General features: G+C 35.2%; 44 protein-coding genes, 2 tRNA genes, 1 pseudogene and 2 other annotated features. Of the genes and pseudogenes, 40 read left to right on the forward strand and 7 right to left on the reverse strand.

Annotated features, from left to right (window positions below; all coding sequences use genetic code 11):
- Positions 1-129: 129 nt before the first annotated feature.
- Positions 130-201 (reverse strand) — tRNA-Gly (locus RTP52_RS08785).
- Positions 202-705: 504 nt separating this feature from the next.
- Between RTP52_RS08785 and RTP52_RS08790 the strand changes: the two genes are divergently transcribed.
- The 8 genes from RTP52_RS08790 to RTP52_RS08825 all read left to right on the forward strand — a co-directional run bounded on the left by RTP52_RS08790 (position 706) and on the right by RTP52_RS08825 (position 11,547).
- Positions 706-2,052: an MATE family efflux transporter gene (locus RTP52_RS08790; protein WP_312370630.1), complete on the forward strand. Its 1,347-nt coding sequence runs from the start codon at positions 706-708 to the stop codon at positions 2,050-2,052.
- 54 nt (positions 2,053-2,106) lie between these two features.
- Positions 2,107-2,345 (forward strand) — a binding site (T-box leader).
- Positions 2,346-2,436: 91 nt separating this feature from the next.
- Positions 2,437-3,813: a TrpB-like pyridoxal phosphate-dependent enzyme gene (locus RTP52_RS08795; RefSeq protein ID WP_312106877.1), complete on the forward strand. Its 1,377-nt coding sequence runs from the start codon at positions 2,437-2,439 to the stop codon at positions 3,811-3,813.
- Between the two features lie 180 nt (positions 3,814-3,993).
- Positions 3,994-4,400: a binding site (T-box leader), on the forward strand.
- A 100-nt stretch (positions 4,401-4,500) separates the two neighbouring features.
- Positions 4,501-6,018, forward strand: a complete 1,518-nt coding sequence (locus tag RTP52_RS08800; RefSeq protein WP_312106875.1) for a 2-isopropylmalate synthase — start codon at positions 4,501-4,503, stop codon at positions 6,016-6,018.
- A 38-nt stretch (positions 6,019-6,056) separates the two neighbouring features.
- Positions 6,057-7,643 carry an AAA family ATPase gene (locus RTP52_RS08805; protein WP_312370633.1) on the forward strand — a complete coding sequence of 529 codons (1,587 nt, stop codon included), beginning with the start codon at positions 6,057-6,059 and terminating at the stop codon, positions 7,641-7,643.
- A complete protein-coding gene (locus RTP52_RS08810; protein ID WP_312370634.1) occupies positions 7,633-8,334 on the forward strand; it encodes a hypothetical protein in 702 nt (233 codons plus the stop codon). The genes RTP52_RS08805 and RTP52_RS08810 overlap by 11 nt, the downstream gene beginning before the upstream one ends.
- A 65-nt stretch (positions 8,335-8,399) precedes the next feature.
- Positions 8,400-9,011, forward strand: coding sequence for a sugar O-acetyltransferase (locus tag RTP52_RS08815; protein WP_312105482.1), 612 nt, complete (start codon positions 8,400-8,402; stop codon positions 9,009-9,011).
- A 361-nt stretch (positions 9,012-9,372) separates the two neighbouring features.
- Complete coding sequence (locus RTP52_RS08820; RefSeq protein ID WP_312370635.1) at positions 9,373-10,365, forward strand: aminopeptidase; 993 nt, start codon at positions 9,373-9,375, stop codon at positions 10,363-10,365.
- A gap of 330 nt (positions 10,366-10,695) precedes the next feature.
- Positions 10,696-11,547 (forward strand): DegV family protein, encoded by an 852-nt coding sequence (locus RTP52_RS08825; RefSeq protein ID WP_312370636.1) that lies wholly within the window; start codon positions 10,696-10,698, stop codon positions 11,545-11,547.
- Positions 11,548-12,014: 467 nt separating this feature from the next.
- Here the strand turns inward: RTP52_RS08825 and RTP52_RS08830 are convergent, their stop codons facing one another.
- A complete protein-coding gene (locus tag RTP52_RS08830) occupies positions 12,015-15,557 on the reverse strand; it encodes a glycoside hydrolase family 2 TIM barrel-domain containing protein (protein ID WP_312370637.1) in 3,543 nt (1,180 codons plus the stop codon).
- A gap of 302 nt (positions 15,558-15,859) precedes the next feature.
- Positions 15,860-16,750, reverse strand: coding sequence for an AraC family transcriptional regulator (locus RTP52_RS08835; protein WP_312105472.1), 891 nt, complete (start codon positions 16,748-16,750; stop codon positions 15,860-15,862).
- 533 nt (positions 16,751-17,283) lie between these two features.
- Here RTP52_RS08835 and RTP52_RS08840 point away from each other — a divergent pair.
- Complete coding sequence (locus RTP52_RS08840; protein ID WP_312370639.1) at positions 17,284-19,287, forward strand: alpha-glucuronidase family glycosyl hydrolase; 2,004 nt, start codon at positions 17,284-17,286, stop codon at positions 19,285-19,287.
- Positions 19,288-19,455: 168 nt separating this feature from the next.
- Here RTP52_RS08840 and RTP52_RS08845 read toward each other — a convergent pair whose 3' ends face one another.
- Entirely contained in the window at positions 19,456-20,307 is an 852-nt protein-coding gene (locus tag RTP52_RS08845) for a helix-turn-helix transcriptional regulator (protein ID WP_312370642.1), read from the reverse strand.
- 245 nt (positions 20,308-20,552) lie between these two features.
- Here RTP52_RS08845 and RTP52_RS08850 point away from each other — a divergent pair, with 245 nt between their 5' ends.
- The 4 genes from RTP52_RS08850 (at position 20,553) to RTP52_RS08865 (ending at position 25,700) form a co-directional block, all read left to right on the forward strand.
- Positions 20,553-22,346, forward strand: a complete 1,794-nt coding sequence (locus tag RTP52_RS08850; RefSeq protein WP_312104797.1) for an L-fucose isomerase — start codon at positions 20,553-20,555, stop codon at positions 22,344-22,346.
- A 3-nt stretch (positions 22,347-22,349) separates the two neighbouring features.
- The gene (locus tag RTP52_RS08855; RefSeq protein ID WP_312370645.1) at positions 22,350-23,825 is read left to right on the forward strand and encodes a rhamnulokinase; all 1,476 of its coding nucleotides are present in this window, start codon (positions 22,350-22,352) and stop codon (positions 23,823-23,825) included.
- Positions 23,826-24,079: 254 nt separating this feature from the next.
- Positions 24,080-24,526, forward strand: coding sequence for an RbsD/FucU family protein (locus tag RTP52_RS08860; RefSeq protein WP_312104801.1), 447 nt, complete (start codon positions 24,080-24,082; stop codon positions 24,524-24,526).
- Positions 24,527-24,941: 415 nt separating this feature from the next.
- Positions 24,942-25,700 (forward strand): SAM-dependent methyltransferase, encoded by a 759-nt coding sequence (locus tag RTP52_RS08865; RefSeq protein WP_312104803.1) that lies wholly within the window; start codon positions 24,942-24,944, stop codon positions 25,698-25,700.
- Between the two features lie 217 nt (positions 25,701-25,917).
- On the opposite strand, the pseudogene RTP52_RS08870 reads toward RTP52_RS08865, so the two are convergent.
- Both RTP52_RS08870 and proC read right to left on the reverse strand, forming a co-directional pair.
- A pseudogene (locus RTP52_RS08870) lies at positions 25,918-26,289 on the reverse strand (MerR family transcriptional regulator); the annotation flags it as partial.
- Positions 26,290-26,386: 97 nt separating this feature from the next.
- Positions 26,387-27,184, reverse strand: a complete 798-nt coding sequence (gene proC / locus RTP52_RS08875; protein ID WP_312104806.1) for a pyrroline-5-carboxylate reductase — start codon at positions 27,182-27,184, stop codon at positions 26,387-26,389.
- A gap of 703 nt (positions 27,185-27,887) precedes the next feature.
- Between proC and RTP52_RS08880 the strand changes: the two genes are divergently transcribed.
- Positions 27,888-28,052 (forward strand): hypothetical protein, encoded by a 165-nt coding sequence (locus RTP52_RS08880; protein WP_312104809.1) that lies wholly within the window; start codon positions 27,888-27,890, stop codon positions 28,050-28,052.
- A 152-nt stretch (positions 28,053-28,204) separates the two neighbouring features.
- Here RTP52_RS08880 and RTP52_RS08885 read toward each other — a convergent pair whose 3' ends face one another.
- A complete protein-coding gene (locus RTP52_RS08885) occupies positions 28,205-28,930 on the reverse strand; it encodes an ATP-binding protein (protein WP_312370648.1) in 726 nt (241 codons plus the stop codon).
- Between the two features lie 219 nt (positions 28,931-29,149).
- On the opposite strand from RTP52_RS08885, the gene RTP52_RS08890 reads away from it, so the two are divergent.
- The 26 genes from RTP52_RS08890 to RTP52_RS09015 form a co-directional block, all read left to right on the forward strand.
- The gene (locus RTP52_RS08890; RefSeq protein ID WP_312370731.1) at positions 29,150-29,866 is read left to right on the forward strand and encodes a Crp/Fnr family transcriptional regulator; all 717 of its coding nucleotides are present in this window, start codon (positions 29,150-29,152) and stop codon (positions 29,864-29,866) included.
- Between the two features lie 116 nt (positions 29,867-29,982).
- Positions 29,983-30,054: transfer RNA gene (locus tag RTP52_RS08895), tRNA-Gly, on the forward strand.
- A gap of 703 nt (positions 30,055-30,757) precedes the next feature.
- Positions 30,758-31,540 carry a PHP domain-containing protein gene (locus RTP52_RS08900; RefSeq protein ID WP_312370650.1) on the forward strand — a complete coding sequence of 261 codons (783 nt, stop codon included), beginning with the start codon at positions 30,758-30,760 and terminating at the stop codon, positions 31,538-31,540.
- A 283-nt stretch (positions 31,541-31,823) separates the two neighbouring features.
- A complete protein-coding gene (locus tag RTP52_RS08905) occupies positions 31,824-32,213 on the forward strand; it encodes a hypothetical protein (protein ID WP_312104816.1) in 390 nt (129 codons plus the stop codon).
- Positions 32,214-32,267: 54 nt separating this feature from the next.
- The gene (locus RTP52_RS08910; RefSeq protein WP_312370652.1) at positions 32,268-32,441 is read left to right on the forward strand and encodes a hypothetical protein; all 174 of its coding nucleotides are present in this window, start codon (positions 32,268-32,270) and stop codon (positions 32,439-32,441) included.
- A gap of 469 nt (positions 32,442-32,910) precedes the next feature.
- A complete protein-coding gene (locus tag RTP52_RS08915; RefSeq protein ID WP_312370654.1) occupies positions 32,911-33,624 on the forward strand; it encodes a lysoplasmalogenase family protein in 714 nt (237 codons plus the stop codon).
- A gap of 12 nt (positions 33,625-33,636) precedes the next feature.
- Positions 33,637-35,001 (forward strand): aldehyde dehydrogenase, encoded by a 1,365-nt coding sequence (locus RTP52_RS08920; protein ID WP_312370655.1) that lies wholly within the window; start codon positions 33,637-33,639, stop codon positions 34,999-35,001.
- Between the two features lie 93 nt (positions 35,002-35,094).
- The gene (locus RTP52_RS08925; protein WP_312370656.1) at positions 35,095-35,469 is read left to right on the forward strand and encodes a hypothetical protein; all 375 of its coding nucleotides are present in this window, start codon (positions 35,095-35,097) and stop codon (positions 35,467-35,469) included.
- Positions 35,470-35,794: 325 nt separating this feature from the next.
- The gene (locus RTP52_RS08930; RefSeq protein ID WP_312370657.1) at positions 35,795-36,238 is read left to right on the forward strand and encodes a hypothetical protein; all 444 of its coding nucleotides are present in this window, start codon (positions 35,795-35,797) and stop codon (positions 36,236-36,238) included.
- 331 nt (positions 36,239-36,569) lie between these two features.
- Positions 36,570-37,484: an ROK family protein gene (locus RTP52_RS08935; RefSeq protein ID WP_312107341.1), complete on the forward strand. Its 915-nt coding sequence runs from the start codon at positions 36,570-36,572 to the stop codon at positions 37,482-37,484.
- A 185-nt stretch (positions 37,485-37,669) separates the two neighbouring features.
- Entirely contained in the window at positions 37,670-38,356 is a 687-nt protein-coding gene (locus RTP52_RS08940; protein ID WP_312370659.1) for a hypothetical protein, read from the forward strand.
- Between the two features lie 58 nt (positions 38,357-38,414).
- Positions 38,415-39,899 carry a DUF4127 family protein gene (locus RTP52_RS08945; RefSeq protein WP_312370660.1) on the forward strand — a complete coding sequence of 495 codons (1,485 nt, stop codon included), beginning with the start codon at positions 38,415-38,417 and terminating at the stop codon, positions 39,897-39,899.
- 3 nt (positions 39,900-39,902) lie between these two features.
- Positions 39,903-41,249 carry an FAD-dependent oxidoreductase gene (locus RTP52_RS08950; RefSeq protein WP_312107681.1) on the forward strand — a complete coding sequence of 449 codons (1,347 nt, stop codon included), beginning with the start codon at positions 39,903-39,905 and terminating at the stop codon, positions 41,247-41,249.
- A 2-nt stretch (positions 41,250-41,251) separates the two neighbouring features.
- On the forward strand, positions 41,252-42,184 hold the full coding sequence (locus tag RTP52_RS08955; protein WP_312370662.1) for an ABC transporter permease: 933 nt from the start codon (positions 41,252-41,254) through the stop codon (positions 42,182-42,184).
- Positions 42,184-43,086: a carbohydrate ABC transporter permease gene (locus RTP52_RS08960; RefSeq protein WP_312107454.1), complete on the forward strand. Its 903-nt coding sequence runs from the start codon at positions 42,184-42,186 to the stop codon at positions 43,084-43,086. Before RTP52_RS08955 ends, RTP52_RS08960 begins: the two co-directional genes overlap by 1 nt.
- 56 nt (positions 43,087-43,142) lie before the next feature.
- Positions 43,143-44,720, forward strand: coding sequence for an extracellular solute-binding protein (locus tag RTP52_RS08965; protein ID WP_312370664.1), 1,578 nt, complete (start codon positions 43,143-43,145; stop codon positions 44,718-44,720).
- A gap of 311 nt (positions 44,721-45,031) precedes the next feature.
- Positions 45,032-46,927 (forward strand): beta-N-acetylhexosaminidase, encoded by a 1,896-nt coding sequence (locus RTP52_RS08970; RefSeq protein ID WP_312370666.1) that lies wholly within the window; start codon positions 45,032-45,034, stop codon positions 46,925-46,927.
- A gap of 340 nt (positions 46,928-47,267) precedes the next feature.
- Positions 47,268-47,915 (forward strand): DUF3298 and DUF4163 domain-containing protein, encoded by a 648-nt coding sequence (locus RTP52_RS08975; RefSeq protein WP_312370668.1) that lies wholly within the window; start codon positions 47,268-47,270, stop codon positions 47,913-47,915.
- A 424-nt stretch (positions 47,916-48,339) separates the two neighbouring features.
- Entirely contained in the window at positions 48,340-49,215 is an 876-nt protein-coding gene (locus RTP52_RS08980) for a serine hydrolase domain-containing protein (RefSeq protein ID WP_312370670.1), read from the forward strand.
- A gap of 146 nt (positions 49,216-49,361) precedes the next feature.
- On the forward strand, positions 49,362-50,144 hold the full coding sequence (locus tag RTP52_RS08985; RefSeq protein ID WP_312370672.1) for a class I SAM-dependent methyltransferase: 783 nt from the start codon (positions 49,362-49,364) through the stop codon (positions 50,142-50,144).
- Positions 50,145-50,163: 19 nt separating this feature from the next.
- Complete coding sequence (locus RTP52_RS08990; protein WP_312370673.1) at positions 50,164-50,628, forward strand: GyrI-like domain-containing protein; 465 nt, start codon at positions 50,164-50,166, stop codon at positions 50,626-50,628.
- Between the two features lie 101 nt (positions 50,629-50,729).
- Complete coding sequence (locus RTP52_RS08995) at positions 50,730-50,933, forward strand: hypothetical protein (protein ID WP_312370675.1); 204 nt, start codon at positions 50,730-50,732, stop codon at positions 50,931-50,933.
- Between the two features lie 53 nt (positions 50,934-50,986).
- Positions 50,987-51,607 (forward strand): YdcF family protein, encoded by a 621-nt coding sequence (locus tag RTP52_RS09000; protein ID WP_312370677.1) that lies wholly within the window; start codon positions 50,987-50,989, stop codon positions 51,605-51,607.
- Between the two features lie 119 nt (positions 51,608-51,726).
- Positions 51,727-52,059, forward strand: a complete 333-nt coding sequence (locus RTP52_RS09005) for a GNAT family N-acetyltransferase (RefSeq protein ID WP_312370678.1) — start codon at positions 51,727-51,729, stop codon at positions 52,057-52,059.
- 124 nt (positions 52,060-52,183) lie between these two features.
- A complete protein-coding gene (locus RTP52_RS09010) occupies positions 52,184-52,795 on the forward strand; it encodes a C39 family peptidase (RefSeq protein WP_312370679.1) in 612 nt (203 codons plus the stop codon).
- Positions 52,796-53,308: 513 nt separating this feature from the next.
- Positions 53,309-54,783, forward strand: a 1,475-nt coding sequence (locus RTP52_RS09015; RefSeq protein WP_312370681.1) for a 2-oxoacid:acceptor oxidoreductase subunit alpha, incomplete at its 3' end; no start/stop codon positions are given.

A 54,783-nucleotide genomic window follows, 5' to 3' on the forward strand; every position in this document is an offset into this window, starting at 1 on the left:
TCCAAACACGGAACAGGAGAACTTAAACATTATGAATGAAGTTCTGAAAAAGAGTGATAGAATGAACAAGAAAAAGTAGTGCACATATCTGTGCAACAAAAAATCCCTTGAAAATCAAGGGATTTCGTAAGCACGAGACGGGATTCGAACCCGCGACCCTCGCCTTGGCAAGGCGATACTCCACCACTGAGCCACTCGTGCATTTATTATTTAATTGTGTCTCACTGAAGACAAGAGATATCATATCAGATATTGTTTTATTTGTCAATACAATTCGAATAATTTTTTTGACTTCCTCATATTTTGCACTACATACAAGTAAATGAGAAGATTTCAGTAGTGGTTGGAACCGCTTGTTTCAATAACGTAATAGCGATAGATATTGAAAATGGGATTGTGTTGAATCAAATCCGGATTCATATAAGTTGGCTAGAAAATTAGGATTTGAGAAAATGAATGAAAATACAGTTTATTGGTTTAATATTTAATATGGGAGGTTGCTTTCTAATTTTAGTAGGCCTATAATAAAAAGTAGCAGAAGAGTAGCGTGTAGCATATTAGTAAAAGATTATGAAATTACATAAATCAAAATTAATAATAAAAGAATATAGAAACATAAGGGCACGTAGATGACTAGGTGACCTTATGTTTCTCTTTGTTACTATAAATACATGCTGCACGAAAGAAAAGCAAGGAGAGAGAAAAATGTCAAGCGACAGTAAGAATCAAGTATCACTAACTGAGGGGCCCATATGGAAACAAATTATTTTATTTACGATACCATTGTTGTTAGGTAATATATTTCAACAGATGTATAACGCTGCAGACTCAATTATTGTAGGTAATTATCTTGGTAGCAGCGCTCTAGCAGCAGTTGGTTCCTCCAGTTCGGTTATTAATCTACTAGTAAGTGCCTTTATGGGGATATCAGTTGGTGCAGGCGTGGTGATATCTAAGTTTTATGGTGCAAAGGATGAGGAAGGTGTAGAGCGCGCAGTTCATACTATGGTAACCTTCGGAATCATTGGTAGTATTGTATTAACAGTTCTTGGAATCGTATTGTCACCTTATATTTTAGTTTGGATGGGTACACCAGATAGTGTTATGCAAAATTCTGTCTTGTATTTTCGAATATTCTTTGCTGGAATTGCTTCTACAGTTATGTATAATATCGGGAGTGGAATATTTCGAGCGGTTGGAGATTCCAAACGCTCTCTTTATTATCTAATTATTTCTACAATTATAAATGTTATATTAGATTTGATATTTATCGCTATATTTCATTGGGGAATTGCTGGTGCTGCTATTGCAACAGTAATTGCACAGACCGTGAGCTGTATTCTTACTTATTACAACTTAATATCAGAGACATCTGCATATCAATTAAAGTTACAGAAATTAAGAATTCATAGGTTTGAATTAAAACAGATTATAAGGATTGGTTTACCGGGTGGTCTACAAAATTCTATCGTTTCTCTATCGAATGTTATTGTTCAATCGAATATAAATTCTTTTGGTGAATTGGCGATTGCAGGTTGTGGAGCTTATTGGAAAATAGATGGTTTTGCTTTATTGCCAGCAAGTAGTTTTGCTCTAGCAGTGACAACATTTGTTAGTCAAAATATTGGTGCAAGAAAGCTCGATCGTGTAAAAAAAGGAACAACCTTTTCGTTATTTGCAGGAATGATTACAGCTGAAGTAATAGGTGTAGTTATCTTTATTTTTGCTCCGTATCTAATTGCTCTTTTTAATCGAGATCCAGAGGTAATTGCATATGGAAGTGAGATGGCACGAAATGTCGTACCCGCTTATTTTCTAGTAGCACTCTCACACGGAATTGCTGGTGTTTTGCGTGGTGCGGGTAAATCTGTTGTACCTATGATTACGATGATTTGTTTTTGGTGTATCTTACGAGTTATTTATATGACAGTAGCCTTAAGACTTGTAAACGACATACATATCGTATATTGGGCATATCCAATCACATGGACATGCAGTGCGATTGTATTATTAATTTATTTAAAGAAGGTTAAGTGGATGCCAGTATTATGAGGAACAAATCAGAAAAAACCATTGACAGCTATGGGAGTTAAGTGGTAAATTGAATACAAACCGTTGACAAAGAGTAAGTACTTTTAGGAACTTTCTTTAAAGAGAGCCACAGGTGGTGAGATTGTGGCAGGTAAAGGCTAAAAGGAATGGGCTTTGGAGGGCAAACTAAAATTTAGTAGGTGAGCCGGAGAAATCCTCCGTTATCAAAGATAAGCATATGTTTGTATGCATAGAGTGGACGTTTAACGTCAAGCTGGGTGGCACCGCAGAAGTTCGATACTTTTGTCCCTGCAGATTTATTTGTATGGGATAAGGGTATTTTTTTTGTACCTTTTCCCAAGAGATGTGTTCCAAGGAACTACATGATTGAAAGGAGAAAGGATTATGATGAAGCAAGAAATACCTTACAAAATCTATCTTGAAGAAAGCGAGATGCCAACAAAGTGGTATAACGTGCGTGCTGATATGAAGAATAAACCAGCACCATTGTTAAATCCACAAACATTAAAACCCATGACATTTGATGAATTAAAGCAAGTGTTTTGTGATGAACTAGTAATACAGGAGCTTGATGACACCAATGCTTATATTGATATTCCAGAAGAGATACTAAACTTTTATAAGATGTATCGCCCAGCGCCACTAGTGCGAGCATATTGTTTAGAAGAAAAGTTACAAACTCCTGCTAAGATTTATTATAAATTTGAAGGAAATAATACCAGTGGTAGTCACAAATTAAATTCTGCGATTGCACAAGCATATTATGCAAAAAAGCAAGGATTACATGGTGTCACTACAGAGACCGGTGCTGGTCAGTGGGGGACTGCCCTTTCAATGGCGTGTTCCTATTTTGACCTAGACTGCAAAGTATTTATGGTTAAGGTATCTTATGAACAGAAACCTTTCCGTAGAGAAGTTATGAGAACTTATGGAGCTCAGGTTACGCCGTCTCCATCGTTAGCTACTGAAGTAGGAAAAAGAATATTAGAAGCACACCCTGGAACCACAGGAAGTTTAGGTTGTGCGATCTCGGAAGCGGTTGAAACCGCAGTATCAACACCAGGTTATCGTTATGTGCTTGGTAGTGTATTATCACAAGTATTATTGCATCAGTCAATCATCGGCTTAGAAACGAAGGCAGCTCTTGATAAATATGGCATCACTCCAGATATTATCATTGGTTGTGCTGGTGGTGGTTCAAATTTAGGCGGTCTTATTTCACCTTTTATGGGTGAAGTATTGCGTGGTGAGAAGAAGTATCACTTTATTGCGGTTGAACCAGCATCTTGCCCAAGTTTAACGAGAGGTAAATTTGCTTATGATTTCTGTGATACTGGTATGGTGTGTCCACTTGCTAAGATGTATACGTTAGGAAGCAACTTTATTCCATCTGCTAATCACGCAGGCGGGCTTCGTTATCATGGTATGAGTTCTGTATTATCCCAGCTTTATGAAGAGGGGTTAATGGAAGCACGTGCAGTGGAACAGACCGCAGTATTTGAGGCAGCAGAACAATTTGCTAGGATTGAAGGTATCTTACCTGCGCCAGAGAGCAGCCATGCAATTCGTGTAGCAATCGATGAGGCATTAAAGTGTAAGGAAACAGGGGAAGAAAAGACGATTGTATTTGGTTTAACCGGTACTGGATATTTTGATATGGTTGCTTATGAACGTTTTCATAATGGAGAGATGACGGATTATATTCCAACCGATGCAGATTTACAGCAAGGATTTGATGGAATTCCAAAACAGCCAAAATAAGAATAAGCTGATTACAGTAGTGGCAATGAGGTTATGAGCAAGTAGTGTAAGCGGATTGCGAATATCCGCTTTGACTGCAAAATCTTATTAAAACAATTTAGTGATTTATTATTAAAAACAATTTAGTGATTTATCTTGACAGAGTGAAAAAACTTTGATAGAATGATGAAAATTTATATGAAAAATACTTTGAAAAGGAATAGTAACCGTAGTAGGATTTTCAGAGACTTGCTGGTTGGTGCGAAGCAAGAGTCTAAATAGGGTGAACTCGCCTTGGAGTAGCTGACTGAAAAGTTACAGTAGGTTAAGCCGGAAGCCCACCGTTACAAGGGATAGATATTGACCATAAAAGATGTATCGAACGAACACGTAAGAGTGGTATAGCAGAGTAACTTCTGTCTCTTTGGAGGCAGAAGTTTTTTTATTTTATAGGTAATTGCATCACAAAATCCTATAAATGCTCCGCTTAGAATATAGTACGAGTGCCTCGTTACGAAATACTTTGTTCTTTTATGGAATGTATCGATAAGTGCATGCTTTTGGCATGAAAAAGAGTGGTACCGCGGAACCCCCAATTCGTCTCTTAATTTTAAGACGATTGGGGGATTTTTTATACCTAAGACAAGTAGGCATGCTATAGTATAGCAAGAATGTTTCGATGCGTAAGAGCGCAGAAAGGGGTAAAATATGCGAAAAATCTATGTATTTGACACAACCTTACGAGATGGAGAACAGGTACCAGGAGCGAAACTTAATTTTGAAGAAAAGATGTATATTGCAAAACAATTAGAGAAGCTAAGAGTAGACTATATGGAAGCAGGATTTCCTTCCTCCTCACAAGGCGATTTTGAGGCAGTACGAGCAATTAGTAGACAAATAAAGGATTCTTCCGTGGTAGCCTTGGGAAGAGCTGTTAAATCTGATATTGATCGCATGTATGAAAGTTTAAAAGAAGCAGTAAATCCTATGATTCATATTGTATTAGGCTCCTCTAATGTTCATATTACAAAAAAATTTAATAAGAACCCAGAAGATATCTTGCAAATGGGGGTAGATGCAGTTACATATGCAAAACGCTATACTTCACAAGTGGAATACTCTCTTGAGGATGCGAGTCGTTCCGATTTAGAGTACATGTGGAAAACAATTGAGGCAGTAGTAAAGGCTGGAGCTACTTGTGTAAATATACCGGATACGGTAGGGTTTGCAGTACCTGAGTTATTCGGTGGTCTAATTCATCAAATCTATGAACGTCTTCAGAATTTGGCACCACATGTATTATTAAGTGTTCATTGCCATAATGACTCAGGACTTGCAACTGCAAATACATTGGCAGCTGTGAGAAATGGCGCGAATAAAGTGGAATGTACGATCAATGGAATAGGGGAAAGAGCAGGTAATACCTCCTTAGAAGAAGTAATAATGGGGATAAAACTTCATCCTGAATATTATGACGGGTATACCGATATCAATCATTCCGCCATTTATGAAACCTCCCGAATTGTAAGCCGTACCATGGGTCTTGATGTTCAAGTGAATAAGGCGTTGGTAGGGGAAAATGCCTTTGCACATTCTTCTGGAATCCATCAGGATGGTCTTTTAAAGTCAAAGGAGGTATATGAGATATTCGAACCTTCGGATATCGGTGCTCCTCCAATGGATATTGTACTTACCGCTCGTTCTGGAAAACATGCATTTGAATATATCTCTAAAAAACTTGGTTATGAAATTGCACCGGAAAGTTTAAATGAAATCCATACTAATTTCTTAAAAATAGCAGATGAGAAAAAGGAAGTCTATGATAATGACGTCATCGATTTACTGGACGGGGATGATAGAATACAAAAGAATGGAGAAAAGAAGTTATGGATGTTAGAAGATTTTCAGATGAATGTCAATATGAATCTGCCATCTGCAACAGTAAAATTGGTTAGAGATAAGCAAGAGGTTGTAATTAGCGAAGCTGGAAATGGTGCAATCTCAGCATTATATGCAGCAATTTTAAAAGCAGTTGATATGCCAATTCATCTAATAGATTATCGTATTCAAAATATTGGCGCAGAAAAAGAATCCTTAGGTAAGGTCGTTGTACAAATACAATATAACGGAAAATTTTATTTCGGAAAAGCAATTGAAAGAGATGTTATGAAAGCAAGTGCATTAGCTCTCGTAAATAGTGTGAATAAAATCGTATTAAATAGTTAATATACCATTAGCGAAGAAAATAACGAGAGGGATGCAGTATGGCAAAATCAATCATTCGACTACAAAAGATAAATATACAAAACTTAAAGAATGTTGCATTAGGAGACATTCGTTTTACTTGTAATCTATGGGAGGACATCTATGAGAGAAAGGCGGATGTTCTCGGTGTTTATGGTCAAAATGGATCGGGAAAAACAACACTTATTTGTGCTTTATCTTTGTTAAAGGGATTGATGAGTGGTACTGCATTACCAATGAATTTCAGTAATATGATAAAATGCGGCGAGCAGGCAGCAGTCTGCTCGTTTGAATTTAGTGTGGTGACAGAGGAACAGGAAAAGTATAAGGTTGTATATGAAGTAACTTTATCGAGAGAAGCAAGTTTAACGAGAGAAGCAAGTTTAACGAAAGAAACAAATCTAACAAAAAAAGCAAGTTTATCGAAAGAAGTAAGCTTACCGAAAGAAGCAACTAAAAATCAAGGAGCAGTTTTTAGTAAAAATCAAAAGGATGATTTGATTGGGTATCAAAAAGAGAACTTAAGCACTAAAATGGAAGCATCCAAGAATACCCCAGTGGAGCGAAGTGTAGTTATAACCAATGAAAGATTAACGATTTCAAGACTACAATCTAACCGTTATGAAAAATCTAAGTCAGTAAAGGTTTTAGTAAAATCTGATAATGAGGATGAAGCTAATATAAAAGTCATCCCTAGCAATTATTTTACAAACTTTTTAAAAGAAACGAAGAAAGAAACTATAGAGGAATTATTAAGTAAATCATATCAGAATGGGATTTCTTATCTTTTCTCAAAAGAAATATTATCGGAAACTAAATCAAATAACACAGAGTTTCATACCATAATTCATCTACTCAATTACTATGCAACTTATCAGCTTCACATCATCAGCAATGTCCAGAGTGGTGTAATCAATGCTAATATTGCACTACCATTTTCTTTTGTCTTAGAAGATAAAAAATCAGTATCGATGCTCTATGGAAGTTTAAAACTAAATGGGACGTCCTTACTGCCGAAAGATTTAACACCAGCCATTCAACAAAAGATTGAGCTAGTTAATGTAGTTCTTGGAGAGTTGGTACCAGGCCTAAGCATTCGTTTGGTAGAGCTAGAGGAACAGATAGGGGAGAATGGAGAAAAGCTGATAGAGACTCAATTGCTTGCAAGAAGAGGAGAGAATGAGATCTTACTTCAGTACGAATCCGATGGTATCAAGAAGCTAATTTCTATTCTTTATACAGTGATACTTGGCTTTAGGGATGCATCGGTAACGGTTGCAATTGACGAGCTCGACAGTGGAATTTTTGAGTTCTTACTAGGAGAGATTCTGCAAATGTTTGAGGAGTCAGGGCAAGGGCAACTCATTTTTACTTCTCATAATTTACGACCTCTTGAAGTACTGAATAAGAAAAACATTTTATTTACTACAACAAATGAAAAACATCGTTATATTAGGCTTCAAAATGTAAGAGCGAATCAGAATTTACGTGATTTTTATTTTCATGACATCGTTCTTGGAGGACAGAAGGAATGTATCTATGAGAGAACCAATCCTTATGTTATAAGAAGAGCATTCAAGATGGCAGGTGATAGCAATGCAAAGTAAGAAAATTATTTTATTTATTGTAGAAGGAATCCATGATAAAACCAGTCTCTCCATTTGTCTAAGTGATCTGCTTGAGGGGGCATCGGTACACTTTGCATTAACTCATGGAGACATCACATCACGATATGGGACCAGCGTGAAAAATATAAATGAACGTATTGGTGCTATTGTGAAAGATTTTAGCGGGAGCATTTTTAAACCGAAAGATTTCTACGAGGTAGTTCATATCATTGATACGGATGGTGCGTTTATACCAGAGGAGCATATCAAAAAGGCTACGAAGGTGGAGGAAGGCTCTTCTCATATAAAATACGAGCAAGAAGAAATCTTAACACCTGATCCAAAGAATATCAAAGAGCGTAACGAGCAAAAGTCAGATGTAATAGAGAGAATGTTATCGATAGAAAAAGTTTGGAGAACGATTCCTTATCATGTGTATTACTTTTCTTCAAATATGGATCATGTTCTTCATAATAATCCAAATCTAACGCGTGAAGAAAAAGAACGGTTGGCGGAGGAATTTGAGAATCACTTTTATAAGAAACCAGAGGAGTTTGCGAGATTTTTTCAAGAGGACGATTTAGCAGTAAAGGGTGAATATGAGGAGACATGGGAGTTTATAAAACTTGACTGTAATTCGTTAAAGAGGTATTCTAATTTTGGGGTTTTCTTGAAGGGGAGGGAAAAGTAAAATTACGTTATGCGCGTACATTTTATAGTTTGTATGCGTGATAAAGCACGCAGATAGGAGTCATTATGAATCAAAAAGAGCGTATGTTAGCAGGGCTTCCTTATAAAGCTTGGATGGATGGATTAAGCGAGGAGCGATTGAATTGTAGAATGAAAATCCATGAGTTTAATCATAGTTTACCGTCTGAAGTGGATAAGCAGCAAAAATTATTGCGAGAAATTTTAGGAAAGACGGGAAAGAATATTCATATAGAAGCACCGTTTCATTGTGACTATGGATACAATATTGAGGTTGGAGAGGACTTTTATGCTAACTTTAATTGTGTCATTCTTGATGTTGGTAAAGTTACGATAGGAAATAATGTAATGTTTGCTCCGAATGTAGCAATCTATACTGCGGGTCATCCTATCCATCCTGATTCAAGAAATTCTGGGTATGAATATGGAATCGCAGTGTCCATTGGGGATAATGTTTGGGTAGGAGGGAATGTTGTTATTAATCCAGATGTTCATATCGGGAATAATGTTGTGATTGGTTCTGGTAGTGTAGTTACAAAGGATATTCCGGATAATTCGATTGCTGTGGGAAATCCATGTCGTGTGATTCGTCAAATTACAGAGGAAGACCGAAAGTATTATTTTAGGAACCGAGAATTTGATGTAGAGGATTATAAGTAGGATGACATTATGAAAAAAGCATTCAAGGAATCATTTCTTTCATACGATACCATTAACAGATTGTTATTTTAGCGATGGCGTATGGGGTCTTGATGAAGTCAAAGGGTTATAGACCATAATGGTCTGTTTTAATGAGTGCTACAAATTTATTATAAAAGGCGATAGAAAGGATGTTATGCTTTCTATCGCCTTTTAGCTTAAATACAATTAGATAAGTATAAAATTAATATTGACATATAATGAATTGATTAATATAATAACATATATATATCAATATAATTTGATGAACATACATAACGTAACTAATTCATGTTTCATTTTAGTAACATAATGTTTCTATGAAGTGAAAGGGAGAAAGAGAATGGAGAAAAAATTAATAAAGAAACTCTTAAAGGCGACTGGAGTAAAAGAAGGGGAGTTAATTCTCTTACACTTTTGGGGAGAAGATAAGGACAGAACGATTTTACATGATTTTGCAACTCAAGTAGCTGCCTTAGGAGCTACACCTTTTGAAGTAACTCAGTCAAGAACTGTGAACCGCGAGTTATTTTCTGAGGCAAAGGATAGTTGCTTTAACGAACGCTATTTTCAAATATTTAAAGAATTTGACGCTGTGATCGATTTATTTTCCTATCAGCCGGTAGTAATAGGAGGTAGTTTAAGTGAAGAAGCAATGCAAAATTATCGCAGATATATGTCTGGATTATTTGGTACTTTAATGAAAGCGAAACGCTTTACCCAATTAAGGATTCCAACTGAAGAAAATGCGAAAGATTTCAGTATGGAGCCACAAGAGTTTATAGAACGAATGACTTGTGCTTATGATGTGGATTACGATAATATCCGCCTCCGTGGAGAAGAGAAGATAGAGGAGCTGAAGCAAACGAAAAAGGCTATCTTACATACTGGAGAGAAAGAGACTTTAACAATTGAATATGAGAATCGAGAGTGGTTTAACGATGCAGGGGAAGGGGATTTGCCATGCGGTGAGATCTATATCGCTCCACTGGAGAATAAAACAGAAGGAACCATGTATTTTGAGACTCTTTACTTGGATGATTTACCAGCATGTAATCAAGTAACACTTACCATAATGGGGGGCAAGGTCGTGGATAGTAGTCATGATTTAGTTAAGAACTATCTGATGGATTTACCTGAAAGTGGTCGTGTTGTTTGTGAGTTTGGTATTGGATTGAATCCAAAGATTAAAGGTCTTACTGGATGTACAGTCTTAGATGAAAAGATGGATGGAACTGTTCATATAGCAATTGGTGCGAATCACATGTTTGGTGGTGTTAATGAAGCTCCGATGCATATTGATTTGGTGGGAGTTGCAACTATAGATTACGAGTAAAGTTTATCCTAGGTAAAGGCATTATAAATTTATAATTGAATAAAGAAAAATACTCTAGTGGATACAACCGTGATTTAAAGCTGAAAGATACAGCTTTATGAATGAAAGGTTTGTGTCCACTTTTATTTGTGAGAAGGAAAATTTCGCGAAAAGTGTGCTTTCTCTCGATATCTTCTTGGCATTTCTATTAGTTGTTTGTATTCTTGTTAGAAGAGATTGATTTTTCTGACTTAAAGTGGTATGTTACCATATACTTGAAATATTTTATTCTTAATGGTTGTTTCGTTATAACAATGGTCATAATTTACATAGAAGATAAGGAGTAAAGTGATGGGTGAAATAAAAATTTTTGCAGATAGTACTTGTGATTTATCGGAAGAGTTGTTAAAGAAATATGATATTACTATAATTCCACTTAATATCGTATTGGGGATGAAAAGTTTCCAAGATGGTAAGGAGATAACTCCACAAGAAATCTATGAATGGTCAGATCGGGAAGGGGAAACTCCAAAGACAGCAGCACCTGAAATTGGAGTTGCTTTTGATATACTGAAACCATATATGGAGAAGAAGCTTGATATAATATTTTTCGGTATTTCAGAAGAAATGTCGGTAACCTGTCAGGTTATAAGAATGGTGGCGCAGGAGCAAGAATATAATAGGATTTTTGTAATCAATTCTAAGAATCTGTCAACTGGAATAGGTCTTTTGGTATTACGAGCAGCTGATTTAGTGAGAGAAGGGTTTTCAGTAGAGGAGATTGTTAAGATAATAGAGGAAGATACAGATAAGGTTAGGGCATCCTTTGTTGTCGATACATTAACCTATCTTCATCGTGGAGGAAGATGTAGTACTGTAGCTACACTCTTAGGCAATACATTACGCTTAAAGCCAATGATTGCTGTAAATAATGGAAAGATGGGTGTAGATAAGAAATATCGCGGCAGACCAAAGTCTGTAATATCGAATTATGCTAATGATTTAAGGGACGAATTACTTAATGCAGATTCGACTCGTGTGTTTATAACTCATTCTGGTATTGATCAATTAATTGAACAAGAAGCTTACCAATTTCTTAAGGAACTGAACTACTTTAAGGAGATATTAATAACCAGAGCAGGTGGTGTAATATCGTCCCATTGTGGTCCAAATACGTTAGGTATACTGTTTTTTGAGAAATAAAATGATGAACGGTAAAAATATTAAATTTGATATACAAAAATCCATGAAACGCAGTTAGGCAATGGTTAGCTTAATGAGTTTCATGGATTTTGTTAAATAAATAGAATATAAATTTTTAATACATAGAAAGTAGAGTTTATATTTTCTAATATAATAATATCTGCTTATCCTATTGTTTCATTCTTACGTGAGATGATATGTCCACAGGAAGGACAGTGTGTATCTTTGTTTAACTTCAAACGAAGATCGAGTGATTCTTTACAATGAGGGCATCTGTAATATTTCCATTGATTAAAACAACTGAAGGTTCCCCACTTACTGTTGTTTATACAATAGTATTCTCATTACTTGGAGCATTATCCCCATTTGATATCGTTTATACAATATTACCCTTCACTCACATAGAACGTTAACTTCACTTACTATCATTTCATGTCAAATATAATCATCAATTGCTGCCAAGAATTCTACTCAAACTGGAACCACTCAAAGTCAAAGTTACTGCCCGGTAGGAACAGGAAGGTAACGGTATACTTACCAGTTTTCTTAGAGAATTCAAACTCTTTCACTTCATAATCATTCGTAAAGTTAAATTCTGCAAGTTCTTCAATATTACTTTCCTCTGAAATGAACTTTACATGAATGGTGTTATTTTCGATTGGAGAATGCCCACAGATTGAAAGTTTCGTAATACCCTGTTCTCCGAAATCCATCTCTGAGAATTCCAAGGATACATTATTCCCGATTCCTTCAATGCAAGGAGCTTTCTTTGTAAAGGTATCCCCATAGATAAGGTCACAATCGGTTGCAAATAATTTTGCAATTCCTTTTTCCGGGTTGCTAAACTGAAATCCTTGTACGCTTAATCGTTTGAATACGACAAAGGAAATCGTTACGATGCCTTTAACTCTACGCTTTAATCGGTAAGTTTCTGGTTGATGATGATTCCATATTGGTTTTTTACTAAAGATACAATCTGCTAGTAATTCACTTCCTTCTTCATGTGGGATACCTTCCCAGATCTCAAAGGTTGGAGGCTCAGTATCAAGACAGTAGATTGGAACAGTAATCTCATCGGAACCATAGGAACCAAAGTCTACATTTTTAAAACAGATGTAAGAATCTATTGGTAGTAGTGAGGAGATACCGCGCTCAATTCCATTGGTAAGGTTCGTATTGGACCAAGAGTATAAACCACCATATATAAATTCATACGGATTCATGGTAGCTTCTCCAAGGTCATTAAAGTTAAGCTCTACTTCAGAAATCATACGTACTTTATCTGCACCATTTTGACAGGTACAACGAAGATAAGCCTTACCGCTGCCAAGAGCGATTACCTTTACCTTAGCCCCATCCTTTTCTAGTTTGGCAAGATTGGAATCAATACCAGAACCATTGGTAATTCTCCAATCGATATCTTGATAGGTAGCATTTGCTGGATGAATGATTACATAGCTTTCTATTGTACTTAGATCCTTCGTTAGAGTGGTTCCAAGAGGTGTAACAATTTCTAGTTTACGAATCGGAATCTCAGTTTCATTCGTAGTAGGAATTGTAACTTTCGGATTTAGTACTGGATAAATGATGTGATTCGTATTTCTCATATTATCGCTAAGACCTTCTGGATACTCACATGGGATGGATGTAAAGGTGAGAGTCCCTGCTGGTAAAGTTTCTGAGGAAACCTTTATTGTAATTTCACCCGGTGTTAAGGTTGATGCAATAACTGCAAGTAATTTTCCGCTGAATAATCTCCGGCTGATTCCTTTATATTGATCATAATCGGTACTATCACCATTATCTAGTCCAATTAGACGGCCAGCGCCACTAACGTCTACGGTAACACGATTATTTGCATTTTCTACTGGATTACCATTACAATCTTCCATGCTAATTTCCACAAAGAGTAGATCCTGGCTATTCGCAAGCAAGGTGGTTTTATCTGGTGTTAATTTTATAGTAGCAGCATCACCAAAGGAGGTACGGGTATCAGTTGCAATAATATTTCCGAATTCATCATAAGCAACCGCTTTTAAGGTACCTTCTTCATAAGGTAACTGCCAATGTCCACATAGCTGTGTACCGTGTTTGTGGTCAATATCATAGGTTCCTAGGGAGTTCTCATTAAAAAACAATTCCACTTTTGGAGCATTCGAGCATACTCTGATATCAATCATCTGGTCTTTAGAAAAATCCCAGTATGGGAATAAATGTACCATTGGTGATTTTTTATAATCCGTCCACTCTGACTGATAGATATAGAACATATCCTTCTTAAAACCAGCGGTGTCTACCTGACCGAAATATGAGTTTTTCGTAAAATATGGAGTTGGCTCTCCTATGTAGTCCCATCCAGTCCAGATGAATTGTCCGGCACTAAATGTGGCATCACGGTCTTTCGTAATACAGTATTCTGTACTTCGTGCTCCCCAACTTGAAGTCGTATTACCAAGGGAAGAGCATTGTTCATCATCGTCTGCAAGGATTGCCTTTGAATATGGAAAATGATAGATTCCACGGCTTTGTAAGGTAGATGCAGTTTCACTTCCGTATATCATCCAATCTGGATGCAGTTCATGATGCTCTTGATAAAGTCGTTCTGCATAGTTATATCCAGCCAGTTTCACGATATCAGCGCACTTCTGAGCATTTTCCCATGCCATGTAATTGGAACCGATGGTTACAGGGGCATTTAAGCGACAATCATGTTTACGAACAAAGCTTAATAACATTCTAGTAACTTCCTGACCACGCTCGTCTGCATGTGTATCATAGATTTCATTTCCAATACTCCACATGATAAGTGAAGGGTGGTTGCGGTCCCTGCGAATCCAACTAGCTACATCTTTTTCTGCCCATTCAGGGAAGAAGCGAGCATAATCATAGGTTGTTTTTGAACGCTCCCAGATATCAAAGGCTTCCGAATTGATTAAAAATCCCATCTCATCTGCAAGCTCCATTAACTCTATCGCTGGCATATTGTGAGAAGTACGGATAGCATTGACACCCATTTCCTTTAACATTGATAGTTGTCTCTTAAGGGCAGTACGATTGATAGCAGCACCAAGGCTACCAAGGTCGTGGTGTTGGCATACTCCATATAGCTTTACATGTTTACCATTAAGGAAAAAGCCTTCTTCACAAGTGTATTCTATGGTACGAAAACCAATTTTCTGTGTTATGGTCTGTATCACAGTATTATTTTTTATAATATCAGTTTGCACCTGATATAAGTTCGGTGTTTCAAGCTCCCAAAGAAGAGGGGCTATAATATGTAGTTTACTGTCTTGTACATAGAAGGCATTCTTTGTTACCTCATCTGTAACATCAACAGTGTGGGTGCAAACTAATTCATGGTTAGGTGACCATACAGTGTGGCGAAGTTCGATTGTAGATGCGAAATCCTTGTCTAGTCCATGAAAATTCTCTGGCACTGAAATCTTAGATTCCATACTGATCGGCAAGGAGGATAGCTCGGTTGATAGGAAAGTATAAAAATCTTCACCCGCTTTTTCTGTTGAACTATAAATTCCATCTGGGTTAATATGTACTTCAGGATAGGTATGAAACCATACATTACGATAAATACCTGCACCAGAATACCATCTCGAGTTTGGTGACTCGTAGATGACTTGCATCACAATTTCATTGTCACCTTCCGTTAAAAACTCGGTAATATCGAATTCAAACGTTGAGTAACCATATTTCCACTCTCCAGCAACTTTTCCATTGACATAGAGGGTAGAGTTCATATACACACCCTCGAAACGTAATGTGTATCTCTCCTTAGTCTTAAGTTCTTTCATTGATAATGTACGGCGGTACCAACCTTCTCCGGTTTCATACAAATCGTAGGTATTATAAATTAACCAGTCATGGGGCAAATCAACGGGATGCCATACAGTATTTGCATCTAGCACTAATTGCAGGGTCGCACCTATCTGATGTTTGGAAAAACTCCAGCCATCATTCATTAATCTTCGATTATTAAGTATTTGATTGCTCATCTTCTTCCACCTTTCTATGTAATTATATTACTACTTTTTCTGAAAATTTTAGTTCTTTTAATCTTTCTTAAAAACATGCTAATAGCATACATTTCCAGAGCCTGCAAACTATGGCCGCAGAAACAAAGTTACGTTACTTGCTACTTTAGTTCATTCTATTTCATCTTAATAGCAACAACAATGTAACATCTTATACGAAACATGTAGTTCTATAATATTACACTTATATTTGGAATTATCTTAATTATAAAAACGAATATGTAAAATTATCCGAATCATATAAACGAATATTCGAAATTACTCTATGCTTGGGAAGCATTAAAACGTATGATGTTAGGCCCATGAAGACGCTTGTATTCACTTGGAGTACATTGCTTCTGCTCTTTAAATATTCGGTTGAAAGTCGCTAGGCTGTTAAAGCCAGAATGCATTGCAATCTCAGTGATGGTTAGGTTAGGGTCAATGAGCAATTTTTCTGCATGCATGATTCGTTGTTTATTTAAATAATCGTAGTAGGAAATACCTGAAAATTCTTTAAACAAACGCATAAAATGATACTTACTAAAGCCAGCTAACTGTGCTAGATCATCCACGTTAATCGGTTCGGTGCAATGTTCGTTAATATGGGTACATACCATGAGAAATTTATCGATATATTCATGCCGCTTCGGACTCTTTGTATTTGGAAATTTCTTTTCTGAGGTAATATAATTTCGACCTAAGATCACAAAGAAATTTACAAGCATAGAGTAAATTGCTGCCTCTTTTAATGGGGAATCTCCGAAATATTCCTTCATAATTCTAAGCATAAGGCTATGAAGATCTTCATGAATATCAGGCATTGTCTCAGTTGTAATGATGGTACATGGGTGGAACATATGAAATACGGAGTCAAATCCATTTAAGTTATAAAGTAAGGAATAATCAAATTGGAAGATAATCCGTTTTCCCTTAGTTGGAGCATAGAGTTGGTGAAGCTCGCCAGAAGGTAGTAGGATAATATCGCCGATATCTAATTGGTAGCGGATATTATTTACAACAACCTCATATGTATTTTCAATTGGCATAATAATTTCTGCAGCAGTATGCCAATGAATCGGATAATCTTCGTATTCTTCATTTAAATAAAGTCGAATGCCGATATTCTCATCATAGGAAACTGTTTCTCTAGTTCCGTTTAGTATTGCTATCATAGAGGCTTCTCCTTAATCAAATTAATAATCTTCAATTAATCATATGTTGCGATGAGCAAATTAGAAAAAAATCTATTAGTTATGTACAAATATTAGTTCTATTATGAGAAAAAATCGTGCAATTTATAATATTAAGTATAGTGCATTCTAAAAATATTGTAAAGAGAAATTGGATAGAAATAGCATTATTTGATTAGCTAAATTTTATTGTACTAAATAATAGCATTATTTGAGGAAAATAGAGCAAAAATTAAGAAGTGCGCTTACGGTTCATGAAGTATAGTTTGTTTATAAGTAATCTGAAGATATAATGAGTAAAGAATTAATGAGTTTAGGTTAAGTGTGAAGAGAATATCTAAAGGCGCCAAAAGACACCACCTAAGAAATTCTAAAACTTCACATTAGTTTCATAACGATGTTTGCACCAGGGTATCCTCAGCGCAAATATTCAGCCTACAATGAAGGCATGTTTTCAGGAATGAAGGAAGATATTGCTTTAACTTTTTATTATAATAGAAGAAGGAGATGGAACAATGGGGTTTGAAAAAGCTTGGTTAAATTACTGTAAAAGTGATAATCTTTCGATGCAAGATTATTTTATGTTCGTTACATACAATAAAGAGGACTCTATTGTAAAGAGTACGGTTTTAGAATTAACAGCAGCAGCAAAAGGGCTATTTTCAATCGATATGAAAAGCAGCCTTTGTGATATGAAATATGAAGTAGATAGTACGAAAAAAGGAATTCATCTTCAGATAGGTGATGATAAAGAGCTAGAAAATGAGGGATATCGCATTTCGTTAGTAGACGAGGTGATATTGATAGAAGCTTTTACATCTCGAGGTATTCTCTATGGAACCTTTGATTTGATTCGCAGTACCATACTAAGAACAGATGATCATTCTCTGAACAAAACTATCTTTCCAAAGAATCCTCTTCGAATGTTAAATCATTGGGATAACATGGATGGAAGTATTGAGAGAGGATATTCCGGTAATTCTTTCTTTTTTGAACATGGAGAAGTTATTGTAAATGAACGTACTAAGGCTTATGCAAGGCTTGTTTCCTCCGTTGGTATTAATGCAGTAGTAATTAATAATGTGAATGTACGTGGTATAGCAACTAATCTAATAACAAACCGTTACATAGATAAATTAAAGCAGATCGGTGAAATTTTTGCTTCTTATGGAATTAAACTATTTCTTTCTCTTAATTTTGCGGCTCCAATGGAACTTGGTGGTCTAACAACTGCTGACCCCCTTGATGAGGCAGTCCGCCTGTGGTGGAAGGAAGCAGTGAAGTTATTATTTATAGAAATACCATCCTTTGGCGGATTTTTAGTTAAGGCAGATTCGGAGGGAAGACCGGGGCCATTTACTTATCAAAGAACTCATGCAGAAGGTGCCAATATGTTAGCTGAGGTAGTAAAACCTTATGGCGGTCTGATTATCTGGAGATGTTTTGTGTATAACTGCAAACAGGATTGGAGAGATACGAAAACAGATAGAGCAAGAGCAAGTTTCGATAACTTCCAATCATTAGATGGTAGTTTTGCGGAGAATGTAATTTTACAAGTGAAAAACGGTCCAATGGATTTTCAGGTTAGAGAACCAATATCACCTTTATTCGGTGGAATGAAGAAAACAAATCTGATCTTAGAAGTCCAGATTGCACAGGAATACACAGGTCAACAAAGACATGTTTGTTACTTGATCCCGATGTTTAAAGAAATCTTAAAGTTTAAAACTTATTGTAAAGAAGAAAATGATACGGTACTTGATATCGTAAGTGGAAACACTTATGGTAATAAAAATGCTGGAATGGCAGCAGTTACAAATACAGGGAATGATGATAACTGGACTGGTCATGACTTGGCAGCAGCGAATCTCTATGGATATGGAAGACTTAGTTTTAATCCTGATTTAACATCAGAAGAGATAGCAAACGAATGGATCACCTTAACCTTTGGTACAAAGGAACATGTCATAGAGTATATAACCAAAATCCTAATGATGTCCTGGCCGGCATATGAGAAATATACTTCTCCGCTTGGAATTGGTTGGATGGTGAATCCATCTCATCATTACGGACCTAATGTTGATGGATATGAATATGATCGTTGGGGTACTTACCACAAAGCAGACCATACAGCAATTGGTGTTGACCGAACTAAGAACGGAACAGGTTACACAACACAGTATCATAGGCCGAACCAAGAGCTCTATGAAACACCTGAAACATGTCCAGAAGAGTTGCTATTATTCTTCCATCGCATTCCATATACTTATCAGCTAAAGACAGGTAAGACCTTAATTCAACATATCTATGATTCTCATTTTGAAGGTGTAGAGGATGTGGAAGAGATGGTTTCGTTATGGGAAGAACTAAAAGGAAAACTAGAGGAAGTACCATATCATAGGGTTTTGCATAGATTACAGGAACAGCTGGAACATTCGAAGGAATGGAGAGATGTGATTTGCTCTTATTTTAATAGGAAGACAGCGATTGAGGATAAGAAGGGGAGAAAGATTTATTGATATATTTTACTAACAGGGTTTAACAAAAAAATATTAGTGGGATAAATACCACTAATATTTTTTTGCAGTTTAGTAAGCAATATCATTATATATTATATAGGAAAGTTAGGAGGCCTTTGTATTTGTTTTATTTTTACATCAATTTTTGATTGGTAATTAAAAATATCCTTACTCCTTCCACATCATCTGATATTTTTTCGGAGTAATCCCTTTGTATTTTTTAAATGTTTTAATAAAGTAACTAAAATCATTAAATCCGCAACGAAATGCAATATCGGTTAGCGTATCTTCCGATTGGCTAATCTGATAGCAAGCCTGTTCAATCCGATAATAATTTAGATAATCGATTGGGGTTCGATTCGTATACTCCTGAAAAAAACGACAGAAGTATTTTGGGGAGAGTCCGCAGACTCTCGATAGCTCCTGTAAGGTTAGAGGCTTTGCATAATCGGTTACAATAAGTTCCAAAGAAGCTTTTAATTGTTCGATGGATTTTTGAGATTTTAGTTCAGATTCCTCTGCCTCGCTGTAACATTCATTCAGTTGTAAAGCTGCAAAAAATAATAACAGAGAACCTAATACAGATAGTTCATATCCTTCCGCTTCTGATCGGATTGCATCAAACATCGTAATCAATGGAGATGTAATGCATGATCTATTATGTACCGGGTTTATACTAATCTTTTGATGCGCTATTTTTTTTAGGAATGAATCGGTTAGAAAACTCCTCTGACGTAAGATATTAAAATCAAATACAATACATTCATAAGTACAATCTTTTGGTGAACCTCCGTGTAGTTTACCATCTTTAATAAAAGCGATATCGTCCTTCTGAAGAAGATATTCTGTTCCATCGAGAAACAGCCCAAATTCCCCATCCAAAATCCGAATAATTTCATATTCAATATGCCAATGGAAAGGCATCTCATACTGCGGATGTGTATGGTCTACGTAGTGATATTCTATTGGAAAATCTACGGTGCCCCTTTGTCTGCACTCATGATATCTAATGTCCTGCATAAGAACCCTTTCTGTGAATATTGTTATATTTTTATGCTATTATAACACAAGATTACTTCTTCGTAAAATATTATAATAAGGGTGAAATGTAAAGTGAGTAAGACAAATTTCTTTCTCACGGAATTTCTAAGGCGCCAAAAGACGCCGCCTAAGAAATTCTAAAACTTCACACTAGTTACATGTTTTGTTTGTACCTACTTAAAAAAACATAAAAAATTTCATAATATAAAAGGAGGAAGTTACATATGGCAAAAAACAGATTAATTGGTGAGTATCCGATTATCGGAATCAGACCAACCATTGATGGAAGAAGAGGATATCTTAAGGTGAGAGAATCCTTAGAGGAACAGACAATGGGAATGGCAAAAGCAGCAGCGAAATTATTTGAGGAGAATCTTCGCTATTCGAATGGAGAACCGGTAAAAGTAATTATCTCGGATACCACCATCGGACGAGCAGGAGAGACAGCAGCTTGTGCGGAACAATTTAAAAAAGCAGGTGTAGATATTACCTTAACGGTTACACCTTGTTGGTGTTATGGCGCAGAAACTATGGATATGGACCCAATGACAATCAAAGGTGTTTGGGGATTTAACGGAACGGAGCGTCCAGGTGCTGTTTATCTTGCATCGGTATTAGCAACCCATGCTCAAAAAGGTCTTCCTGCCTTTGGTATCTATGGACATGATGTTCAGGATGCGGATAATAAAGAAATCCCAGAGGATGTAAAAGAGAAATTACTTCGTTTTGGACGTGCTTCAGTAGCCGCAGCAACCATGAGAGGTAAATCCTATCTCCAGATTGGTTCTATCTGTATGGGTATTGGTGGTTCTATTATTGATCCAGCATTTATTGAAGAGTATCTTGGAATGCGTGTTGAATCTGTCGATGAGGTAGAGATTATCCGTCGTATGACAGAAGAGATTTACGATAAAGAAGAATATGAGAAGGCACTTGCATGGACGAAGGAGAAATGTAAGGAAGGATTTGATAAGAATCCAAGCGAAGTTCAAAAAACTCCAGAACAGAAAGAAAAAGACTGGGAGTTTGTTGTGAAGATGATGTGTATCATTAAAGATTTAATGAATGGTAATGCTAATCTTCCTAAAGGCTGTGAAGAGGAGATGTCCGGTCATAATGCGATAGCAGCAGGTTTCCAGGGACAGCGTCAATGGACTGATTTCTATCCAAACTGTGATTTCCCAGAAGCATTACTTAACACCTCCTTTGACTGGAATGGTGCAAGAGAGCCTTATATTTTAGCAACCGAAAATGACGTATTAAACGGTCTTGGCATGCTATTTAGTAAACTATTAACAAATACAGCTCAAATTTTTGCTGATGTTCGTACTTACTGGAGCCCAGAGGCGGTAAAGAAAGCAACTGGTTATGACCTTGAGGGAGTAGCGAAAGAATCCGGTGGAATCATTCACTTAATTAACTCTGGTGCTGCTTGTCTTGATGCCTGCGGTGAAGCAAAAGATGCTTCCGGTAATGGCGTGATGAAACCTTGGTATGAAGTTAATGAAGAAGATCAAGAAGCAATCTTAAATGCAACTACATGGAATGCTGCTGATAATGGATATTTCCGTGGTGGCGGATACTCTTCAAGATTTTTAACTACAGCGCAGATGCCTTGTACTATGATAAGATTAAATCTTGTAAAAGGACTTGGTCCAATGTTACAGATTGCAGAAGGTTACACAGTGAAACTTCCAGACGAAGTATCCGATACTCTATGGAAGAGAACAGATTATACATGGCCTTGTACTTGGTTTGCTCCAAGAACAACAGGCGAAGGTGCATTTACGACAGCTTATGATGTTATGAATAATTGGGGTGCTAATCATGGCGCGATTAGTTACGGACACATTGGGGCAGATTTAATTACTCTTTGCTCCATGTTAAGAATTCCAGTAGCAATGCATAATGTCCCAGAGGAGAAGATTTTCCGCCCAGCTGCATGGAATGCTTATGGAATGGATAAGGAAGGACAGGATTACAGAGCTTGCGCAGCTTATGGTCCTATGTATCGCTAATTCATGGAAAATGGGAAAAATGTCTTAGCCATTGACCTTGGAGCTTCTAGCGGAAGAGCGATCCTTGGAAGTTTTGATGGGAAACGAATTAAGTTAGAGGAACTGCACCGGTTTTTAAATGAACCGGTGCAGCTAAATCAGACGTTATATTGGGACGTATTGCGTCTGATGCATGACATAAAAATTGGTCTTCAAAAAGCAGCTCAGGTTGATTTCCACAGCGTAGGAATTGATACTTGGGGTGTTGATTTTGGACTTTTAGATGAAGATGGAAACTTATTAGAAAATCCGGTTCATTATCGCGATAAAAGAACGGAAGGAATGTTTGAACTTGCGTTTTCTCAGTACGATAAGGAAAGGTTTTATGAACTGAGCGGGAATCAGTTTATGGAGATTAATACCGTATTTCAATTACTTTCTCTTAAATATTCAAGACAAAGACTATTGTCGCAAGCGAAAACTCTTCTATTAATGCCTGATTTACTAAATTATTTCTTAACTGGTGTAAAAGCAAGCGAATATACGATTGCATCTACCACTCAGATGCTTGATGCAAGAGAAAAGATTTGGTCGAAGGAAATAATTCAGTCGCTTGGATTGCCAGAAAACATTCTAACAAAGGTCATAGAACCTGGAACAGTTCTTTCTCCGATTCGAACAGAAATTCTAGATGAGTTAATGATAAAGCCTGCCAGTGTGGTAGCTGTTGCTGGTCATGATACACAGTGTGCAATGGTGGCTGTTCCTGCTACCGAGGAAGATTTCTTATTCATCAGCTGTGGTACTTGGTCATTATTCGGAACAGAACTTGCGGAACCCTTGATTTCTGAAAAATCAAAAAAATATAACATGACCAATGAAGGCGGTTATGGTGGGAAGATTTCTTTCTTGAAAAATATTATTGGACTTTGGTTGATTCAAGAAAGTAGAAGACAGTGGGAAAGGGAAGGTCTAACTTATAGTTTTTCGGAACTTGAAAAAGAAGCACAGAAGGCAACTCCATTTCTAGCTTTCATTGATCCAGATGCGCCGGAGTTTGTTGCTCCTGGTAATATACCTGAGAGAATCCGTGAGTACTGTAAGAGAACAAATCAAAGTATCCCAAAAGAAATCGGTGAATTTGTCCGTTGTATCAACGAAAGTTTGGCTATGAAATACCGTTATGTGATGGAGCAAATTGAGGATTGTACACAGAAAAACTATGATACAATCTATATGGTTGGGGGCGGTACGAATAGCCGTATGCTTTGTCAGTTGACTGCAAATGCGTGTAACAAGAAGGTAGTTGCAGGACCAACAGAAGCAACCGTTTATGGAAACGTTGCACTTCAATTGATTGCTTTAGGTGAAATCAGTGACTTAACAAAGGCCAGAGAATGTATTCGAAACTCAGAAGATATGATATGTTATGAGCCACAAGAGGAACAAAAGTGGTCGGAGGCATATCAGAGATTTTTATCTCATTGTAAGTTTGAGTAGAAAACGAGTGGTGGTACATTCTCATGGAAGGAAGATGTGTATCTACCATTAAAGGAAGATGTACATTCTCATTGAGGAAGATGTACGTTCTCATGGAAGGAAGATGTACATTCTCACTGAAGGAAGAGGTACATCTCTTCACTGAAGGAAATGTGTATCTCCCATTACAGAGAAATGTTGTTAGAAGAACACTAAATAAGTAAGTAATAAACTTTCATGGTAGTGTTTACTACGAAAATAACTGGAGGGCTGTTATGTTAAAAGGAATACCTAAAATTTTGTCACCAGAATTATTAAAGGTTTTATGTGAAATGGGACACAGTGACCGAATTGTTATAGCAGATGGTAATTTTCCAGCACAATCCGTTGGAAAAGATGCGATTGTAATACGATGCGATGGGCACGATGTACCAAGTCTCTTAAGCGCGATTTTAACTGTATTTCCTCTAGATACCTACGTTGATAGACCGGTTTTACTAATGGAGAAAGTTCCGGGGGATACGGTAGAGACCCCAATTTGGGAGGAATACAAGCAAATTGTTCGTCAGTATGACAACCGTGGGGAAAATGTGATTGGTTCGATCGAAAGATTTGCATTCTATGAAGAAGCGAAAAAAGCATATGCCATTATAGCAACTGGGGAAAAAGCCCTATACGCTAACATAATTCTACAAAAAGGTGTTGTAGTCGACGGAGAGTAAAATCTTTTCTTTCAGAATAACACCAAAAAAAGGTAAAAATAAGTGGACATATTAAGAGAATGTATTATAATATTCTTAAACAAATGTCCGGAACATTTAAAAATAAGTGATACGAGTTGTACTAGTATTTAACCCCATCAAGGAAGGAACTTGCCTGTTTCAGCAGGAGTTCAAGCTCTATTTAAATGCCACGTAGTGACAATGAGGTTATGAGCAAGTAGCTGTAAGCAGATTGCGAATATCCGCTTTGACTATAAATAGAGAATACTGGTAACGAATTTGTAACACAGCATGTAGTAGGAAAAAGCACACCGGCACAAAGCCTTGGTGTGCTTTTTTTAGTCCATGTAAGAAGCATAACGTCTCCTTTGAATAAACCGAAAGATGATTATTTCATCCTAGAATGGAGGTATCTATGAATGAAACGATAGCGAGAGTGCAGCAAATGCTAAGTTTAGAACAGTTTCCACGATCGTCTGCCTACGATATTGAATGGGTCAGCGAAAATGAAATGGGTCCTAACGCTATGTGGCTAGCTGAGTTTTTATCTGAGAAGATGCAGTTTAGTAAAGGAATGAAAGTACTTGATTTAGGCTGTGGAAAAGGGTTAAGTTCGGTATTCTTAGCAAAAGAATTCGGAGTGAATGTGTATTCTATAGATTTATGGATTCATGCCACCGATAACTTCCTACGTATAAAAGAAATGGAGGTAGAAGATCTTGTAACTCCAATCCAGGCAGATGCAATGAAACTTCCCTTTGCTAGAGGATTCTTTGACGCTATTGTGAGTTTAGATGCTTACCATTATTTTGGAACGAATGAAATGTATTTGGAAGAAATCTTATCTTATCTAAAACCAAATGGACAAATAGGTATCGTTGTTCCGTCCGTACTGAAGGAATTCCAAGATGAGATCCCAGATTCAATAAAACCCTATTGGGAACCTTATTTGTATACGCATCATACACCAGAATGGTGGCGTAAATTATGGGAACATTCTGACCAAGTAAAGGTTGAGGTAGCAGATACAATGCCGAATGGATATGAAAATTGGCTATTATGGGATAAGACATTAAAAGATGCTGGATTGTTAAGGAGAAGTGGGGATGTAGAGATGCTCCTTGCTGATGAAGGGAATTTTACTTTTTGTAGAGTGATTGGAACTAAGATTTAATAATTATAAGGAACTAAGATTGAATTTGGTATGAGGGCAAGAATAACAAACAAACGTTGTTTTTCATTCCCAAGATACATTCAATCGTTGTGCTTTTTCCTGCTCCATTGGCTCCAAGTTGCATACCATAAAAAAGAAAATTTATCATTTATGGTAATTGCACATGGATCATAAAAAGAATAACACCAACCAAAAGGTTGGTGTTAAAGTGTAGAGTTTATGAAAATTTATATTTCATTGATTCAATCTGACGTTTCATTTGTTTCGCATTCGACTCAGCAGACTTTAATGAAGTTATCAACTTATTGCAAACGGATACGATATCTTCCTCTAGTGGGGGAGTATCAAGGACTTCCCTGATATTAGTTGCTGGATTTTTGGATAATGCATTCAGCATCCTTAGTATGGATTCCAAGGAATAGTTCGCGCACCGAAGTGAACGGATAATTTTTAATCGATTGATATCCTCTTGTGTATAGATGCGGTATCCGTTTTCTTTCCGTTTCACAGTAAGTAGACCGTTCATTTCCCAATTTCTTAACGTATCCATCGTTAGCTGCAAATACTCTGAAACTTCTTTTCTCTTCATTGCAACTGGAAAAAAACACCTCCGTTACCACTAGGATGACATAAGATAAAAGTCTGGTGGTATAATGGAGGGTTTTGAAATCATATCTTGTACGATACTAGGATAATTTCCTAGACTTCTCAGCGCAGACCTTCATAGCCTCCATGATACTGCTACGAAATCCAGTCTTTTCTAAGCTTTGGACAGCATCAATTGTGGTTCCTCCAGGAGAACATACCATATCTTTTAGAGCACCAGGATGTTTGCCTGTCTCAAGTACCATTTTTGCGCTTCCAAGTACAGCTTGAGCAGCAAAACGATAGGCTTTATCTCTTGGCATTCCTTCAGCTACAGCAGCATCTGCCATTGCTTCTATTAAGATAAAGACATAAGCTGGTGAACTACCACTTACTGCAACTACAGCGTCCATTAGGTGTTCTGACACCTCTTCAGCGATACCAAAACCACGTAGAAGGTTCATAACAAGTGCAAATTCTTCTTCTGTCACTTGATCATTTCTACATACTGCTGTAATACCTTCGGATACTAATGCAGGGGTGTTTGGCATAGTACGGATTAGTTTTAAGGTACGTTCAAATAAAGACTCTACCCGTTTTAAACTTTGTCCAGCTGCGATGGTAACTATAATGGTACTTTTCCTTATGTCTTGTGAAATTTCTTTGATAACAGTTTCGTAATATTGAGGTTTTACAGAAAGGAAAAGTACATCCACACCTGTTGCCACAGCAAGGTTATCTGAGGTAGTCAGAATACCTAATTTTTCTTCCGCATTCTTTAGTGCTTGTGAAGAGGCATCTGATGCGATAATATCTGTAGCCTCTACGATATGATTATTTATCATGCCACTAATCATAGCTGTCGCCATATTGCCACAGCCAATAAATCCGAGTTTCATGTTTGTTCCTCCTAAGATTTCATAATATCTTGTAGATCGGTAAATAGCGCAAAATACTTCGTTATTTCATCGGAATGAAATCTACTATTTTATTATTTTTATTTACTATTATACCATTTTTGCAAGCTCATATGGTAAGCAGCACTTTGATGTTTATGTGTACTCACTTTGCTTGACTAGTATAAATGTCTATCGACATTATACCATAGTTTCTTGTATTTCAAAGGGAATTCTTTTGACAAGGAAGAAACACTTGACATCAAAAAATGAAGGTAGTATAGTAGTAAAAAATGACATTATTAAGGACAAGTTCGTGAAGCATACTTTTTCTCGATTGTCGAAAGGGGTGAACAACATGGTAAAAAATCGTACATATATTAACTCAGAATGTTTGTTGTTCACATGTAGATATCATTTTGCTAAAACCATTCTTAACAAAGAATGTTAGATTAGAAAATGTAAGAGGAACGACAGCATTTCTGTAATTTTCAGAAGTGCTTTTTTAATATATACGAAATTGCTCTGCAATTTGCTATAAATTAAAACTATCAGGGATATGCACTCACCCTGTAGGTTCGGCAAGGCGAAGTATATCGCCTAGACAAAGTGTCTTTGCCTTCAAGATAGAGATCTAGGAACCTAGATTGGCAAAACTATTTGTTCTATAATTATATGAATATGAGCTTTATGAGGAGGTATGGGTATGGGAAGTAAGAATAAAAATCAAGTGGATTTAAGTCAGATATTTAAGTCAAAAAATGCGAATTCCTTTACAGGAGCCAATAATGCAAAGAATAGTAATGGTAAAGGACGAAATAATCAAGTAATTAATAAAAGCTCCGTTGGAGTAAGAGGACAATCAAAATAGTACCAAAGTGTATAAAAGTATAAACAACAAGCTGTTATCAAAGGAAATGAGATTGATAACAGCTTGTTGTTTTCTCGGAGCAAGAAAGTTTTATAGAGTGATATGAATTGCTCAGAAAATGGTCAGATTTTATTTTTATATTACTTGTAAACTTAATCTTCTAAGATAGATCCGTCTGTTCCAATTACAGTTATTTGCCATGGAATAAACTTTCCGCTTGCTTGTAGAGCTTGCTTTACAGCTATTTCAATACCTCTGCAGCATGGAACTTCCATACGAACTACATGAACACTTTTAATATTATTATTTGCAAGAATTGCAGTAAGTTTTTCCGTATAATCAACATCATCAAGCTTTGGACATCCAATCAAAGTAATGCGATTATTCATAAACTTGTTATGGAAATTTCCATATGCATAAGCGGTACAATCTGCTGCAATTAATAGATTCGCTTGTTCAAAATAAGGTGCATTTACGGGAACTAATTTAATTTGAACTGGCCATTGACGTAAATTACTTTCTATTTCGATGTCACGATTCATTGCAGTATGATGAGATAGAACTTTTGCTGCACTGGAAGGGCATCCACATGGCTTTACTTCTTTTGAAGTCTCATTTTCTAATTGTTTCCCAATCGATAAGGATTCCATATGTTTCACCACTGCTTCTTCATCAAAGGCTAAAGTATCTCTTTCCTCAAATGCTATAGCTCCGGTAGGGCAAACTGGCAGACAGTTTCCAAGACCATCACAATAATCATCACGTATTAACTTTGCCTTTCCATTTATTATAGCGATAGCACCCTCTTTACAGGCACTAGCACATAAACCACAGCCATTGCAAGCTTCTTCATCAATTTTAATGATTGTTCTAATCATAATATCCTCCCAAAATATATGCTATAATCGTTACACTTTAACTTGAAATATGTTATGTATATAATATAAGTTAAGAATATAAAAATGTCTGTTGTAAAAACAACAATAATAAGCTATTCTTAATGTATTATTGTAGTAAGGAAATCTTGATGTGTCAACTTGACATGAAAGTGAAAATATAAAGCTATATACGAAAGCTAGAAAGGGGCTGTTTTTTTGATGGATTATAAGGACAGAATGAAAGAGGTTATTCCAATGGATATAAGTTCCTATATCGAATTATTAACTAATATTTCTTTATTTGAAGGTATTGAACAGAAAGATATTGGAGGTATGCTAGGATGCCTTCAAGCGAATAAAAAGAATTTTTTAAAAAATGAGACTATTTTAAGAGCGGGAGAGGTAATTTCTCATCTAGGAATTATATTGTCTGGTAGAGGGCAGATCATTCGTGAAGATATTATGGGAAATCGTAATATTTTATCAAATCTTGAGGTTGGTGATATGTTTGCCGAGGCATTTGCCTGTGCAGGGTCACAGAGGTTACCATTTCAGGTAGTAGCCATAACAGACTGTACAGTAATGTTTCTTGATTATCGTCGTATCGTAACTACATGCTCCAGTTCCTGTTATTTTCATACCAGCCTCATTCATAATATGATGAAAATTCTTGCCGTTAAAAATGTGTTATTAACACAGAAGATGGAACATATGACAAAACGTTCTACAAGAGAGAAGCTATTATCTTACTTATCCGAACAGGCAGCTAAGAGTAATAGTAAGATATTTTCAATACCATTTAACCGCCAGGAATTAGCAGACTACTTATGTGTTGACCGTAGTGCCATGTCAAATGAATTAAGTAAGCTAAAAGACGAAGGCTTAATTGATTATGATAGAAGTGATTTTAGATTGTTAAAAGAGCAATTGAGCTAGTCATAAAGTGCCACAAAGAGGAAAATAAAAAGTTTGAAAAGAGCATTGACAAAACCGCAATCCTATAGTATCATATATCTTGCATTCGGCAAACGACGAATACATAGAATATGAATGCACGAGTGGCTCAGTGGTGGAGTATCGCCTTGCCAAGGCGAGGGTCGCGGGTTCGAATCCCGTCTCGTGCTTACAAAATCCCTTGAATTTCAAGGGATTTTTTGTTACGCTGATATGTGCATCGTATGTGCACTACTTTTTCATGTTCTTTCTGACGCAGACATTCATCTCTTTGATTTTATGTAGCCTTGATGTCTTACAATGCAAACATTTGCCATAAAAATTTCCTCCTTTATAAATTTGTTAATCTGTTTCATTAATTAGAATGACAGCCGAATTTAAAAGGGAGTATTTTTTTCATTTTTTCAGAAAATGATTTTCATTTACCTAAATTCAGATTATCTGTATTAACTCACTAGGGCAGTCTAACGACTGACCTGCTCGCTCTCCGAGGGGTCTGCGACGCTTTTGCATCATCCACACATTAAAACAACGAAGGATCCATGCGCAGCATGGAGCTTCATTGTTTCGATTCCGCATTCTTCGAGGTAGTACTTGTTCTGGATTATCAGTTGTTGCTATGATTTTATATTGTAATCAGCATCTCATTCAGCCCACTTGATTGTTTTTACATACAAGAATGAAATTATATTTATTCAAAGTGGTATACACCATTTAAGAAAGTGTAGATGATACGCATTAATAATTGGTGTACACAGACTACTGAAAAATTTAGTTTAATTATTTTACCCAATATGATATTATTAAGTTGGAAAAAAATTGGAAACCATTAAGGTATTTCCTTCAATAAATTATAAATAGGGGAGTGGTAGTATGGTAGATGGTCATATTCATATTGAACGAGGAGAATATACGCATGAATGGGTAAATCAATTCGTTATCAAAGCAGTTGAAAAGCAATTAGATGAGATTTGGCTTCTTGAGCATTGTTATCGGTTTGAAGAATTTGTTCCCATGTATGATTCTGTTTGTGCATATAGCGATTATATAGATACATGGTTCCATAGAAATGCAGGTGTTTTGAAACTAGAGAATTATTTGTCACTTATCAAACAAATCAGAAATAATCAGTTTCCTGTTAAGATTAAGTTTGGTCTTGAGATATGCTATTTTAAAGAGTTTGAAGATTTAGTTGTAGAATTAACTAAAGGTAAAGATTTTGATTTCTTGTTGGGTAGCGTTCATTTTGTTGATGATTTTGCCTTTGACCATAAGGAAGAGCATTGGAATGGAATTAATGTCGATGAAATATATCATAGATATTTTGAAACATCTATTTCACTTGCTCAAAGTTGCATATATGACGGTATAGCTCATCCCGATTCGATTAAACTTTTTGGACAAAAACCATCATATTCTCTAACGGATTATTATGATAGTTTAGCAAAGGAGCTTTCAAAAAATAATATGTACGCAGAACAAAATAGTGGAGTATTTCGACGTTGTCCTAATACAGCTACGCTAGGTATGGATGAAGAAATGCTAAAAATAATGAAAAATAATAATGTGAAAATCATTACAGCATCGGATGCTCATTGCCCTGAAGATGTTGGTGATAGAATATTGGAACTTAACAATTGTTTAATAAATAGTTAGGTGCAACCAGTATCAGAGATTGAAAACCCTCATTTCTATGCGGGTTCTGGTAATGTTCAAACAGTTCATCAAGGTCTCTGAGGTTTTTCCGTTTTAAAGGTTTTGATTACCAATCCAATTTGTCAATCAATAATTAATAAATTCATCGATGAGTAATTACTTAGCTTAGAATCATATGATATTACATATCCAATTGACAATTTATATATACAGCATTATATTATAGAATAAAAGTATAGTTTAACAATATTTACAAAAACCACTTAATCGATGGAGACAAAAAATGGACAAAAGAGACATATTACTAACATTACAGAACATGTTTGAAGACAAAGAGAAAGATGAGCCTGATTTCACAATTGAAAGCAAACAAATTGATAAGAACAATTATTTAACACTAATTACGCGAGATAATGAAGACTTTATCGGTATAGATCCTGATTATGAAGCTTTTATAGCTTTATTAAAGTATCATAATACAAAAGAGTTAAACTATATAGTCAAAAAGTTTAATGATAATAAAGTAAAGATTTTTACGGAGTACTCTGATGAACAAAGAAAAAAGTTATTAGAAGAAATGAAAGATCTTCAATCTAGATTATCAAACTCTAATCAAAGGAATATAGTATTTGTTGAAATGATGATAGTTGATTGGGCGAATAAAATACTATAATTAAGAATTTAATATCTTCTACCATTAATCAATCAGAATTCGTGGAGGTATATTATGCCGTTTGCAGTCGTGGCGTATTTTGACAAAAAATCAGATGAGAGAATTAGATTATTATGGAGAGGTATGGCAGATATTGGCGTAGATGATTATTTAATTCAGATAATTGAGCGAATTGGAATAATTGAATTTCATCCTGCAAAACAGTTGTTTTCATATGAGTTAATATAAATTTCAATTTATCTACGTGGTAACAACTAATCAGACATGTCAAATATCTTCAGATTCTAATACATAAATCAGAAGTGGATGGAACCCCTTTCTTTTCAGTATTCTTAGGATGGAATTTTGGTTCGAATCCCGTCTCGTATCTTAATTAAAAAAAGTATCGCAAATTCATTAAATCAGGGGTTTGCGATTTTTTTTGTTTGAAAATCATGTGTGCAGGATGAATGCAACATCCTTTTACGTACTCATCCGGTCATAAAGCCCGTTCATATAAGGACGGTTCTACTCGATTTTGTGGTAATTTAGAAGAATACGATATCTTTTAGTCGCCTTATGAAAATAAGAGTATCGATGGAAGATATTTGTAATAAATATAGGATTGTGATATAGTATAATAGTCTAGATGGTAGATACCTAAGTGAATTAGCATAGCTTTTTGTTATGACTTTATTATACCTGGAGGAGTGTTTTTATGGATTTAATTCAACCTTTGTTTTTGTTTGTACTGTATTCAATTCTTTTTACCTTTCTCATGCTGGCAACAATCAGTTTAAAATACAAAAAATATTATGTTATAGTAAAAACTATCAATAGTATTGGATTTCTTGCGGTGTCCATATTTTGTGCCTATTATGGGGCAAACATAAGAACTTTAATATATTTACTACCAGCGTTGTTGTTGTGTTTTATTGGTGATGTTGTTCTTGGTTTCTATAATGCCACCATTGAAAGAGATGTAAAAGAAACCAATACGAAAGTTACGGGAAAACCGTCCCTTTTTATTATGGGGTTACTAACGTTTGCATTTGGGCATGTATGCTTTATTTATGCGTTCTCCATAATGCAGAAAGTAACTTGGGTAGATATGATATTTCCGATATTAGCAATATTTATTACAATAGGATTAACGAGATTAGATAAAATGAATACAGGTAAGCTTACAAAATTAATAGTAGCATATTCATTTATGGTAGCAATGTTATTCTCAAAAGGTATGCATCTTGTGTTATCACAATTTAGTATTCAAAATTTGTTACTTAGTATAGGGGCAACTTTATTCCTTATTTCGGACACGTTCATTTTATTTCTTTATTTTTATGAGAAGAAGTATAAGGCTGTTCACGTCATTAATCTTGCTACCTACTATTATGGAATGTTTTTTATAGGACTAAGTTTGCTATATTAAGGAGAGAGATATATGGAGATGAAGCAACTTGTTTCTTTACAAAGAGAGTTTTTTCTTAGTAATGTTACGAAGGATATTCAATTTCGAAAGGAACAGCTTAAGAAATTGGAACTTGCAATTATACAAAACCAAGACAAAATATATGCGGCACTTAAAGAGGATTTGAACAAATCAGAATATGAGGCATACCTTACTGAGGTTAGCATTGTGCTAAATGAAATTCGTTATGCAAGAAAGCATTTGATAAGGTGGGGGAAACCACAGAAGGTTAAGACCCCATTATCACATTTCCCGGCTAAGAGTTTTACCTTATTAGAGCCATATGGAGTCGTATTGGTGCTCTCGCCTTGGAATTATCCATTTCAATTAGCATTAGCACCTGTGGTGGGTGCAATGGCAGCAGGAAATTGTGTTGTGATTAAATCATCTAAAAATAGTGCTAATACAACTGCTATCATTACAGACATTATCAATCAAACTTTTGATCCGAAGTACGCATACTGTGTCAGTGACGAGCATAGTTATGATGAAATTTTAAATGAAAAGTATGATTATATATTCTTTACTGGAAGTGAACGTGTAGGTAAGATTGTAATGCACGCAGCAAGTGAACATGTAACCCCATTATCCTTGGAATTAGGTGGAAAAAGCCCATGTTTTGTAGATAGGAGTGCTAATATTGAACTAGCAGCAAAGCGTATTATATGGGGGAAACTTTTAAATGCAGGGCAAACTTGTGTGGCACCTGATTATGTCATAGTTGACAGTACTGTGAAGCAGCAATTAATAGAACAGATGACTAAGCAAATAAGTAGTATGTATGGTAATCCATTAGAAAATGATAATTATCCCAAAATTATAAGCAAAGATCATTTCGAAAGATTACAAGGACTTATTCAAAGAGAAGCTAACAAAATAGGTGGCAGCAGTGATGAGAAAACAAATAAAATTGAACCTGCTATCTTTACAGAGGCTACCTTTGAGAGTGAGATTATGAAAGATGAAATTTTTGGACCGATAATTCCGATTTTATCTTATGACAATATCGATAAAGCGATTCGTACCGTTAAAGAACGTGCCAAGCCACTGGCTTGCTATATATTTAGTCAGGATGAAACATATATCCAAAAGTTGTTAAAAGAGGTTTCCTTTGGTGGGGGATGTGTAAATGATACGGTTATGCATCTTGCAAATCACAACTTGCCATTTGGCGGTGTTGGTAGCAGTGGTATGGGAAATTATCATGGAGAATATAGCATCCATACATTTTCACATGAGAAAAGTGTGTTAAAAAATAAAAATATATTTGATATACCATTACGTTATGCACCGTACAATGTTAAGAATCTTAAACTAATTAAAAAAATAATGAAATAGTAATAATGCTATTATATTATAAAACGATTAATTCATAATAGTTTGCTTATTTGAACCAATCAATAGGTAGTTACAGAATGGGAGTAATTTGGTTTGAAACTAATGAACACAAAGAATCCATTTATATCAGGTATAATTATGCTTGGATGTTACGGCTTTTCATATTGGCTATGTAGATATGCATTTTTTGGACTACACGGAATGAAGCAATGGCCAAATGCATTAGCAATAGTTGGTTTGATAACAATTGTTATTTCTGTAATATTTAGAAATCGAATAATTCCAATAGCTACTATTATAGGATATATGGGAGGGTTTATTCTTGCCATGATATTTAATGCTGATAGTGTAGACCAAGGTGGAGGAGGAACAAATAATGCTTGGAAAATCTGGGGAATTGTTTTCATACTCTCAATATTAATCGGTGTTATTCTATATTTCTTCCGTAAACAAAAGATGTGCACTTAAATCAGAAGTGGATAGAACCCCTTTCTGTTCGGTATTTGTAGCATAGGATTATGGTTCGAATCACGTCTCACGCCTAATTAAAAATGGTCGCAAATCCTTAAGAATCAAGGGTTTGCGATTTTTTGTTGCTAGAAATCATGTGTGCAGGATGTGTGGAAGTTATAATGCCCAATTCATATAGGATCGGTTCTACACACTTTTGATGCGCTGATTGACTTCCAATATTTAGAAATGTATAATAAGATTAATTGAAATTTGATTTACTTCGCTATAGTTATCGATTGTAAAGTGGGAAAATTTATATTCTGTGTGAGGAGGAATTCTTGTGATTTGTGAAAAATGTGCTGGGAAAGGCGATGATAATGGAAGGTGCTCTTTATGCGGTTATGACAATTCAAATGTACAGATTCCTAAGAATTATGAGGTTAAACCAAAATCATTTCGAAGTACAAGAGTAACAGTTTTCATGTGTTTCGTTATTGCTTTAGACTTAATTCTCGCAACAATCTTGCTGCTGAGCCTATTTAGAAATAACGAGCTTTCAACAGGTGCAGTAGCATTATCAATAGTGACAATTCTATTATGTGTTCTCGAGATTATAGTTGCCTTTTTTATTCTCAAGTTAAGAAAATGGGCACTAATAACTTATATTATTTTAAGTGTTATTGGAGGAATAATACAGCTTTTAAGCTTAGATTTCATTCCTATCATTTTTAAAGCTCTACTCCTGTATTTTATCTTCAGAAATGATTGGGAATATTTCGAATAACCTTGCAGTAACTGCTGTGCAATAATCCTACCAATGCAGTAATGTGCCGAAAGAGTAGAGTAGTGTAATTCCGTAAAGCGGAAAGTCCAAAATAAGAGTTTGCAAAGCAAACTCTTATTTTTTTATATCTTAAAACTTTTTACAAAGGTTGAAAAAACAGGAATAAAATAAAAAAATGACAAATGTATTTCAGAGTTAAAACATATTATCTAGACGAAATGCACAATAAAGTAATAAAAAATTTTAAAATTGTGTTGACATTACTGGAAAACCAGTTTAATATAACCTTAACACTTATTACGAGGTCTGTAAAAAGAAAAGGAATAAAAAGATGGATATCACAAATGTAAAACAATTAAAAGTGAATAATTTAAATAGGATTTTGACGAGTCTGCTTTCGATGGGGAGGGGGACTAAGATGGATTTGGCCAATTATACAAATTTATCAAATTCTACTCTTTCAGAAAGTATTAATAAGCTTTGTGAAATCAACGTTGTTAGAGCGAATGGGGTAGAAGAGTCTATCGGCGGAAGATGTCCATCTATTTATTCGATTAATGCAGAGTATGGCTGTTTTATTGGTCTATGCATAGACAAAAATGGTGTGGAAGCAAACGTTGTGGATTTTTGCGGAAATGTATTAAAAAATTATGAGTTATTACCATTGGAATCAAAACCGATGATTATTCTTGTTTACGAAACAATTGAGAAGATACTGCATGAATTTTCTTGTAAAAACATGTTAGGGATTGGTTTTTCAGCAACGGGAAAAATTGATTATCATTCCGGGGTTATTTCGACAAGCAGTGAAATTAATTGGCACAATGTTCATCTAAAAGAATTGGTAGAGAGAAAATTTTTTCTACCTACCTACATTGACCACAAGATGAATAATGCTACTTTGTTTGAGAGTTTATTAGGCAATGCAGTGGGATTGAAAAATTTTATGTTTCTCTGTGACTTCTACAAGAATAAAGTAGGAATCTATAGCGATGGTAAAATTCTAAGAGGGGAATGTAACCTTGCAGGAACAATGCGAGACATTGAAGCAGATCAAGAGATGCTTGAGAATATTAGGAGCTTTTTATCTCTAGAGACAATCCTTTATGGATATAACAGCACCAAAGAGGTTTTTGATAAAAAACCTCATATAAAGCTGGTAGAGATAAAAGATGGTTATTTTCCAAGGGCAGCTGCGCTGATGGCTGAGAAGAACTGGTTTGAATCAGTTTATTTTCAGATGTAAAGGTTGAATGAAATATTTTAACTTTGGAGATTTGAGCTATGTTCAAAGTCTCCAGACTTTGAAATGAGTATGGTTATAAAAATGAAAAGGAATGGAATGAAAAACATTTCATTCGGAATTTATGCTGGTTCACAAAAGTTGCTATCGTTATGAAAAGGCGCTAAAGCGCCAGAATAGAGGATAAAATGTCTGATTATATTGATTTATTAAAAAATAAGGCAATGACTCTTATTATGAGTTTGCCATCAAATGATCCAGAACTTGCTAAGGTAGCATTCGAATACGGTGCAGATGTTGTGAAAGTTCACATCAATGTGGAACACAGGGCAAGTAAAACACATTTTGGAAGCATCGATACGGAAAAAGAGAAATTTGAGGAAATGCTTGCGAATGCCAAAGGACCTATGGGAATTGTTCTCGGTGGAGAAACTGTAATTGCAAATAATGATTTTGACAAGGCAGCAGCGATGGGATTTAAATTCATATCTCTTTATGGACACCATATGCCTATCTCTGTTTTACAAAGTAAAGATGTATACCGTATGATGGCTTGTGATTATAGCTATCGCTTGGAAGAGATTAAGGTGTTTAAAGAAATTGGAGTAGATGTGTTAGAGGCATCCATTGTCCATCCAGAAGGATATGGAGATGATCTCAATAGTCGAGATATCTTAAATTATCGTATTCTTTGTAAGGAAAGTGGTTTACCTGTAGTAATTCCTACACAAAGAAAGATTAAACCAAGTGAACTTTCTATTTTAGATGAAGTGGGCGTAAGTGGTATTATGATTGGCGCAATTGTTACTGGAAAAGAAATAGAGAGTATAAAACGTACCGTATGTGATTTTAAAGAAGCAATTCTTAAGTTGTAATTTGAATCAGGAGTATATACACATAGGAAAATTAAGAAGAAAGGTAGTGGGAGACAAAATGAATTTTGTATACGTACCGATTGACTCTAGGGCATGCAATAACCTATTTCCAATGCAATTAGCAAAACTCCAAGGGATTGAAGTAATTAGCCCTCAAAAAGAGATCATGGATGATTTTATGATTCCGTCTAATTATGACAGTTTGAAAAGGTGGCTTTATGAAACTTGCTCAGACGACACAGTACTTATCCTTTCCGTGGATAATTTTACGATGGGTTCATTGCTTAATTCTAGGTGTAATTCAGTATCCATAGAAACATGCATGGAACGTATGGATGAGGTGAAGGCACTGAAAAATAAATATCCAGGTATGAAGATATATGCCTTCAATGTGTTGATGCGTACCTCCATTAGTACATTAAGCACTGCTTCCATTGAGAATTGGAACTATGTCAATGAATATTCCCAGCTTGTTCATAAGGCAGAACTATACAATAGGGAGGAAGATAGGTTAAGAATCTCAGAACTCGAAGCTTTAATACCAAGTAAGGTCTTAGAAACTTATTTATATTCTAGGAAAAAGAATGCATTGGTTAATAAGATGAGTGTTGAATTTGTAAAAGAAGGTATTTTCCACTGTCTATCCATTGTACAAGAGGATTCTACTCCGTATGGAATGCAGAAAAAAGAGCAAGTGGAATTATCAGAGCTCATTCGTAATTATGGGTTACACGAAAAAATTAGTTTACATAATGGAACAGATGAAGCGGGCTGCCTTTGCATGGCAAAAGCGATTGCGGATTATAAAGGGATAAAAACAAAACTATCCTATGTTTATTTAAATGATAATCGCGATACCTTCGCAGCTTCTTATGAAGATCGATTATTTCATGAGAATCTTCTTAGTCATAGCAAGTTTGCTGGAATCGAACTGGTGGATGGGGATTTATCGTTAGAGGATGTGTTAATAATTTATACGCCAGTTAATAGGCAGTATGAAGCAAGTATAGGGGATGGTACACCACCATGTGATTACTCCTCGGAGACACTGAATCAATTTGCAAAAAGGGTAGCAGAACTTATCGATACAGGAAAAAGGGTTTACTTTTTAGATGTAGCGTATGCCAATGGTGGTCAGGGCGATATTTTGCATAGAATTCATAAGTTTGTAGATGTAACAAAGTTATGGGGATATTCTGCGTGGAATACAGCCTCCAATGCACTTGGGACAATACTAGCTCAGGTAGTACTAGCAACAGGAGCAAAAGAGGAAGAGAATCGATGCTTTACACTGGAAAGGTTCTTAGATGATTTTGCATATCAGGGAATTGTAAGACAGCAGTTAAAAACGGAGTTAGTCGCAAAAGGTGAGGATACTTTAAACCTAAAAGAAAAGAAAATGTCAGATAAGATACTATCCCAGTTAATGGAGGTATTTGTAAAGAAAGATCCTATTTTTCAGGGGAAGCAATTGGAACTTTCTTGCGAGCTTCCTTGGGCAAGAATTTTTGAGGCAAATATTCTGATAAAGAAAGTGGTGTAAGTAATGATATATGATGTAGTTGTTGCTGGTTCAGGTCCGAGTGGAATGACAGCGGCTCTGGCGGCTGCAAGAAATGGGGCAAAGGTTTTACTCATAGAAAAGAATGGTTACCTTGGTGGAATGAATACGGCAGGAATGGTTGGGCCATTTATGACCTTTCACTCTGGAGAAAAACAAGTAGTGAAGGGAATCGCAGAAGAAATCGTTGCGCGCCTTGTGAAAAGGGGAGGATGTCTCGGTCACATTCCGGACCCGATTGGTGTAGTATCTACAATTACACCATTTGAGCCTGAACAACTAAAGCAACTGTATTTTGAAATGGTAACAGAAGAAAAAAATATTTCTCTACTACTACATACTTTTGTTGCAGGTGTAGGAAAAACAGGAAGATCGGTTAAGAATATTTCTTGTGTAAATAAAAGTGGTATCTTCACGGTTGAGGCAAAGTTATTTATTGATGCGACAGGCGATGGGGATGTGGCCGCATTAGCAAAAGCGAAATATGAAGAAGGAAGAAAATCCGATAACTTAGCACAGCCTATGACGTTGATGTTTAAAATGGGTGGCATCAATTTTGATAAAATTAGAGACTATATTCGAAAAAACCCAGAGCAGTTTATACTTAGTGAGGAAGATAATTTAGATCAATATGTGGCGGTTTCTGGTTATTTCGATAGCATAAATGTAGCAAAAGAAGATAAGGAATTTACGATTAACAGGGACAGGGTGCTTATGTTCCAAGGAATTAATCCAGGAGAAGCTTTCATTAATATGTCAAGAATTATTAAGCTTCAAGGAACCAACGGAAGTGATATGACAAAAGCGGAAGTGATTGGACACAAGCAAATTGATGAAATCGTTCATTTTCTGAAAAAATATGTGGAAGGGTTTGAACATAGTTTTCTTTTACAAACCGCATCAACCGTGGGTGTTCGTGAATCCAGACGTTTCCACTGCCAGTATTCGTTAACGATGGAAGATGTTTTAGAAGGGAGAGATTTCGAAGATGGCGTTGCTGCCTGTGCTTTCCCAATTGACCTTCATGATCCGAATGGAAGCGAACTTAGCTGGGTAAGAACAAATAAAGACAGCTACTATACCATTCCTTATCGTTGTATGTTATTAAAGCAGTTTGATAATTTAATTGTAACAGGAAGGTGTATTGACACTTCTCATGAATCCATGGCATCGGCAAGAGTATCTCCAACGGCTATGGCACTCGGCGAAGCAGCAGGTACAGCAGCGGCTCTAGCAATCCGTATGGGGATTGAATCATTCTCTAAAGTAGATGTTAAAAAATTAAAAGAAATTCTAATAAATAACAAATGTATTGTGGCAAAGGAGGAATAATTTTGGCATTGAAGGGAAAGAAAAGTACAACTATCAAATTAAAAAAGAGGCCATTTCGCAAGGATTGGACATTGTATCTTTTATTTTTACCAGCATTTATATATATTTTGTTATTTAAGTTATTACCTTTGCCAGGACTTGCAATCGCTTTTAAAGATTTTAATATATTCGAAGGCTTTTTTGCAAGTGAGTGGGTTGGATTTGATCATTTTAAGGCGCTTTTTACACAGCCACGTTTTCTTAAAGTATTGGTTAACACCTTAGAAATTAGCTTTTTAAAGATAATTATTTTATTCCCGTTGCCTATTATACTGGCTATTATGCTAAATGAGATGCGTAACCGCCACTATAAAAAAGCAGTTCAGACACTAATTTACTTACCTCATTTCTTGTCATTCGTAATAATTCATGGTTTGTTTACGAATTTCCTTTCTACACAAGGAGGTATGGTGAATGAATTATTACAAGCGATTGGAATTGGGCCAATTAACTTCTACTCAAATTCTTGGTTCCGTTTTGTAATCTTACTTACAGAAGGATTTAAAGAAGTGGGATGGGGAACGATTGTATACTTAGCAGCTTTGGCTGGTGTAGATCCACAGCTTTATGAGGCAGCAGAGGTAGATGGAGCGGGTAAATTCAGGCAAATGATTAGTATAACACTTCCTTCTATAATACCGATTATTGCGCTAATGCTTACCTTAAGGGTCGGAAATATCCTTGATGCAGGAACCGAACAGATTCTTGTTATGTACAATTCCTCGGTATATGATACTGCGGATATTATCGGAACTCTTGTTTATAGAGAAGGTATTGGAAATGCACAATACGGGTTTGCAACTGCTGTTGGATTATTCAATTCCATTGCTTCCTTCATTCTAATTATGACAGCAAATACCTTTAGTTCAAAAGTATTTAAGAGGGGGTTATGGTAATGGCAGCAAGAAAAAAGAATAAAATCAAAGCTTCTTTTGGAAGAAGAGTATTTTGTTTCTTCAATTATACTTTCTTTGCAATTTTAGCGTTTGCCATGCTGGCTCCGATCTTAAACCTGATTGCCAAATCAGTAAGCAGTGAGGCAGCCGTATTATCTGGTGAGGTTGGGTTACTACCTAATTTTAAGGAGTTACAGTTTGATACATATCGTATCGTTATAGAAAACAAAAGTTTTATTATTGGTCTTAAAAACACAGTTTTGGTTACGATTCTTGGTTCCTTTTCTTCCTTGTTTGTTACCGCTTGTGCAGCCTATGCATTATCTAAGGAATACTTAAGGGCGAGAAAAGCACTGATTGTACTATGCATTTTTATCATGATATTTTCAGGTGGACTAATTCCTACCTATATGGTAGTTGACAAATTAAGACTTACCAATACGTTTACAGTTTTATGGATATTAGGTGCATTCAATGTTTACAATATGCTAATTTTAAAGAGTAATTTTGAAAGTATCTCAAGTGAACTAGAAGAGTCTGCAATGATTGACGGTGCGGGGCATCTGACCATATTTTTTAAGATTTACCTTCCACTTACGAAGGCAACGTTAGCGGTTATTACATTATTCTCTGCCGTTGGATACTGGAATAACTTTTTCACATCTTTAATTTATACATCAAAGCCACAGTTAAAAACCCTTCAGCTTGTGCTAAAAGAAATCATTTTTTCAGTTAGTGATATATTCTTAAACTTATATGGGGGACAATCAGCAGGTGAAGTAACGGCGCAATCAACTGTTGCTGCTTGTGTTGTAGTGGCAACCATACCAATTCTTCTAGTATATCCATTCCTGCAAAAGCACTTTACAAAGGGTGTTATGACAGGCGCAGTAAAAGGCTGATACCTGTAATTTAGGTTAGGTATAGTAAAGCAAATTTAAAAAAAGGAGAGGGTAAAATGAGAAAAATGAAAAAGTTTTTAAATGTAGCTATTTCAACAATTATGGTAGCGAGTATCCTTACAGGTTGTGGGGGTAAAAAGGATAACCAGGCGAATCAGACTCAAACACCAAGTGGTACTAATTCTTCAGCAAATGGAGAACAGGGGGAACAAAAAAAGGAACTTGATCTTACAAAGAAGCCAGTGTTAAAGGTCTTACTTCCTTATACAGGAATTGATCCACAAACTGATTTTACTGCAGTTTATTTGGAGGAAGCGACGGGCTATAAAGTAGAGTATTATATGCTTCCAAGTGAAGATTCTATATCAAAATTAAATACTATTATTGCTTCTAAAGAAGAATATGATATTATGGTACTTAATAAGAATGATTTTGATAATACAGTTGATACAGGTGCTTACCAACCACTAAACGATTTATTAGATCAGTATGCTCCAAATGTTCGTGAAAAAACATCAGAAGGACTTTGGACTAATGTAACCATCGAAGGAGAAGTTAAGGGTATTCCAGAGAGTCTTGCAAATGAGAATTATGGTTTGGTTTATCGTGTAAGATTAGACCTTCTAAAAAAAGCTGGAATTGATAAAATGCCAGAAACTACAGATGAGTTTTATAATGCATGTAAAGCAATGAAAGATCAACTTGGCATCATTCCTATCACTGCTTCTTATGCAGTAATCCCAGAAATCGCTTCTGCATTTGGTATGTATACTAAGTTTAATGTGGTTGACAATCAAGTGCTATATCAAGCTTTGGTACCAGGAGCAAAAGATTATGTAGAATTTATGAGAAAGCTCTTTGAAGAAGGCCTTCTTGATAGCGAGTATGCTCAAAACAGTGGCGATATGATGAAAGAAAAGTTCTTCAGCAATAAAGCGGCAATGTACCAGACAGCTTGGTGGAATGAGCCAACTGCATCGAATACCATTATGGAAAAAGCACCAGAAGCGGAACTTGCTTACTTACAGGCATTAAAGAGCGCAGATGGTACCACTGGACTTCCTATGGGTCGTGGTGTGAATCGAGTTACTGTAATTCCTAAAGTTTCAAAAAATAAAGAATATGCATTGGATTACATCAATACGAAATTAAGTGATGATATCTTTAAAACTGCTGCCATGGGTGAAGAAAATGTTCATTACAAAGTAGCAGGTGACTCTTTTGAGCCAATTCTTCCAAAATTCTTTGATGACAAGAACAATGCGCATTACTATATGATGGGTTCCGACACCAAAGCATATAGCAAATATTGGGAAAGTACTCGTGTAAAAAAGGATCCAATCCTTTATGCAGAGTTTAGCGCTATTCAGGAAACTGCCGCAAAAGCAACTTTATACTATGATCCTACAAGCTATATGCAGCCAAATAAAGAATATGCAAAATTAATTGGTAAAGTAAATCAGCTTTGTGAAGATGGATACAAGCAGTTTATTACTGGAACAAGGCCAATGTCAGATTGGGATAACTTTATCAAAGAATTAAATGATGCAGGTCTTGAGAGCATTAACAAGATTGTAAATGACTGGTGGGCAGTTGAAGGACCTAGTCTTGCTGACAAGATGATTAAGAAATAGAAATAAAGAAATAGATGTAAAGAAATAGGTATAAAGAAATAGACATAGAGAAATAGACATAAAGAAATAGAAATAAAGAAATAGAAATAAAGAAATAGATATAAAGAAATATTCTTAAAAAGATAGACAAAATTGTTGATAATGAAATAAACATAAAATAAAAAAAGAAATGGGCTTAGATGTTTTATTTAAGTTCATTTCTTTTAAATATAATTTTTTATGAGAGGTAAAAGGTTGAAAGAAATCTTTCCACCTTGGAGATTTGAGCTAAGCTCAAAATCTCTAGACTTGAAAGGAGTATGGTTATAAATATGAACATAATATTAAAGGGATTTACAGAGGAGATAAAAGAAGGACTAAATCGTCTATTACAGGTGCATCCGTTTGTAAATCAAGACCAGAGAGAAATTGAGATAACCGTAGAAAAGATATTAGAGGGTAATACTTCTCTTACCGTATCAGGGAAGGATGGATGGCACATTCAATATAAGGAAACGGTACATTTTTTCCGCGCCCTTGGTATCCTTATTGAAAACATTGAAAATACTTCTTTTGAAACGACGGAAACAGCACTTTTTGAAGGTTGCTCTAATATGATTGACCTTTCAAGAAACGCTGTTTACACTGTGGATCAAATGAAAAGAATGCTATGCTACCTTGCACTTACTGGGCATAACAAATGCTATTTATATATGGAAGATACATATGAGCTTCCAGACTATCCTTATTTCGGTTATTTAAGAGGTAGATATTCCATCGCAGAGATGAAGGAAATCGATGATTTTGCATATGCTTTGGGAATCGAGGCAATCCCATGTATTCAAACTTTAGCACATTTAAAGACAACGCTAAAATGGAATTATGCTTTGTCGATGAAAGATACTGCGGATATCCTACTTGTGGGAGAAGAAAAGACTTATCAATTTATTGAGGCGATGTTTGTCTCCTTGAAGCAGACCTTCCGCTCTAGAACCTTCCATATAGGTATGGATGAGGCTATGGATCTTGGTAGTGGTAAATATCTAAGAGAAAATGGTCACCGCGTTCAATATGATTTAATGACAGAGCATTTAGCTAAGGTCAATGAGATTGCGATAAAACATGGAATCAAGCCGTTGATTTGGGACGATATGTTTTACCGCTCCTTAAATAAAGATCACGAGTATTATGATACAACAATTCCTCTTACAGAGGAGCATATAAAAAAGGTCCCTAGCAATATTGGATTGGTATATTGGGATTATTATCATAATAATAAAGAAGATTATGAGACCTTACTTACGATGAGAGACCGTTTTCCAAATGATATTATCTTTGCAGGAGGAATCTGGCGTTGGATGGGTTATGTTCCAGGGTATACAAAAACATTTGTAACCACAAATGCAGCACTCGACCGATGCAAGCATCATAAAGTAAAAGAAATTATGTCCACTTGTTGGGGTGATGATGGAGCGGAAACACCAATCGAAACCATTATTCCAGGGTTAATTCTTTTTGGTGAACACTGTTATGGACAGGATACTTCTATGGATGCGATTAGTAGTAAGTGTAAATTCTTAACAGGTGTTTCTTTAATTGACTTTATGAAAATTGAAGAAATTGATATTATTCCAGGATGTGAAGAACAAAATATCAAGACTAGAAATCCATCCAAACATATATTATTTCAAGACTTGCTACTAGGTGCTTTTGATACCTATTTTGATAGAGAAGGACTTGAGGAACATTATGCGAAAGTAAAAGAAGAACTAAATACGATCTCAAAAACTGCAGGTAAGTTTGAACAGCTTTTTGTTATGTATGCAAAACTTGCGACGGTACTAGAGAAAAAGGTGAAGCTTGGAATTAAAATAAGAAAGGCGTACCAATTAAAGGATAAAGATACCTTAAAAACTATTTGTGGACAGATATTACCAGTTCTAAAAGAAGATGTAGAAAACTTTAAAAAGGAATATACAAAGGTGTGGTTTCATGAAAGTAAGGGACATGGCTTTGAAGTTATCGATGTTAGACTTGGTGGTTTAATGAGCAGAATTGATACCGTAAAATATCGATTGGAAGACTATATAACCGGTGATATTTTAAAAATTGAAGAGTTAGAGGAAACAATTTTACCATATGAACTTGGCGGATATCCAGAAGGACCGTATTTAGCTTATAACAAATACAAAGATATTGTAACTCAGAATCTGCTTTCTCATCACTAATTGAATCGTTAGAAAGTCAGTTGATATACTAGAAAATATACAAATGTATTGTGAGTTTATTATAATTCATTTAACGGAGTAACTCAATGAGGGTCGGTTAATGTAGAGTAGCATTAGCGAATAATCCAATTACTTGTTTTATTGCAGTAAAGAATAAAGAAGTAATTGGATTTACATGTTATGATTTTATTAGAAAGCAGTGAATGCTACCATTAGTGAGATTCATTTCTTGGGGTTTGCAAAAGAAGGGATAGAATTTGATGAATATATAATAGAATTCTTCTGAAAAAATGAAAAAAATTAGATTCCTCGGCATATGTTTATATCGAGGTGATGAATTATGGAAGTAACGAATATTCTACTGTCAGACACTCTTTTTTATAATAATGAACAGGTTCTATCCTATAAAATCAATTACCCTCAGTTTATTACGAACAAATGTACAAATTTTATTGAGAAATTGAATAATTACTATAAAGAAAATGCTTTAATATTCGAGAAATATTGCAGAGATACCTTATTTTCAGAAGCAGTAGAGCTATATAAATATTCAAAAGAAAATAATTATCCTATTATTTCATATGAGGCAGTAATGAACTACAGCATTACATATCTAACGGATTGCTACATTAGCTTGTATTTTGATAAGTATATTTACACTGGTGGTGCTCATGGCAATACAAAACGTTCTTCAGACACATGGGATGTGTACAAAGGATGTAGAATGCAATTAAGTGATTTCTTTCCGCACAATCCAAATTTCAAAAAGGATATCATTACCTTTATTACTAATGATATCTCAGAACGACTAAAAGACCCTAATCTACAGGGAACATTTTTTGATACTTACAAGCAGGATGTAAATAATACATTTAACGAAGATAATTTCTATATGACACCGACTGGAATTGTCGTATATTTTCAGCAGTATGATATTGCACCATATTCCAGTGGTATTCAAGAATTTTTGATTCCGTATTGTTCATGAATTATTGATACTGCAAGATTACTGAAATAATGTGTATAAGCGTTCTCAGTATATATGATGTTATTCAACAAAAATGTTATAATAATTAAGCAGAGCATAACATTAACAATTTGCTCTGCTTAATTACGTTTTCTATAAGATTGGAACAACTTGATCTCATATATGCAGCATAGGTCCTAATGCCTTGTCAATGTAGGAACGATACTAATAAATTTCATGTAAATTGTAAATATATTTTCATCGTTTCACTATCCCATTTTAACCTCATCAGGGAAGTCCCCCCTCTTCTGTAAGAGGGATAGATGTTACATTTTACCAATTATGATTTACTTTTTTTATAAGAAAAAGTATAATTTATTATAGTACGTTATAATTAAATATAATTTGAAAAAATAAAAAAAATAGATGTTGTGAGGTTATAGAGATGATTAATATACTTTCCATGTTAAAAGAAGATTTTCCTCATGTTAATGCTATCAGCGTCAATCAACATGGGAAACCCTTACTCAAAGAGTATTTTAATGGATATAAAAGTAGTGATATCTTTAAAGTAGGTTGTGTCTTCAAAAGCTTTATATCTGCTATGGTTGGAATTGCATTGCAGGATAAGAAAATAAAATCATTAGAACAAAAGATTATCGATTATTATTCAGAGATTGAACTCAATGATATAGATAAATATTTTACTATACTTACCTTAAAACATGTGATGACAAAAACAAGTGGAATAAACTGGCCACGTTTCGGAGAAAAGTTTCCATCAAATATGCATGAAGTGTTCAAATTGAAGTTCAAAGATGTTCCAGGAGAAAATTTTGAATACAAACCAGATCCGCAGATTATGGTATATCTTATTGAAGAATTGTACGGTACAAATATTTTAAATATAGTAGATGAAAAGTTATTTAAACCACTTGGGATAAAAAATTGGGAATGGGATAGAGATGATATAGAAAACATGAGAATTTCCGTTGATGACCTTACCTTATTTGGACAACTATATTTGAACAAGGGGATCTATATGGAAAAACGTTACTTTACAGAAGAATTTTATTATGATTCTATACAACCTTATTCTATTGGGGGATTTCCAGAAGGGAAACCTTACGGATACTATTGGTGGACGGATAACTATCAAGAAATAGAGTATTATTGTGCATGTGGCTTTGGCGGCCAAAAACTATGTATCATACCTTCTCTAGATACTTCAATAATTGTAATATCTAAAATGGATCATCCGCATACTGAGAACAATGCAATCATAAGAAATACTATATCATTGCTTAAAGAAGTCAAATAATATAACATATCTGACTAAATGTATTTATAAATCTTTGTAAAATGTGAGAGATAGCAAAGGGGGGATATTAGAAAATAGCATATTGGGGTGCAGAAGAAAAAATATATAAGCAGTGTTTATAATAATTAGGCTTGGAGGTTAATACAGTGGCAATTATAAAGGGTTTAGAAACGACATTTAATACTGTTTACTTTGATTATGACAAATGGCGTCCAACTTATGTTACTGAATTGTATAACGACATTTTTGCTGTTAAAGAAATAAATCAATTAAGTAAAGTTCTTGAAATAGGAATCGGAACTGGACAAGCTACATTTCCTATACTTGAGAAAGGATGTTCATTAACTGCTATTGAATTGGGGGATAAATTAGCAGAGTATACAAGACAAAAATTCTGTGATTATAAGAATTTACATATTAAAAACATTGCATTTCAAGATTATGAATGTCCGCCAAATACGTTTGATTTAATATTTTCTGCATCAGCTTTCCATTGGATTCCCGAAGAATTAGGATATACAAAGGTTTACGATATGTTAAAAAGTGGGGGAGTTTTTGCTCGATTTGCAAATCATCCCTTTAAGGATAAAGAAAAAGAAGAACTCCATGTTGCTATGCAGAAAATATACTCAAGATATATGCCAGGTTCATTAAGCAGTGCGGAATATAGTGAAGAAGATGCCAAAAATCGTGCGGATATCAGTAAAAAATATGGATTCATTGATGTGAATTATCAGCTGTACCACAGAACAAGAACCTTTAATGCAAAGGAGTATGTTTCACTTTTAGGAACTTATTCGGACCATATTGCTATTGAAGAACAAAAAAGACTCAAGTTTTTTTCTGAAATAGAAGAAACAATTGAAGATTTTGGAGGTAAAATTACACTTTACGATACGATAGATTTGGCACTTTCAAGAAAACCTTAATATGTAATGGAGGCTTTAGATGAACATAGAAAAATGTATAATAGATTCATTTATAGTTATCGGAAAAGAAGGATCTACAAAGGATGGCGATGGATTCATTAAAAAACTTTGGGAAGATGCAAACTCTCATTTTAGTGAAGTATCACATTTAGCGAAAAAGGATGATAACGGAAATCTTCTCGGGATATGGGGAGTAATGTCTGATTTTTCGCACTCGTTCAACCCTTGGGAAAATGATTTTTCACAAGGATTATATCTCGCTGGAGTTGAATGCTTAGATGATTCAGAAGCTCCGCTTGGATGGACAAAATGGGTTGTACCTGGGTATGAGTATATTTACGTTGAAAATGAAAATAACGATACTTTTCAAAATGTTATTAAATATTTACAGGAGAACAATATACCTCTTGTAGGTGCTGTGCATGAACTTAATTGCCCTGAAACAAGGAAAGGATACATGTTTTTCCCAATTCGGACATTATAAAGTACATACGTTTGATACTTACGCTCCTGTCCTTGAAATATAAGTAAAGGAGGGAGCTTTTTTAGTATATAATCTATTATTCTTAGTATGGAGGAATGGATATGAAAAATATAATTGTGGATTGCTATGAAAATTACAAAGAAGAAGATAGGCTAACAACCAATAATGCCAGAAAGATTGAGTTCATAACAACAACAAGAATATTTGATGAATTTGAAGTTTGGTGTGATTATCAGTACCGTATATGTCGTGAAAAATCAATATTAGGAGCAAGCAATCACGTTATTATAGCAGGAATAAAATAAGTAATATCCAAAACTAATCCAAAACTAATTTCTTAAAAAAAGGGGAAATAAATATGAATATAAGAATAATTGAAGATATAACGAATTTTATTTTTGTTGAAGATATTTTGGAAAAATCGGATGTTATTATGATACCTGGGGGTTCGTATCCAGAATTACCGGAACAAGCTGCTAGATTATGGGAAAATGGTTATGCACCTATAATAGTTCCCTCGGGTGGTGTCAGTGTAAAGACTGGAAAATTTAATGGTGTAAAATCAAAACGTAATATATATCATAAAGATTATTTGACGGAATGCGATTTCTATACGGATGTATTAACAATAAATAATGTCCAAGAAGAAAAGATTATTGGTGAAAACCGATCTGGGAGCACAGCTGAAAATGCAAGATTTACAAGACAAGTACTTGATGACAAAGGCATTAGTCCCAAAACAGCAATTATATGCTGTAAAAACTTTCATGCAAGGAGATGCCTAATGTTCTATCAATTTGCGTTTCCTAACACTAAGTTCTATATTAGTTCTGTTCCCTATTATGAAAAGGGACACGATATTAATAGAGATAATTGGTATAAAACAGATACTGGATTAAATCGTGTACTAGGTGAACTTGCGCGTTTAGGAAATCAATTTAATCTTGAATTTTTATCTCTAAAAGATGGTCTATTATAATAATGGTAATAAGAAGCAGAGAACCAGAAAAATATGGAGTTATTGTATGAGTGAGTTAAAGTTAAAAATGGGAGAAGTTATATGGTGAATGTCCAGCGTATGGAAAAACGAAAGAAAGTATGGCTTTATCGCTGCAAAAATCGGAAAAACATATTACAACTGTAGATGACATACCAATAGGCGTGATATCTCTTGAGAATAGGGGAGAAGGAAATTATTACTTGGGTTGTCTATGTTTGATACCAGAATATCAACATCGTGGGTTAGGTACTGGAGCTTTTAAATATGCTCTGGAATACTATAGTGATTGGAGAACAATAACATTGGTAACTCCGGAAGATAAAACAGAAGATATTAATTTTTACACTAAAAAATGTGGATTCTGCATAAATGGTTCAGAAATGGATGGCAATGTAAAAGTTGTTAAATTCATATTACAGCGTGATATATAGTTCAAAGTTTTCAGTAAAATCGGTAAGTAGCAGATGAAGTACCAAAGTAGTAGATGTGATATTACAATGGATGAATGTAGTGAACTTATAACTTCTAATACATTCGCTAAGGAGGGGGTAGTATTTGATTACTAATCAAGTATTAAAATTTGTATTAAGCTGGTTTTTAATTACGACTATTATAGACTGGTATTTAATGACATTACCTATCATTGATGTATCAAAAAGAAAATATCCTAATAAATATCTAATAAAGAATGCTAATAGAATAGATTTTCAAAGCGGATATGAATGTTCTGCTTTCTCAACAGCATATCTACTGCGTCATTTTAGAATAGAAACTGATGGTAACAGTGTATATAAGGATATGCCTTGTAAGATGAAATCAGGTAATGTATATCCAAAAGGTATTCGAAAATTCTTGAAGAGAAGCGGATTCAAGACCCATTTTTATAAGGGTAATATCAATCAGTTGAAAAAACAAATTAGTAAAGGGATACCGGTTATCGTATTCATTAAAGTTAATACGAAACAAAAGTATCGCCATTATGTTCCTGTGATTGGTTATGATGATAATTATTTTTATATTGCGGAATCGTTAGAATACCTCGCTAATAGTATGGAGGAACCGGAATGCTATAATCGAAAGGTTTCCATAGATGATTTTAAGAAGTTATGGGATATCAAAGAGTGGTATATGCCTTTTTACAGCAATACCTATATTACAGTTAAATAACATATTGCCTTTATACAGAGCTGTCACAGTAGTGGCAGCTCTGTTGCTTTCTCATTAATTTCGTCAGTTATAAATAGATAAAACATATAGTAGTCAGCATGACTAAGATTTAATTTGATTATACATAATACACCATTTTATGAATATAGTATAACGTCAAAATTTTTTCATAAACACGCCTATAGACAGACTTTTTCAGACTAAATATTAAGACTATAAATTCTTGGTTATATAGATAATTAGCAAAATCACAAGAAGTCATTGTGATAGTTGGAGAATTCAAAGTTATTGTATAGTTTCGATGAATAGTGCTTGCAATATGAAAATAATATCATAATTAATTGAAACATTAATATAATACAAAAATAAGACGATTAATATTGTATATAGACATATATTAACAATCTAAAATAGATTATATTGAAATGTGTATAAAAATACTACTCGAAATTGATTGTTTTATGGTAATATAAGTTATATAATACAATAAAAACTAAATTAAGGAGGTGCGATATGTACAATATTTTAGTTGGTGGTGCAGCCGGGCAAGGAATCGATACGACGGTTGCAAACCTAGAAGTTTTACTTAAAAAAGCGGGATATTATGTATTTACAACAAAGGATTTTATGTCACGTGTTCGAGGCGGGCATAACTTTTCTTTAATACGTTTTGGAAATGAAATAATAACATCACATAGTAATGAATTGGACGGTATGATAGCCCTTGATGATGATACGGTAGAATTACATAAACAAAATCTAAAGAAAGATGGTTTTATTTTATGTGATACGAAATTATCTACTACAGATCCGAAAGCAATTAAGCTTAATATGGGTGGTATGGCAAAAGAACTTGGTAATGTTCGCGTTTCCGGTAGTATCGCGATTGGCGCAATATTAAAGCTTTTTGGTATTGCTACAGATCATGTAGAAGAGACGATGAAGAACTTAGTAAAAGAAGCGTATCTTGATATGAACGTAAAAGCAGTAAAGCTTGGTTATGAAAGTGTAGAAACTAGATTTTCTATAACACCTGGTAACTTTAGTGATTGGATGATCCTATCTGGTAGCAAGTCATTAGCACTTGGGGCAATCGCAGCAGGAGTTAAATTCTATTCTGCATATCCTATGTCACCATCCACAGCGATCATGGAATATCTAGCTTCTAAGAGTGTGGAAGCAGATTTCGTTGTAGAACAGGCTGAGGATGAGATTGCTGCCATTAATATGGCTATTGGAGCTTCTTATGCAGGAGCAAGAGCTATGACAGGAACCTCTGGTGGAGGATTTTGTTTAAAAGTTGAGGCACTAGGGCTTTCCGGTATAGCAGAGATTCCACTGGTTGCTGTGGATGTTCAGCGTCCAGGCCCTGCAACTGGTTTACCTACCAGAACTGAACAGAGTGACTTGAAATTCGTCATTTCTGCAGCTCAAGGAGAGTTCCCAAGGATGGTAATTGCCTTGAGAAATCATAAGGATTCGTTTTACCAAACGATTCGTGCATTTGACTTAGCAGAAAAATATCAGATACCAGTCATTATACTAAGCGATCAATACTTGGGAGATTCTACAGCAACAGTAGAACCATTTGAGATATCCAATTTAAAGGTAGCCAATCCTTCGAATGACGAATACAAAGAAGGAGAATACTTAAGGTATCGATTAACTGAAAATGGTATTTCGCCAAGACTAATTCCTGGCAAGTCAAGAAATTTTGTTTCCGTAGATAGTGATGAACATGATGAGCGTGGTTTTATTACAGAGTCTGCGGATGTGCGTAATCAAATGATGGATAAACGTATGAAGAAACTAGAACTTTTAAGAGAAGAGCTGATAGAGCCAGAATATTTTGGTGAGGAAAACTGTGAGACCTTATTGATCGGATGGGGCTCCACCTATGGCCCGATTGCAGAGGCGGTAAGTACTCTAAATGAAGCGGAGCCTGGTAAATATGGTGCATTATCCTTTGGTGATGTTTATCCACTTCC

The sequence above is a fragment of the Lachnoclostridium sp. genome, assembly GCF_031997925.1.
Lineage (GTDB): Bacteria > Bacillota > Clostridia > Lachnospirales > Lachnospiraceae > Lachnoclostridium.

Coding starts and splice junctions, on each gene's coding strand:
- RTP52_RS08790 (WP_312370630.1), top strand. CDS start 706: ATGTCAAGCGACAGTAAGAATCAAGTATCACTAACTGAGGGGCCCATA.
- RTP52_RS08795 (WP_312106877.1), top strand. CDS start 2,437: ATGATGAAGCAAGAAATACCTTACAAAATCTATCTTGAAGAAAGCGAG.
- RTP52_RS08800 (WP_312106875.1), top strand. CDS start 4,501: ATGCGAAAAATCTATGTATTTGACACAACCTTACGAGATGGAGAACAG.
- RTP52_RS08805 (WP_312370633.1), top strand. CDS start 6,057: ATGGCAAAATCAATCATTCGACTACAAAAGATAAATATACAAAACTTA.
- RTP52_RS08810 (WP_312370634.1), top strand. CDS start 7,633: ATGCAAAGTAAGAAAATTATTTTATTTATTGTAGAAGGAATCCATGAT.
- RTP52_RS08815 (WP_312105482.1), top strand. CDS start 8,400: ATGAATCAAAAAGAGCGTATGTTAGCAGGGCTTCCTTATAAAGCTTGG.
- RTP52_RS08820 (WP_312370635.1), top strand. CDS start 9,373: ATGGAGAAAAAATTAATAAAGAAACTCTTAAAGGCGACTGGAGTAAAA.
- RTP52_RS08825 (WP_312370636.1), top strand. CDS start 10,696: ATGGGTGAAATAAAAATTTTTGCAGATAGTACTTGTGATTTATCGGAA.
- RTP52_RS08830 (WP_312370637.1), bottom strand. CDS start 15,557: ATGAGCAATCAAATACTTAATAATCGAAGATTAATGAATGATGGCTGG.
- RTP52_RS08835 (WP_312105472.1), bottom strand. CDS start 16,750: ATGATAGCAATACTAAACGGAACTAGAGAAACAGTTTCCTATGATGAG.
- RTP52_RS08840 (WP_312370639.1), top strand. CDS start 17,284: ATGGGGTTTGAAAAAGCTTGGTTAAATTACTGTAAAAGTGATAATCTT.
- RTP52_RS08845 (WP_312370642.1), bottom strand. CDS start 20,307: ATGCAGGACATTAGATATCATGAGTGCAGACAAAGGGGCACCGTAGAT.
- RTP52_RS08850 (WP_312104797.1), top strand. CDS start 20,553: ATGGCAAAAAACAGATTAATTGGTGAGTATCCGATTATCGGAATCAGA.
- RTP52_RS08855 (WP_312370645.1), top strand. CDS start 22,350: ATGGAAAATGGGAAAAATGTCTTAGCCATTGACCTTGGAGCTTCTAGC.
- RTP52_RS08860 (WP_312104801.1), top strand. CDS start 24,080: ATGTTAAAAGGAATACCTAAAATTTTGTCACCAGAATTATTAAAGGTT.
- RTP52_RS08865 (WP_312104803.1), top strand. CDS start 24,942: ATGAATGAAACGATAGCGAGAGTGCAGCAAATGCTAAGTTTAGAACAG.
- proC (WP_312104806.1), bottom strand. CDS start 27,184: ATGAAACTCGGATTTATTGGCTGTGGCAATATGGCGACAGCTATGATT.
- RTP52_RS08880 (WP_312104809.1), top strand. CDS start 27,888: ATGGGAAGTAAGAATAAAAATCAAGTGGATTTAAGTCAGATATTTAAG.
- RTP52_RS08885 (WP_312370648.1), bottom strand. CDS start 28,930: ATGATTAGAACAATCATTAAAATTGATGAAGAAGCTTGCAATGGCTGT.
- RTP52_RS08890 (WP_312370731.1), top strand. CDS start 29,150: ATGGATTATAAGGACAGAATGAAAGAGGTTATTCCAATGGATATAAGT.
- RTP52_RS08900 (WP_312370650.1), top strand. CDS start 30,758: ATGGTAGATGGTCATATTCATATTGAACGAGGAGAATATACGCATGAA.
- RTP52_RS08905 (WP_312104816.1), top strand. CDS start 31,824: ATGGACAAAAGAGACATATTACTAACATTACAGAACATGTTTGAAGAC.
- RTP52_RS08910 (WP_312370652.1), top strand. CDS start 32,268: ATGCCGTTTGCAGTCGTGGCGTATTTTGACAAAAAATCAGATGAGAGA.
- RTP52_RS08915 (WP_312370654.1), top strand. CDS start 32,911: ATGGATTTAATTCAACCTTTGTTTTTGTTTGTACTGTATTCAATTCTT.
- RTP52_RS08920 (WP_312370655.1), top strand. CDS start 33,637: ATGGAGATGAAGCAACTTGTTTCTTTACAAAGAGAGTTTTTTCTTAGT.
- RTP52_RS08935 (WP_312107341.1), top strand. CDS start 36,570: ATGGATATCACAAATGTAAAACAATTAAAAGTGAATAATTTAAATAGG.
- RTP52_RS08940 (WP_312370659.1), top strand. CDS start 37,670: ATGTCTGATTATATTGATTTATTAAAAAATAAGGCAATGACTCTTATT.
- RTP52_RS08945 (WP_312370660.1), top strand. CDS start 38,415: ATGAATTTTGTATACGTACCGATTGACTCTAGGGCATGCAATAACCTA.
- RTP52_RS08950 (WP_312107681.1), top strand. CDS start 39,903: ATGATATATGATGTAGTTGTTGCTGGTTCAGGTCCGAGTGGAATGACA.
- RTP52_RS08960 (WP_312107454.1), top strand. CDS start 42,184: ATGGCAGCAAGAAAAAAGAATAAAATCAAAGCTTCTTTTGGAAGAAGA.
- RTP52_RS08965 (WP_312370664.1), top strand. CDS start 43,143: ATGAGAAAAATGAAAAAGTTTTTAAATGTAGCTATTTCAACAATTATG.
- RTP52_RS08970 (WP_312370666.1), top strand. CDS start 45,032: ATGAACATAATATTAAAGGGATTTACAGAGGAGATAAAAGAAGGACTA.
- RTP52_RS08975 (WP_312370668.1), top strand. CDS start 47,268: ATGGAAGTAACGAATATTCTACTGTCAGACACTCTTTTTTATAATAAT.
- RTP52_RS08980 (WP_312370670.1), top strand. CDS start 48,340: ATGATTAATATACTTTCCATGTTAAAAGAAGATTTTCCTCATGTTAAT.
- RTP52_RS08990 (WP_312370673.1), top strand. CDS start 50,164: ATGAACATAGAAAAATGTATAATAGATTCATTTATAGTTATCGGAAAA.
- RTP52_RS08995 (WP_312370675.1), top strand. CDS start 50,730: ATGAAAAATATAATTGTGGATTGCTATGAAAATTACAAAGAAGAAGAT.
- RTP52_RS09000 (WP_312370677.1), top strand. CDS start 50,987: ATGAATATAAGAATAATTGAAGATATAACGAATTTTATTTTTGTTGAA.
- RTP52_RS09005 (WP_312370678.1), top strand. CDS start 51,727: ATGGCTTTATCGCTGCAAAAATCGGAAAAACATATTACAACTGTAGAT.